Annotated in this window: 54 protein-coding genes, 2 tRNA genes and 1 pseudogene (2 of these 57 running past the window's edge); 27 read left to right on the top strand and 30 right to left on the bottom strand. The window is 69.0% G+C overall.

The features are described from left to right. The 5 genes from ACCO44_RS03470 to ACCO44_RS03490 all read right to left on the bottom strand — a co-directional run. Positions 1-1,503, bottom strand: the 5' portion of a protein-coding gene (locus tag ACCO44_RS03470) for a family 78 glycoside hydrolase catalytic domain (RefSeq protein WP_372468381.1). The gene continues 1,092 nt to the left of window position 1, outside the view; only the first 1,503 of its 2,595 coding nucleotides appear in the window; the start codon lies at positions 1,501-1,503; the stop codon falls past the left edge of the window. Between the two features lie 45 nt (positions 1,504-1,548). Then, positions 1,549-3,162, bottom strand: a complete 1,614-nt coding sequence (locus ACCO44_RS03475) for an MFS transporter (RefSeq protein WP_372468383.1) — start codon at positions 3,160-3,162, stop codon at positions 1,549-1,551. Further along, the gene (locus tag ACCO44_RS03480) at positions 3,159-3,884 is read right to left on the bottom strand and encodes an ion channel (protein WP_372468385.1); all 726 of its coding nucleotides are present in this window, start codon (positions 3,882-3,884) and stop codon (positions 3,159-3,161) included. The genes ACCO44_RS03475 and ACCO44_RS03480 overlap by 4 nt, the downstream gene beginning before the upstream one ends. Then, positions 3,881-5,350, bottom strand: a complete 1,470-nt coding sequence (locus ACCO44_RS03485) for a DUF2252 domain-containing protein (RefSeq protein WP_372468387.1) — start codon at positions 5,348-5,350, stop codon at positions 3,881-3,883. Before ACCO44_RS03485 ends, ACCO44_RS03480 begins: the two co-directional genes overlap by 4 nt. Positions 5,351-5,537: 187 nt before the next feature. After that, positions 5,538-6,248, bottom strand: a complete 711-nt coding sequence (locus ACCO44_RS03490) for a potassium channel family protein (RefSeq protein WP_105711064.1) — start codon at positions 6,246-6,248, stop codon at positions 5,538-5,540. Positions 6,249-6,434: 186 nt separating this feature from the next. On the opposite strand from ACCO44_RS03490, the gene ACCO44_RS03495 reads away from it, so the two are divergent. Further along, a tRNA-Ser gene (locus ACCO44_RS03495) sits at positions 6,435-6,523 on the top strand. Between the two features lie 58 nt (positions 6,524-6,581). Further along, positions 6,582-7,256 (top strand): haloacid dehalogenase type II, encoded by a 675-nt coding sequence (locus ACCO44_RS03500; RefSeq protein ID WP_372468389.1) that lies wholly within the window; start codon positions 6,582-6,584, stop codon positions 7,254-7,256. 47 nt (positions 7,257-7,303) lie between these two features. On the opposite strand, the gene ACCO44_RS03505 is transcribed toward ACCO44_RS03500, so the two are convergent. Continuing rightward, the gene (locus ACCO44_RS03505) at positions 7,304-7,819 is read right to left on the bottom strand and encodes a hypothetical protein (RefSeq protein WP_372468391.1); all 516 of its coding nucleotides are present in this window, start codon (positions 7,817-7,819) and stop codon (positions 7,304-7,306) included. 156 nt (positions 7,820-7,975) lie between these two features. Between ACCO44_RS03505 and ACCO44_RS03510 the strand changes: the two genes are divergently transcribed. The 3 genes from ACCO44_RS03510 to ACCO44_RS03520 all read left to right on the top strand — a co-directional run bounded on the left by ACCO44_RS03510 (position 7,976) and on the right by ACCO44_RS03520 (position 10,686). Then, on the top strand, positions 7,976-9,598 hold the full coding sequence (locus ACCO44_RS03510; protein ID WP_262002207.1) for a sodium-dependent transporter: 1,623 nt from the start codon (positions 7,976-7,978) through the stop codon (positions 9,596-9,598). Beyond that, a complete protein-coding gene (locus ACCO44_RS03515; RefSeq protein WP_081859865.1) occupies positions 9,595-9,729 on the top strand; it encodes a methionine/alanine import family NSS transporter small subunit in 135 nt (44 codons plus the stop codon). Before ACCO44_RS03510 ends, ACCO44_RS03515 begins: the two co-directional genes overlap by 4 nt. A 93-nt stretch (positions 9,730-9,822) precedes the next feature. Continuing rightward, positions 9,823-10,686, top strand: coding sequence for a GyrI-like domain-containing protein (locus tag ACCO44_RS03520; RefSeq protein WP_372468394.1), 864 nt, complete (start codon positions 9,823-9,825; stop codon positions 10,684-10,686). A gap of 27 nt (positions 10,687-10,713) precedes the next feature. On the opposite strand, the gene ACCO44_RS03525 is transcribed toward ACCO44_RS03520, so the two are convergent. The 5 genes from ACCO44_RS03525 to chvE all read right to left on the bottom strand — a co-directional run bounded on the left by ACCO44_RS03525 (position 10,714) and on the right by chvE (position 16,638). Further along, on the bottom strand, positions 10,714-11,493 hold the full coding sequence (locus ACCO44_RS03525) for an ATP-binding cassette domain-containing protein (protein WP_029263763.1): 780 nt from the start codon (positions 11,491-11,493) through the stop codon (positions 10,714-10,716). After that, positions 11,490-12,668 carry an ROK family transcriptional regulator gene (locus tag ACCO44_RS03530; RefSeq protein WP_372468396.1) on the bottom strand — a complete coding sequence of 393 codons (1,179 nt, stop codon included), beginning with the start codon at positions 12,666-12,668 and terminating at the stop codon, positions 11,490-11,492. Before ACCO44_RS03530 ends, ACCO44_RS03525 begins: the two co-directional genes overlap by 4 nt. Positions 12,669-12,705: 37 nt before the next feature. After that, on the bottom strand, positions 12,706-13,884 hold the full coding sequence (gene mmsB / locus ACCO44_RS03535) for a multiple monosaccharide ABC transporter permease (RefSeq protein WP_029263765.1): 1,179 nt from the start codon (positions 13,882-13,884) through the stop codon (positions 12,706-12,708). Then, the gene (gene mmsA, locus ACCO44_RS03540) at positions 13,881-15,422 is read right to left on the bottom strand and encodes a multiple monosaccharide ABC transporter ATP-binding protein (protein ID WP_105711069.1); all 1,542 of its coding nucleotides are present in this window, start codon (positions 15,420-15,422) and stop codon (positions 13,881-13,883) included. The genes mmsB and mmsA overlap by 4 nt, the downstream gene beginning before the upstream one ends. Before the next feature lie 64 nt (positions 15,423-15,486). After that, positions 15,487-16,638: a multiple monosaccharide ABC transporter substrate-binding protein gene (gene chvE, locus ACCO44_RS03545; RefSeq protein WP_372468398.1), complete on the bottom strand. Its 1,152-nt coding sequence runs from the start codon at positions 16,636-16,638 to the stop codon at positions 15,487-15,489. Between the two features lie 308 nt (positions 16,639-16,946). Between chvE and ACCO44_RS03550 the strand changes: the two genes are divergently transcribed. Together ACCO44_RS03550 and ACCO44_RS03555 are read left to right on the top strand one after the other, a co-directional pair. After that, positions 16,947-17,582 (top strand): GyrI-like domain-containing protein, encoded by a 636-nt coding sequence (locus ACCO44_RS03550; protein WP_372468400.1) that lies wholly within the window; start codon positions 16,947-16,949, stop codon positions 17,580-17,582. Positions 17,583-17,646: 64 nt separating this feature from the next. Then, a complete protein-coding gene (locus ACCO44_RS03555; protein ID WP_091035920.1) occupies positions 17,647-18,447 on the top strand; it encodes a DUF1206 domain-containing protein in 801 nt (266 codons plus the stop codon). Between the two features lie 19 nt (positions 18,448-18,466). Here the strand turns inward: ACCO44_RS03555 and ACCO44_RS03560 are convergent, their stop codons facing one another. Next, positions 18,467-19,114 carry a LysE family translocator gene (locus ACCO44_RS03560; RefSeq protein ID WP_372468401.1) on the bottom strand — a complete coding sequence of 216 codons (648 nt, stop codon included), beginning with the start codon at positions 19,112-19,114 and terminating at the stop codon, positions 18,467-18,469. Between the two features lie 62 nt (positions 19,115-19,176). Beyond that, on the bottom strand, positions 19,177-19,569 hold the full coding sequence (locus tag ACCO44_RS03565) for a nuclear transport factor 2 family protein (protein ID WP_029263771.1): 393 nt from the start codon (positions 19,567-19,569) through the stop codon (positions 19,177-19,179). A gap of 89 nt (positions 19,570-19,658) precedes the next feature. Here ACCO44_RS03565 and ACCO44_RS03570 point away from each other — a divergent pair, with 89 nt between their 5' ends. The 8 genes from ACCO44_RS03570 (at position 19,659) to ACCO44_RS03605 (ending at position 25,493) form a co-directional block, all read left to right on the top strand. Beyond that, positions 19,659-20,039 carry a winged helix-turn-helix transcriptional regulator gene (locus ACCO44_RS03570; RefSeq protein WP_372468402.1) on the top strand — a complete coding sequence of 127 codons (381 nt, stop codon included), beginning with the start codon at positions 19,659-19,661 and terminating at the stop codon, positions 20,037-20,039. Positions 20,040-20,081: 42 nt separating this feature from the next. Continuing rightward, the gene (locus ACCO44_RS03575) at positions 20,082-21,389 is read left to right on the top strand and encodes an aminotransferase class V-fold PLP-dependent enzyme (RefSeq protein ID WP_372468403.1); all 1,308 of its coding nucleotides are present in this window, start codon (positions 20,082-20,084) and stop codon (positions 21,387-21,389) included. Further along, positions 21,386-21,820: a Fe-S cluster assembly sulfur transfer protein SufU gene (sufU, locus tag ACCO44_RS03580; RefSeq protein WP_105711074.1), complete on the top strand. Its 435-nt coding sequence runs from the start codon at positions 21,386-21,388 to the stop codon at positions 21,818-21,820. Before ACCO44_RS03575 ends, sufU begins: the two co-directional genes overlap by 4 nt. Before the next feature lie 16 nt (positions 21,821-21,836). Next, entirely contained in the window at positions 21,837-22,778 is a 942-nt protein-coding gene (locus tag ACCO44_RS03585) for a GNAT family N-acetyltransferase (RefSeq protein WP_051662313.1), read from the top strand. Between the two features lie 68 nt (positions 22,779-22,846). Then, positions 22,847-23,488 (top strand): NADPH-dependent F420 reductase, encoded by a 642-nt coding sequence (locus ACCO44_RS03590; RefSeq protein WP_105711076.1) that lies wholly within the window; start codon positions 22,847-22,849, stop codon positions 23,486-23,488. A gap of 124 nt (positions 23,489-23,612) precedes the next feature. Continuing rightward, the gene (locus ACCO44_RS03595) at positions 23,613-24,278 is read left to right on the top strand and encodes a GntR family transcriptional regulator (protein ID WP_105711077.1); all 666 of its coding nucleotides are present in this window, start codon (positions 23,613-23,615) and stop codon (positions 24,276-24,278) included. Positions 24,279-24,387: 109 nt separating this feature from the next. Next, positions 24,388-24,633 (top strand): hypothetical protein, encoded by a 246-nt coding sequence (locus ACCO44_RS03600; protein ID WP_029263778.1) that lies wholly within the window; start codon positions 24,388-24,390, stop codon positions 24,631-24,633. Then, the gene (locus ACCO44_RS03605; protein WP_372468406.1) at positions 24,633-25,493 is read left to right on the top strand and encodes a hypothetical protein; all 861 of its coding nucleotides are present in this window, start codon (positions 24,633-24,635) and stop codon (positions 25,491-25,493) included. The genes ACCO44_RS03600 and ACCO44_RS03605 overlap by 1 nt, the downstream gene beginning before the upstream one ends. A gap of 15 nt (positions 25,494-25,508) precedes the next feature. Here ACCO44_RS03605 and ACCO44_RS03610 read toward each other — a convergent pair whose 3' ends face one another. Next, positions 25,509-26,348, bottom strand: a complete 840-nt coding sequence (locus ACCO44_RS03610) for an SDR family NAD(P)-dependent oxidoreductase (protein ID WP_372468407.1) — start codon at positions 26,346-26,348, stop codon at positions 25,509-25,511. 130 nt (positions 26,349-26,478) lie between these two features. Here ACCO44_RS03610 and ACCO44_RS03615 point away from each other — a divergent pair, with 130 nt between their 5' ends. Together ACCO44_RS03615 and ACCO44_RS03620 are read left to right on the top strand one after the other, a co-directional pair. Then, on the top strand, positions 26,479-27,063 hold the full coding sequence (locus ACCO44_RS03615) for a hypothetical protein (RefSeq protein ID WP_029263781.1): 585 nt from the start codon (positions 26,479-26,481) through the stop codon (positions 27,061-27,063). A 64-nt stretch (positions 27,064-27,127) separates the two neighbouring features. Continuing rightward, positions 27,128-27,200: transfer RNA gene (locus ACCO44_RS03620), tRNA-Arg, on the top strand. A gap of 114 nt (positions 27,201-27,314) precedes the next feature. Here ACCO44_RS03620 and ACCO44_RS03625 read toward each other — a convergent pair. Continuing rightward, positions 27,315-28,250 (bottom strand): LysR family transcriptional regulator, encoded by a 936-nt coding sequence (locus tag ACCO44_RS03625; RefSeq protein WP_105711079.1) that lies wholly within the window; start codon positions 28,248-28,250, stop codon positions 27,315-27,317. A 71-nt stretch (positions 28,251-28,321) separates the two neighbouring features. On the opposite strand from ACCO44_RS03625, the gene ACCO44_RS03630 reads away from it, so the two are divergent. Further along, a complete protein-coding gene (locus ACCO44_RS03630) occupies positions 28,322-30,052 on the top strand; it encodes an L-aspartate oxidase (RefSeq protein WP_372468408.1) in 1,731 nt (576 codons plus the stop codon). A 94-nt stretch (positions 30,053-30,146) separates the two neighbouring features. On the opposite strand, the gene ACCO44_RS03635 is transcribed toward ACCO44_RS03630, so the two are convergent. After that, on the bottom strand, positions 30,147-30,428 hold the full coding sequence (locus ACCO44_RS03635; RefSeq protein WP_372468410.1) for a hypothetical protein: 282 nt from the start codon (positions 30,426-30,428) through the stop codon (positions 30,147-30,149). A 125-nt stretch (positions 30,429-30,553) separates the two neighbouring features. Between ACCO44_RS03635 and ACCO44_RS03640 the strand changes: the two genes are divergently transcribed. The 4 genes from ACCO44_RS03640 to ACCO44_RS03655 all read left to right on the top strand — a co-directional run bounded on the left by ACCO44_RS03640 (position 30,554) and on the right by ACCO44_RS03655 (position 34,439). Then, a complete protein-coding gene (locus ACCO44_RS03640) occupies positions 30,554-32,050 on the top strand; it encodes an L-serine ammonia-lyase, iron-sulfur-dependent, subunit alpha (protein WP_372468411.1) in 1,497 nt (498 codons plus the stop codon). Between the two features lie 69 nt (positions 32,051-32,119). Continuing rightward, positions 32,120-32,875 carry an AAA family ATPase gene (locus ACCO44_RS03645; protein WP_372468412.1) on the top strand — a complete coding sequence of 252 codons (756 nt, stop codon included), beginning with the start codon at positions 32,120-32,122 and terminating at the stop codon, positions 32,873-32,875. Positions 32,876-32,925: 50 nt separating this feature from the next. Continuing rightward, positions 32,926-33,708, top strand: coding sequence for an ABC transporter ATP-binding protein (locus ACCO44_RS03650; protein ID WP_372468414.1), 783 nt, complete (start codon positions 32,926-32,928; stop codon positions 33,706-33,708). Continuing rightward, positions 33,705-34,439, top strand: coding sequence for an ABC transporter permease (locus tag ACCO44_RS03655; RefSeq protein WP_372468416.1), 735 nt, complete (start codon positions 33,705-33,707; stop codon positions 34,437-34,439). Before ACCO44_RS03650 ends, ACCO44_RS03655 begins: the two co-directional genes overlap by 4 nt. A gap of 19 nt (positions 34,440-34,458) precedes the next feature. Here the strand turns inward: ACCO44_RS03655 and hrpB are convergent, their stop codons facing one another. From hrpB to ACCO44_RS03670, 3 genes are all read right to left on the bottom strand, one after another. Further along, on the bottom strand, positions 34,459-37,014 hold the full coding sequence (gene hrpB / locus ACCO44_RS03660; protein WP_372468418.1) for an ATP-dependent helicase HrpB: 2,556 nt from the start codon (positions 37,012-37,014) through the stop codon (positions 34,459-34,461). Positions 37,015-37,098: 84 nt separating this feature from the next. Beyond that, positions 37,099-38,700: an SPFH domain-containing protein gene (locus tag ACCO44_RS03665; RefSeq protein ID WP_372468420.1), complete on the bottom strand. Its 1,602-nt coding sequence runs from the start codon at positions 38,698-38,700 to the stop codon at positions 37,099-37,101. 112 nt (positions 38,701-38,812) lie between these two features. After that, entirely contained in the window at positions 38,813-39,241 is a 429-nt protein-coding gene (locus ACCO44_RS03670; RefSeq protein ID WP_029263791.1) for a MarR family winged helix-turn-helix transcriptional regulator, read from the bottom strand. A 358-nt stretch (positions 39,242-39,599) separates the two neighbouring features. On the opposite strand from ACCO44_RS03670, the pseudogene ACCO44_RS03675 reads away from it, so the two are divergent. Beyond that, positions 39,600-40,070 (top strand): annotated as a pseudogene (locus tag ACCO44_RS03675) (VanZ family protein); the annotation flags it as partial. Between the two features lie 593 nt (positions 40,071-40,663). On the opposite strand, the gene ACCO44_RS03680 reads toward ACCO44_RS03675, so the two are convergent. Beyond that, positions 40,664-41,017: a nuclear transport factor 2 family protein gene (locus ACCO44_RS03680; RefSeq protein WP_029263793.1), complete on the bottom strand. Its 354-nt coding sequence runs from the start codon at positions 41,015-41,017 to the stop codon at positions 40,664-40,666. A 130-nt stretch (positions 41,018-41,147) separates the two neighbouring features. Here ACCO44_RS03680 and ACCO44_RS03685 point away from each other — a divergent pair, with 130 nt between their 5' ends. Then, positions 41,148-41,933 (top strand): helix-turn-helix domain-containing protein, encoded by a 786-nt coding sequence (locus ACCO44_RS03685; RefSeq protein ID WP_029263794.1) that lies wholly within the window; start codon positions 41,148-41,150, stop codon positions 41,931-41,933. A gap of 163 nt (positions 41,934-42,096) precedes the next feature. Here the strand turns inward: ACCO44_RS03685 and ACCO44_RS03690 are convergent, their stop codons facing one another. The 7 genes from ACCO44_RS03690 to ACCO44_RS03720 all read right to left on the bottom strand — a co-directional run bounded on the left by ACCO44_RS03690 (position 42,097) and on the right by ACCO44_RS03720 (position 49,330). Further along, a complete protein-coding gene (locus tag ACCO44_RS03690) occupies positions 42,097-42,693 on the bottom strand; it encodes a DUF1349 domain-containing protein (RefSeq protein WP_372468421.1) in 597 nt (198 codons plus the stop codon). Between the two features lie 55 nt (positions 42,694-42,748). Continuing rightward, on the bottom strand, positions 42,749-43,447 hold the full coding sequence (locus ACCO44_RS03695; protein ID WP_372468422.1) for an ABC transporter ATP-binding protein: 699 nt from the start codon (positions 43,445-43,447) through the stop codon (positions 42,749-42,751). 5 nt (positions 43,448-43,452) lie between these two features. Continuing rightward, positions 43,453-45,720 carry an FtsX-like permease family protein gene (locus ACCO44_RS03700; RefSeq protein WP_372468423.1) on the bottom strand — a complete coding sequence of 756 codons (2,268 nt, stop codon included), beginning with the start codon at positions 45,718-45,720 and terminating at the stop codon, positions 43,453-43,455. Between the two features lie 53 nt (positions 45,721-45,773). Further along, the gene (locus ACCO44_RS03705; protein ID WP_372468424.1) at positions 45,774-46,448 is read right to left on the bottom strand and encodes a TetR/AcrR family transcriptional regulator; all 675 of its coding nucleotides are present in this window, start codon (positions 46,446-46,448) and stop codon (positions 45,774-45,776) included. Then, positions 46,445-47,212 carry an ABC transporter permease gene (locus ACCO44_RS03710; protein WP_372468425.1) on the bottom strand — a complete coding sequence of 256 codons (768 nt, stop codon included), beginning with the start codon at positions 47,210-47,212 and terminating at the stop codon, positions 46,445-46,447. Before ACCO44_RS03710 ends, ACCO44_RS03705 begins: the two co-directional genes overlap by 4 nt. Beyond that, positions 47,199-48,146 (bottom strand): ABC transporter ATP-binding protein, encoded by a 948-nt coding sequence (locus tag ACCO44_RS03715; RefSeq protein ID WP_372468426.1) that lies wholly within the window; start codon positions 48,144-48,146, stop codon positions 47,199-47,201. Before ACCO44_RS03715 ends, ACCO44_RS03710 begins: the two co-directional genes overlap by 14 nt. A gap of 83 nt (positions 48,147-48,229) precedes the next feature. Further along, complete coding sequence (locus tag ACCO44_RS03720) at positions 48,230-49,330, bottom strand: fatty acid desaturase (RefSeq protein ID WP_372468427.1); 1,101 nt, start codon at positions 49,328-49,330, stop codon at positions 48,230-48,232. A 289-nt stretch (positions 49,331-49,619) separates the two neighbouring features. Here ACCO44_RS03720 and ACCO44_RS03725 point away from each other — a divergent pair, with 289 nt between their 5' ends. From ACCO44_RS03725 to ACCO44_RS03735, 3 genes are all read left to right on the top strand, one after another. Then, complete coding sequence (locus ACCO44_RS03725; protein ID WP_029273773.1) at positions 49,620-50,270, top strand: GntR family transcriptional regulator; 651 nt, start codon at positions 49,620-49,622, stop codon at positions 50,268-50,270. Positions 50,271-50,467: 197 nt separating this feature from the next. After that, a complete protein-coding gene (locus ACCO44_RS03730; RefSeq protein ID WP_372468428.1) occupies positions 50,468-51,490 on the top strand; it encodes a TerC family protein in 1,023 nt (340 codons plus the stop codon). A gap of 94 nt (positions 51,491-51,584) precedes the next feature. Then, the gene (locus ACCO44_RS03735; protein ID WP_262002276.1) at positions 51,585-52,865 is read left to right on the top strand and encodes a hemolysin family protein; all 1,281 of its coding nucleotides are present in this window, start codon (positions 51,585-51,587) and stop codon (positions 52,863-52,865) included. Positions 52,866-52,883: 18 nt separating this feature from the next. Here ACCO44_RS03735 and ACCO44_RS03740 read toward each other — a convergent pair whose 3' ends face one another. The 3 genes in view from ACCO44_RS03740 to ACCO44_RS03750 are tightly spaced (at most 40 nt apart) and all read right to left on the bottom strand, a layout consistent with a single transcriptional unit that may run on beyond the window. Beyond that, on the bottom strand, positions 52,884-53,789 hold the full coding sequence (locus ACCO44_RS03740; RefSeq protein ID WP_372468429.1) for an arginase family protein: 906 nt from the start codon (positions 53,787-53,789) through the stop codon (positions 52,884-52,886). A 40-nt stretch (positions 53,790-53,829) separates the two neighbouring features. Further along, the gene (locus tag ACCO44_RS03745) at positions 53,830-54,735 is read right to left on the bottom strand and encodes an SDR family NAD(P)-dependent oxidoreductase (protein ID WP_372468431.1); all 906 of its coding nucleotides are present in this window, start codon (positions 54,733-54,735) and stop codon (positions 53,830-53,832) included. Between the two features lie 34 nt (positions 54,736-54,769). Then, positions 54,770-55,269, bottom strand: the 3' portion of a protein-coding gene (locus ACCO44_RS03750) for a cation transporter (protein ID WP_372468432.1). Its footprint extends 169 nt past the window's final position; the window shows 500 of its 669 coding nt (coding positions 170-669); its start codon lies off the right edge, out of view — the gene reads right to left on this strand; the stop codon is at positions 54,770-54,772.

A 55,269-nucleotide genomic window follows, 5' to 3' on the forward strand; every position in this document is an offset into this window, starting at 1 on the left:
CGCCTCCACATCGCGGAGCCAGCCGGAGAGCATCCCCGAGACGTCGAACAGTGTCGACGCGGTCGGGCCGAACACCTGGATGTCGCCCGTCCACCCCACGCGCTCGTCGCGCTGCGGACAGTCGGTCGGGATGTCGAGGAAGTTGCCCCGCATGCCCCAGACGACGTTGCGGTGCAGCTGCTCGACCAGCGGGTCCGAGCAGGCGAACCAGCCGGTGCGCTCGAGGTCGGTGTGCAGCACGCGCGCGGTGAGCGCGCCGGCGGCGGCATCCGCATCGAGGTCGCCCGGCCAGCCGTCGATCTCGACGTAGCGGAAGCCGTGGAACGTGAAGCGCGGCTCCCACTCCTCACCGTCGGGGCGCCCGGCCAGCGTGTAGTGGTCGGTGGAGCGGGCGCTGCGCAGAGGACGCGTGTAGATCTCGCCCTCCTGCAGCACCTCGGATGTGCGGAGCGTGACGGTCGAACCCCGCGGCCCCGTGACGCGGATACGCACCCGTCCGACCAGGTTCTGACCGAAGTCGAGGATGCGTGCCCCGCTCGGTGAGGTGAGCACGGCGAGGGGCGCGACGTCTTCGGTCACTCGGACGGGTGGTCCGGTCGGCGCCACGAGCGTGCGCGGGTCGCGATCGCGCACGGTGACCGGCATCCAGCCACCGTCGTCGAAGGCGGCGGTCGACCAGGCCGGCACCTCCTGTCGCGCGTCGTGGTCCTCCCCGTCGTAGATGCCGGAACGGAGGATGGGGGAGGGCGCGCCCTTCCAGGCGTCGTCCGTCGAGAGGGTCTGACGTGTTCCGTCGGTGTAGGTGATCTCCAGCTGGCCGAGGAACGACAGGTCCCCGCCGAAGATGTTGCGGCGACCGCCCCGCCAACCGAGTCGACCTCGGTACCAGCCGTCGCCGAGCCAGGCTCCGAGCGCGTTCTCGCCGTTGCGCAGCAGGTCCGTCACGTCGTACGTGTAGTAGCGGAGTCGCTCGCGATAGACCGTCCAGCCCGGGGAGAGGGTGTCGGAGCCGACGCGGATGCCGTTGATCTCGGCGTCGTAGAGGCCGTGCGCGGTGGCGTACAGCCGCGCGCGGGCGATCTCGCCGTCGACACGGAATCCCCGCCGCACCAGCGTCGCCCGGCGGGCATCGCTCTCCGGGTTCTCGTCGAGCTCCAGCCCGACCGGCCGCGCGGACCAGTCCTCCGGGTGCAGCAGACCCGTCTCCAACGACGTCTCCGGGCTCGGATCGGACCAGCCGCCGTCATCGCCCTGCACCGAAACGCGTACGGCGACGCGTTCGCGGGACTCCAGCGCGCGGCCCGGCCAGGGGACCAGCACCTGCTCGGAGGAGGCGACCTCGACGGTCTCGTCGTCGTCGGCGTGGACAACGGTCACCGCATAGGACTGCTGTTTCCAGTCGGCGGGAGCGTCGCTGAGCGTCCAGCTCAGTCGCGGGCGCGATTCGCCGATGCCGAGTGGCTCCCGGTGGTGTTCGATGCGCGGCGCGGAGACGGTCGTCATGGTGTTCATCCTTGCGGATGGCCCCTCCTCGCGCCCGCTCTGGCCTCAGGCCGTCGTCTCCCGGCGGGGTCGATGCACGTCCTTCGCGCTCGGTATCCCCTTCGAGAAGAGGAGCGAGAGGAGGCTGATCAGGATCAGCCCGAAGAACGCGATGCGCAGCGACGACAGCTGCGAGTCGCGATAGACGGTCGCTAGGGTGTCGGCATCCGCGTCGCTCAGACCCGCGTCCTCGGCGATGGCGGTGACGTCCGCGGCGGGGACGATCGTGACGCCGTGCTCTGTCGCGGTCGCCACGGTCGTCTTCGTGGCGTCGGGCAGATCGCTCGCCGCCACCCCCGAGGCGAACGACGTCGACAGCGCGCCGATGAGGATCGAGCCGATGAGCGCCGTTCCCAGCGACGAGCCGAGGTTCTGGAACACTCCCTGCAGGCCGCCGACCTCGCTCGTCTCCTTCTCGGTCACACTCGACATGTTCACGTTGCCGAGCTGCGAGGCGAGCAGCCCGAGCGCGGCGCCGGCGAGGAACATCCCGGTGGCGAAGAATCCGCTGCGCAGATCGCTGGTGGCGGAGCCGAGCAGGATGAGCGCGCTGACGACGAGCACCAGTTGACCGATCCGCACGATCGTCCGCGGCGACAGCATGCGCGAGAGCCGGGTGCCGACGATGGAGAACAGCACGAGGGCGATCGACAGCGGGAAGATCCGGATGCCGGTCTCCAATGCGTCGAGACCGAGCGTCATCTGCAGGTACACCGGCACCATGAAGAACAGGCCGGCCGTCACGGTGTACTGCGCGCCGAGCACCGACAGTCCGCTGCGGAGGGCGGTGATCGAGAACATCCCCACGTGCACGAGGGGCGCCCGTCCCGCGCGCTCGAGGCTCCGCTGCCGGGAGAGGAACAGCGCGAGCAGCACGAGCCCGAGCACGATGAGCCAGGCGGCGGGGGAGATGCCGAGCGGAGCGACGGAGACTCCGCCGATCTCGGGAGGGTTGAGCGGCAGGACCCACCCCCAGGTCTTGCTCTGCAGCATCCCGAACACGACCGTGACGAGTCCGACGGACGACAGCGCGACGCTGAGGATGTCGATGCGCACACTCTGCCTCGGGGTCGGATCCGTGACGATCCGTGCGCACAGCACGACGCCGATCATGATGAAGACCTCAGCAACGAAGACATAGCGCCAGTCGAGGTACGTCGTCACGAATCCACCGATCAGGGGTCCGGCCGCGACGGCCGCGCCCGACACGGCGCCGATGATCGCGAACGCCGTGATCCGCTCGCGACCGCCGTAGTTGTCCGCGACGAGCGCCGCGATCGCCGGGATGACGAGCACGGCGCCGAGCCCCTCGACGATCGACCAGCCGAGGAACAGGAACTGCACGTTCGGACTCACTGCCGTGATCAGCGAGCCGGCGGCGTAGACGCACGACCCGATAACGAACGCTCTGCGGCGCCCCCACACATCGCCGAGCTTCGCCCCCAGCAGCATGAACGCGGCCATCGTGAGCGTGTAGAAGGTGATGGCCCCCTGCATCGCGGCGACGGTGGTGTCGAGGTCGGACACCACCGTCGAGATCGACACGTTCATCACGGTGCCGTCGAGCACCATCACGAACTGCGCGGACCCGAGGACGGCGATGACGCCCCACTTCTTCATGACGACTCCTTCGACGGTGCAGCAGGGGTGGCGGCGATCGCGCCGGCGCCGCGCATGATGCGCGCGACCGCCGTGATGAGGAACAACTGACCGGTGATCGCCTCCGCGACCGCGACCGCCTGCGACGTCGCATTCGCGGGGACGAGGTTGCCGTAGCCGGTGGTCGTGAGCGTCGTGAACGAGAAGAAGAGCTGGTTGGCGAGGGAGTCGTCGTCGGGGCCGCCGAACATCGGCTCGGGGGAGACGAGGGAGAGCAGGTTGAAGACGAAGGTGAAGAAGAGACCGACCAGCACATAGGCGGTGACGGCGGCCAGCAGTGCCTCGGCATTGAGCCCGCGGCGCTTCACCTGGTCCCCGATGATCGCGACGGGGGATGCGAGCAGCGCGATCATCGTCGCCGCGGAGAACGCGATGTCGAGGATGTGGCCGCTCGCGCCGAGGAGCGTCGCCACGATCGTGGCCACCCCGGCGGCCGACAGGATCACCCACGCCACGTGCTGCACCATGCGGGGCGCGGCGGTGACCCGGAAGACCACGGCGACCGTCATGAGGGTCACCAGAAAGGCCCACGGGTTCGGGTTCGGGCCACGCTGAGCGGCACACAGCGCATACGAGACGACGACCAGCGCGGCGACGACCGCATACCCGGATGCCCCGCTGAAGAGCAGATCGGGGCGCCGCTCCTCGATGCGGGACCTCGCTGTCCGTGCGGAGGCGCTCACCGTCCCGGCTCCCCGGAACCCATCGTCGGCAGTCGCCCGGAGGCGCGGGCGGCCAGGAACGCCGCGTAGTCCTCCTCGTTCTGATCGGCGTAGGCGTCGGCGAACGCGCAGATCGCCTCTTCGAACGCCCGGCCCCGACCGAGGTAACCGGCGATCTCGAGCCGGTCTCCGCTCCTCGCGTGCCCGCGTGCGAGGGTCTCGCCGCAGATGCGCGCGTAGAGCGCGGCCCCTCTCGGGGTCATCGTCTCCGGATCGATTCCGCCCTTCCAGTCGTGGAGCTGACGCACGTAGAAGTCGCGCGTGACGCCGTCGGTGCCGGTCACCCGCTGCCAGCCGAGGAAGAGGTCGCTGGCTGCCTGCATGAGCCGTTGCCCGCGCACGACCCGTTCTCCCTCGCTGTCGTGCGTGCCAGGGCCGAGGAACCGTTCGAGCACCGACGGCTGTGCGGTCTTGGCCTGTAGAAGCAGCGGGTCGCTGTCATCCCTCCCGCTGAGCAGGATCACCCATGCCCGCGTGCCGACGCTGCCGATCCCGCCGACCGTCCTGGCCATGTGTCGGTAGCGGTACTCGGAGATCGGATGCCGGTCGCCCGGCAGCGTGTCCTGATACGCCGCGAGGAGATCGCGCATGATGCCGACCTCGTCGAGATCCTGAACGGCTCCGGGAAGGAGATCTTCGACCGGCGTCACCAGTGGTGGGTTCGGGATGATCCGCAGCTGTCCGTCCTGCACGTGCACGAGTTGCGCGAACGATCTCATCCGGTCGCGCTTGCGCGCCTTCTTGATGGCGGCATCGAGCCGCGCGACGGTCTCGTCCTCGGCTCTTCCGCGGTCGCGCTCCGCCCGGATTCGACGGCGTGCGCCGTCGGCGTCGAACCGGTCGTACCAGGCGTCGAGGACGTGGGCATCGGCGGCCCGCCGCATCGCCTTCCGGTACCCGACGATCGACGCGCGGACGCAGGCGTCGATCTCCTCCGTCGAGAAGCCGCGCTGCCGCCCGGCCACCGCGAAGCTCGTCGCCAGCCGTTTGAGATCCCACTCGAACGGCCCCGGGAACGTCTCGTCGAAATCGTTCATGTCGAAGATCAGTCGACGCTCCGGGGTGCCGAACAGGCCGAAGTTCGACAGATGCGCGTCGCCGCACAGCTGCACGGTGATGCCGGTGTGCGCGGCGGTGGCGAGGTCCGACGCCATGAGCAACGCGGACCCCCGGAAGAAGGCGAAGGGCGACGCGGACATCCGCTCGTATCGCAGCGGCACGATGTCGAGATCCCGGGTCGTGGCCTGCCCCTCGAGCAGCGCGACCGGGTCGGGGCGGTCAGCAGACGGGTGCCAGGGGCCCTGCCGCGAGCGGGGCGCGCGGGTGCGCGCGTCGCGTCCCCGGTTGCGTCTGAGGACGAACTCCGGCGCCACCGCATCCGGCGCAGCGACGTCGTCGCGCCCGTCGGCGTTTCGGTCACCGGCCATGTCGCACCTCGCACCTGTGTGATGACGGCGCGGGATCCGGGTGACCGGGGCGGATCCCCGGGGTCGGGTGCGGGCGGCGTCGCATCGCTCATCGTGGCAGCGCATGACGGACTCGACGTGGTGCACGTCACCCTTTTCGGGCGAGGGCGTGGGCGAGGGCGAGGGCGTGGGGCGGACCGCCTCGCCTTCAGGCGTCGCTGGTCGTGGCGCGCTTCGCGCTCGCGCCCCGCATGATCCGCGCGACCGCCGTGATCAGGAACAGCTGACCGGTGATGCCCTCGGCGATGGCCACCGCCTGGCCGCCGGTACCGACCGGCACGAGATTTCCGTAACCGGTCGTCGTGAGCGCCGTGAAGGAGAAGAACAGCTGATTGCCGAGCGAGTCGAGGCTTGCCTCGCCGAACAGCGGATCCACCGAGATCTGCGACATCAGGTTGTACACGAAGGCGAAGAACATGCCGACGAGGATGTAGGCGGTGATCGCCGCCAGCAGCGCCTCCAGATTGAGGCCGCGCCGGGTCACCTGGTGGGCGATGACGACCCACGGGGCGACGAGCAGTGCGATCATCGACGCGGCCGAGAGTGGGATGGCGAGCAATGGTCCTTCGAGTCCGAACAGGTCGGCGATGACGGCGGTGACCCCGGCGACGGAGAGCACGACCCAGGAGACCCGCTGCACCATGCGTCGGGCCCGGGTCACATGAAAGACCATGGCGACCGTCGCAAGCATGGGGAGGAAGGCCCACGGGCTCGGGTCGGTGCTGGGCTGTATCGCGCACAGGCCGTACGACACGATGAGCAGGATGAGGACGATCCCGTACCCGAGAGCGCGGTCATCCCACCGGCGGCCGAGCCGACCTCTGACGTGCTGCTCGTCCACCGCTTCTGTCAGGGGCATGGCGACTCCACTTCGGTGCGATGGACGCCGTCGTCCATGATGTGCGGCCAGTATCCCAGCGCCGGGGCGCATCCCCTCTCAGGGCGAGTGCGCGTCGGCGGGAACGGGAGTCGCGGCCCCGGTTCGAGACTGTCCGCCGAACCCGTTATGATGGCTGAGTGCATCCGATCTTCGGGTCGGATCCACGGAGACGTCGCATAGTCCGGCCGAGTGCACCACCCTGCTAAGGTGGAGTCCCCTCACGGGGACCAGGGGTTCAAATCCCCTCGTCTCCGCACTTTCTTTCTTCGCTTGCGGGCCCGGTCGTCTGTCGTTCACGGCAGACTCGAGAGCATGTTCCGCGACATCACGACCGTCGTCTTCGACGTGCTCGGCACCCTCGTCGACGAACCCCGCGGCCTTCGCACCGCCATCGCCGAAGCGGTGGGCGCTGCCCGTGACCCTGACGAGCTGCTCGGTGTCTGGCAGGGTCACATCGAACGCGAACAGGCCCGCATCGGGCGAGGCGCACGCGACTACGCCGACACCGAGAGCCTCGATCGCGAGGCAGCGCTGCGGGTGGCTGAAGCGGCGGGGCTCGACGACCAGGCCCGCATCGATCGACTGGCATCCGCGGCTGAGCGGCTTCCGCCCTGGGACGACTCCGCCGACGGTGTCGCGCGACTCGCGCAGAGGTTCCGCGTGCTCGGGCTGTCGAATGCGACGACGAAGACGCTGCATCGGCTGGGAGCGCACGCCGGCCTGGAATGGGATCTGGCGCTCTCGGCGGACGCCGTCCGCGCCTACAAGCCTGCCCCCGAGGTCTACGCTCTGGCGGTGGAAGCTGCGGGCGGTGATCCTTCGCGCGTGCTGATGGTCGCGGCCCATGCCTGGGATCTGCGGGGCGCGCAGGCGGTGGGAATGCGGACTGTATACGTGCGACGCCCGGTGGGGGACCCGCCGACTCCGTCAGACACGTTCGACGGTCGATTCGACGGACTTCAGCAGCTCGCCGACGCGCTCATCTAGAGCGCGGCGGATCGATCCTCTTCTCTCAGCAGCAGCTGCCCTTTCTCTCAGCAGCAGCAGCCGCCCGCCGAGCGCGCGCTGCCGATGGGCTCGACCTCCGTCGACTCGTCCGCGATGCCGAAGCGGATCAGCGCGCGCGGGTCGAAATGGTCATCCGGTGGTGCGACATCGGGCGCCACTGCGTGGAGAAGGGTGAAGTCGGCCGCAGCGCCCACCACCAGCAGAGCTCCGACCGGGAAGCAGTCGATCACGAGGTGGAACTCGTCATCGCGCTGCTGCACGGTCATCCCGGTGATCGACCAGGCCGTGAACTCATCCGCCATCGGCGTGCAGCGCCAGCTCTGCTGCTCCACGCCGGTCACCCGCAACAGTGCAGTGGTGCCGCGCAGACGTGTCGACTGCCCCAGTTCCAGGAGCACGCCGACAGTCCCGCCGAGCACATCGACGAGGATCCGTGTGATCTGGGAGCCCACCAGCGCATCATCCGTCAGGAACGGATTCTCCCCGTCCGGGAGTGGCGGAAGCGCGCCGGGTACGCCGATGAGCAGGTCGTTCACGTTCATGGCTATTCGCTCTCCCCAGAGATCCCCCGACCGTTCGAGAGTATGTGATCGCGGTTCACAAATTCTGAACGCCGAATGTGAAGGGGCACCAGGGGTGCGGGGCGACGCCGACGAGGTGTGCTGCGTTCGTCGTGGCCCTCCGGTAGTCTCACCGGCATGGCCACCGCATCGACGCAGACCCATAAACGCGAGGCTTTCGGATCGCGGAACGTGTTCATCCTGTCGGCGATCGGATCTGCGGTCGGCCTCGGGAACATCTGGCGGTTCCCCTATGTCGCCTATGAGGGCGGCGGTGGGGCCTTCCTCATCCCGTATCTGTGCGCGCTGCTGACGGCGGGCATCCCGCTGCTGTTCTTCGACTACGCGATCGGGCACCGGTTCCGCGGTTCGGCGCCGCTGGCGTTCCGCCGCATGCACCGGGCGGCCGAGCCCCTCGGCTGGTGGCAGGTGCTGATCTGCGTCGTTATCGCGGTGTACTACGCGGTGATCATCGCGTGGGCGGCCATGTACACCTGGTTCTCGGCCCAGCTCACCTGGGGGCCGGGGAACGAGAACGACTTCTTCTTCATCGACTTCCTGCGGTCGGCGGACGTCGCGGAGGTCGGGGTCTCGACCGAGTTCGTGCCGCAGGTCGGCATCCCCCTGGTCGTGGTCTGGCTGATCGTGATCGTGATCATGGCGCTCGGCGTGAAGCGCGGCATCGGCCGCGCGAACATGATCCTGATGCCGTTGCTCACCGTGATGTTCGCGATCCTCGTGGTGCAGTCGCTCTTCCTCCCCGGTGCGATGGAAGGTCTGAACGCGTTCTTCACCCCGAACTGGGAGGCGCTCGCCGACCCGGGCGTCTGGGCCTCCGCCTATGGGCACATCTTCTTCTCGCTGTCGGTCGCCTTCGGCATCATGGTGACCTATTCCTCCTATCTGAAGCGCAAGACCGACCTCACCGGATCCGGGCTGGTCGTGGCTTTCGCCAACTCCGGCTTCGAGATCCTCGCCGGTATCGGCGTCTTCGCCGCACTCGGGTTCATGGCGCAGGCACAGGGGACCGAGGTCGCCGGCGTCGCGTCCTCGGGCATTGGGTTGGCGTTCATCGCCTTCCCGACGATCGTCTCGCAGGCCACCGGGGGCTCGATCATCGGCGTGCTGTTCTTCGGCGCGCTCGTGTTCGCGGGGGTCACCTCACTCATCTCGATCCTCGAAGTGATCGTCGCCGCGCTGCAGGACAAGCTGGGCTGGGCGCGCGTGCGCACGACGCTCACGGTGGCCATCCCGCTCGCGATCGTCTCGATGGCGCTCTTCTCGACGACCACGGCTTTGTCGGTGCTCGATACGGCGGATGCCTTCGTCAATGCGTTCGGCATCATGGCCGTCGCGCTGGTGGCGGTGATCATCGTCGCGTGGCTGCTGCACAAGCTCCCGGTGTTCGTCGAGCACCTCAACCGCCGTTCCAGCTTCCGGGTCGGACTGCTCTGGAAGCTGCTCGTCGGCGTGCTCGCGCCGCTGGTGCTCGGTTACCTGCTCGTCAGCGAGCTCATGACGAAGATCAACGAGCCGTACAGCGGGTATCCGGGGTGGTTCCTCGCGATCTTCGGCTGGGGCATGGTGATCGCCCTCGTCGTGCTGGCGCTGCTGCTGTCGGCGCTGCCGTGGAGCGGACGCTCGCACGCGAAGGACGACCCGGAGTACGACGAGTTCCTGGCCGAGGAGCAGTACGAGCCGGATGCGGAGACGTCGGCTGTTCCGATCGTCGCGACGCCGGAGAAGGGAGAACGCGCATGACCACGACAGCGATCGTCATGATGATCATCGCCATGGTCACGATCTGGGGCGGCCTCGTCGCCGCGATCGTGAATCTCGCCCGTCATCCCGAGGCCGCGGAGAACGAGCCGGCACCGCCCGTCGAGCTGTGACCGCGCGCTGACGGCGAGCCGATCGCATCCGACCTGAGAAGTCGGGTGCCGGCGGCCCGGGCGCGGCGACGATGGTGGGGAAAGGAGGACCTCATGATCGGAACGCTCAACGCCCTGGTCGATCTCGTCGAAGCCACTCGCTCCGACGAGCTCGACGTCGCCGGGTTCGCACGCGAGCACGGCACGACCGAATACCACCTGCGGCGGATGTTCTCGGCGCTGGCCGGCATGCCGCTGTCGGAGTACGTGCGGCGCCGTCGCATGACGCTCGCCGGCGCGGAACTCGCCGCCGGCGCCTCGAGCCTGCTCGATGTGGCCGTGCGCCACGGATACGGCTCGGTCGAGGCTTTCGGTCGCGCCTTCCGTGCGGTGCACGGCATCGGGCCGGCCGACGCGCGCCGAGACGGGGGTCCTCTCCGTACACAACCCACGCTCCGGTTCCGCCTGAGCGTCGAAGGGAGCACCCCGATGGACGTCACCATCACCCACCGTCCCGCGTTCGTCCTCGCCGGTCACGCCGCCGAGGTCCCGCTGATCCACGAGGGCGTCAACCCGCACATCCAGGCGCACATCGCCGCCATCCCGCCCGAGGAGCACGCGCGCCTCAAGGCGCTCGCCGACGCCGAACCGGCCGGGATCCTCGCGATCACCGCCGACATCGAGCCGGATGCTGCGGAGGGCACGCCGCTCACATACCTGCACGGCGTCGCGCTGCAGGACACCACCGCGGTGCCCGACGACCTCGATTCCCTGCGCCTCGACGAAGGGTCCTGGGCGGTCTTCGCCGCGCGGGGTCCGTTCCCGGCGACGCTGCAGAACCTGTGGGCGGCCACGGCGACCGAGTGGTTCCCGTCGAACCCGTGGCGGCTGCGGCCCGGCCCCTCGATCGTGCGCTACCTCGAGTTCACCGGCGACTTCGCGTCGTGCGAGCTCTGGCTGCCCGTCGAGCAGGACTGAACACCCGATGCCCCGCGTCGACGTCGATCAGCGCGGGGCATCGCCCTTCCTGGGCGGGCGATAGGTACCGATGATCGCGGCGATGAGATCGGAGTAGGCGGCGTCCTGGCTGGAGAAGCTGCCGTTGTTGCGGCCGTGCCGCAGCACCTCGACACGGTCGGACACCGCCTGCACGTCGGCGATGTTGTGACTGATGAACACGACGCCCAGCCCGAGCTCACGGAGCTGCTCGATGTGGGTGAGCACGTCGGCGGTCTGCGCGACGCTGAGCGAAGCGGTCGGCTCATCGAGCACGACCAGCCGGGGCTGGCTGATGAGGGTGCGTGCGATCGCCACGGCCTGTCGTTGGCCACCGGACAGGGAGTTGAGCGGCGTGCGGGTCGACGGGATGTTGGCGGCCAGATCGGTCAGCGCCTGCCGCGTCGCGTTCTCCATCTCGCCCTCGCGCAGCATGCCTTTGGAGGTGCGCAGCTCGCGTCCGAGGAAGACGTTGGCCGTCACGTCGAGGTTCTCGCAGACGGCGAGGTCCTGGAAGACCGTCGCGATGCCGAGTCGGTTCGCCTCGGCGGGGGAGGAGATGTCGACGCGCTCGCCGTTGATGCGGATCTCGCCGGAGGTCGGGGTGAGAGCACCCGCGATGACCTTCGCCAGCGTCGACTTGCCGGCGGCGTTGTCGCCGACGAGGCCGACCACCTCGCGCGCGTTCACCGTGAAATCGACGTCGGTGAGCGCCTCGACGGCACCGAAGCGCTTCGTGATGCCGCGCAGGGTGAGCAGCGGCTCCGCCTGCGACGCCGAGAGAGTCATGAGCGGCCCTCGAGAAGCTGGGACGGATCGGTCGACTGCAGGATGTGGATGGTCGCGCCGACGAGCACCGTGTCCTTGCCGAACGACGCGGGGATCGGTTCGCGGCGAGGAGCGCGGCGCTGCGGCGCGTGCTCGCGCAGGGCGGCGCCGAACGGCAGCAGGAAGACCGGGCCGGCGTCGGCGAGCTCGCCGCCGATCGTGATGATCTCGGGGTCGAGCGTCTGACAGACACCCGCGACCACACGGCCGAGCGTCGCGCCCGCATCGGAGACCACCCGCGCGCAGCCGGGGTCGCCGGCGGCGGCGCGGGCGATGACGTCCTTGAAGGTGACCTGGCCGTAGGCGGCCCGCAGCGGTGCCGTGACGGCCTCGGCTCCGACGACGGTCTCGAGGCAACCGCGCTGCCCGCAGGGGCAGATGGATCCGGCGGGGTCGACCTGCACGTGTCCGATCTCACCCGCCGTGCCCCCGCGTCCGCGGTAGAGCCGCGAATCGATGATCATGCCGGCACTCGTCGTGTACGAGGCGTTGATGAACAGGCTGTCCGCGACGTCCCGTGCCGTGCCGAGCGTCGCCTCGGCGAGCGCGGCGAGGTTGGCGTCCTTCTCGACCAGCACCGGGCATCCGAGGCGCTGTTCGACGACCGCGGCGATGGGCTGCGATTCCCACCGCCTCATGACGCCCGGATAGGCGACCAGACCGGTGTCGGGGTCGATCGGCGCCGGAATCGCGATGCAGAGGCCGATCAGCTCGTCGGCCTGCGCCGCGATCATGTCCAGCATCTCGATGATGAGGAGCGTGATGCGATCGAGCACCGTGTCCTCGGCGTGGTCGGCCGGCAGCGGCATCGACCGGTCGGCGAGCACGGACTGCCCGACGTCGTTGAGACGCACCCGCATGCTGCGGCTTCCGATGTGCACGGCGGCCACCAGCCCGGCACGCCGGGCGATGGTGACGAGCTGTGCGCGACGGCCACTCCGCGAGGTCGGGTGAGTCTCCACCAGACCCGAGAGCGAGAGCTCCTTCACGATCGCCGACACCGTCGCCGTCGACAGGGTGGTCGCTTCGGCGAGCTCGACCTGGGTGAGCCCGCCGAAGCGCTTGACCGCGTCGACGATCTTGGCCGTGTTGGCCTCGCGCAATCCCGACTGGGAACCGCTCGACCATCTGCTCATAGCGGGAGCATATCGCGTGGGATCGGCACCGCCGGGGTCAGCGGGCGGCACCCGCCCGACGCTTGTTCCAGACGTCGAAGGCCACGGCGATCAGGAGCACCAGGCCCTTCACGACCTGCTGTGTCGCCTGGTCGAGGCCCATGAGCTGCATGCCGTTGCTCATCACCGCCATGATCAGACCGCCGACGATCGCCCCGCCGACGCGCCCCACGCCACCGGTGACCGCAGCGCCGCCGATGAAGCAGGCGGCGATCGCGTCGAGCTCGAACATGTTCCCTGCTCCCGGCTGCGCGCCGTTCGTGCGCGAGGAGAAGACGACGCCGGCGACACCGGCGAGCAGTCCCATGTTCACGAAGATCCAGAAGTTGACGCGGCGCACGTTCACGCCGCTCAGCAGTGCGGCGTGCAGGTTGCCGCCGATCGCGTAGACGTGACGCCCGAATACGCTCTTCTGCGTGATGACCGAGTAGGCGATGATCAGCACGGCGAGGAGGATCAGCACGAACGGCAGACCGCGGCTGGTGGACAACTGGTAGCCGAACCACATCACGACGGCGGCGATCAGGGCGATCTTCAGGATGAACCAGCCCAGCGCCTCGACCGACTGCTGGTGCGCGACCTTCGAGCGTCGGCTGCGCACCTGCCACACCGCATAGCCGCCCACGCCGATGGCGAAGATCACGAGGGTGAACACATCGACCCCGTAGCCGCCGAAGAGTCCGTTGAAGAATCCGTTGGCTATCGAGTAGTAGGTGCCGCCGAAGGGCGAGAGTGAGACGTTGCCCAGCACGATGAAGGTCAGGCCGCGGAAGAGCAGCATGCCGGCGAGCGTCACGATGAACGCCGGGATGCCGACGAATGCCACCCAGAACCCCTGCCACGCGCCGACCAGGAGGCCGACCACCAGCGCGGCGATGACGCCGACCCACCAGGGCAGCTGCATCCGGATCACGAGGACCGCGGCGGTGGCACCGGTGAGGGCGACGACCGAGCCGACGGAGAGGTCGATGTGACCGGCGATGATGACGATCACCATGCCGATCGCGAGGATCAGGATGTAGGAGTATTGCAGCACGATGTTCGTGAGGTTCCCCGGGGAGAGGAACGTCGGGTTCAGGATGGCGAAGAAGGCCACGATCGCGATGAAGGCGACGAGGATGCCGCTCTGGCGCAGGTTGCGCGTGGCGAGGCTCAACAGGTTGGTGACGCCGGTCATCGTTCGGCCGTCCTTTCGACAGTCATGAGTTGCATGAGGTTCTCCTGGGTGGCCTCGGCGGCCGGCAGCTCGCCGGTGATCCTGCCGAAGGCCAGGGTGTAGATGCGGTCGCAGATGCCCAGCAGCTCGGGCAGCTCGGAGGAGATGACGAGCACGCCCTTCCCCGCCGCGACCAGGCGGTTGATGATCGTGTAGATCTCGTACTTGGCGCCGATGTCGATGCCGCGCGTGGGCTCATCGAGGATCAGCACGTCGGGCTCCGTCTGGATCCACTTGCTGAGCACGACCTTCTGCTGGTTGCCGCCGGAGAGGTTGCCCACGAGCTGGAGCACACTGGGCGTCTTGATGTTCATCTCGGCGCGGTACTGCTCTGCGATCCGGAGTTCCCGGTTCGCGTCGATCCAGCCGCCGGGGCTGATCATCCGCAGCGACGCGAGGGTGATGTTGTGGCGGATGTCGTCGATGAGGTTGAGCCCGAACTTCTTCCGGTCCTCGGTCGCGTACGCGATCCCGGCGCGGATGGCGGCGCTCGTGGTCGACGTGTCGACCTCTTTGCCGCGGACGAGGACTCGCCCCTTCGCGTTGCGCCCGTAGGTGCGGCCGAACACGCTCATGGCGAGTTCCGTGCGTCCGGCGCCCATCAGCCCGGCGATGCCCACGACCTCTCCTGCACGCACGGTGAGGGAGGCATCGTCGACCATGACCCGTCCGGGCTGGGTCGGGTGATGCACGGTCCAGTTCTCGATCCGCAGCACCTCCTCTCCGAGCTCCGGCACGCGCTCGGGGAAACGATGGGCGAGGTCGCGTCCGACCATGCCGCGGATGATCCGGTCCTGCGTCGAGGCCGGATCGCTCATGTCGAGCGTCTCGATGGACCGACCGTCGCGGAGGATCGTCGTGCGGTCGGCGATCGCGTCGATCTCGTTGAGCTTGTGCGAGATGATGATCGACGTCATCCCGCCGTCGCGCAGGCGCCGGAGCAGGTCGAGCAGGTGGGCCGAGTCGGTGTCGTTGAGCGCGGCGGTCGGCTCGTCGAGGATGAGCAGGCGCACGTTCTTCGACAGTGCCTTCGCGATCTCGACGAGCTGCTGCTTGCCCACGCCGAGCTGGCCGACCGGCGTGGCGGGGTTCTCGTCGAGACCGACCTGGGCGAGCAGTTGCGAGGCCTCGGAGTTCGCGCGGTCCCAGTCGATGAGTCCGCCCGCTCCCCGACGCTCGTTGCCGAGGAAGATGTTCTCCGCGACGCTGAGGTAGGGGATCAGCGCGAGCTCCTGATGGATGATCACGATGCCGACGTGCTCGGAGTCGCTGATGGATCCGAACTTCGCCTCTTCGCCCTCGTAGACGATCTCTCCCTCGTACGCCCCGTGCGGGTAGACACCCGACAGCACCTTCATGAGGGTGGACTTCCCCGCGCCGTTCTCGCCGCAGATCGCGTGGATCTCGCCGCGGCGGACATCGAGGTCGACGCCCTGGAGCGCCTTGACGCCGGGAAAGCTCTTCTCGATCTCCCGCATCTGCAGTACCGGTGTCGTCATGAACCGGCTCCTTTCCGTCGAGAGGGGCGTGACGCCGTGTCGACGTCACGCCCCGGAGCGATGACTACTCGGCGACGCCGGCGTCGACCTCGGCCTGGGTCCAGTAGCCCGAGTCGACCAGCAGCGAGGTGATGTTGTCCTTATAGACGATGTCCGACTGCAGGAGGTACGACGGCACGACCTTCACACCGTTGTCGTAGGTCTCCGTGTCGTTCGCCTCGGGCTCCTCGCCCTCGAGCATGTCCTCCGCCACCACGACCGACTGCTCGGCGAGCTTGCGCGTGTCCTTGAAGATGGACGAGAACTGCACGCCCTGGTCGATCAGACTGATGGAGCCGATCTCCGCATCCTGTCCGGTGACGATCGGGAGACCGTCGGCGATGGTGGCGCCGAGACCGCCGGTGCCCTGGAGTGCCGTGATGATGCCGCGGGAGATCCCGTCGTAGGGGGAGAGCACGCCGTCGAGCTTCGTGCCGCCGCCGTACGTCGAGGTGAGCAGATCCTCCATGCGCTTCTGCGCGGTCTCCTGCTGCCAGCGCAGGATCGCCGCCTGCTCGATGTCGGTCTGCCCCGACGGCACCGTGAGCACGCCCTCGTCGATGTAAGGCTGCAGCGTGTCCATCGCCCCCTGCCAGAAGAAGTGGGCGTTGTTGTCGTCGAGAGAGCCGGCGAAGAGCTCGATGTTGAACGGGCCCTTCTCTCCGGTGTCCTTGCCGTCCTGATCGAGCACGCCGAGGCCGACCAGCAGCGAGGTGGCCTGCTGCACGCCGACCTTGTAGTTGTCGAACGTCACGTAGAAGTCGACGTTCTCGCTGTCGCGGATGAGGCGGTCGTAGGAGATGACCGGGATCTTCGCTGCCGCAGCGGCGTCGAGCTGCGACGACAGGGCGGTGCCGTCGATCGCGGCGATGACCAGGAGATCCGCCCCCTTGGTGATCATCTGGTCGATCTGCTGGCCCTGCGTCGGGATGTCGTCGCCGGCGTACTGCAGCTCGACCTGATAGCCGGCCTTCTCCAGCCCCTCCTGCACGGCGGTGCCGTCGGCGATCCAGCGCTCGGAGGTCTGCGTCGGCATGGACACGCCGATCAGCAGGTCGCCCTTGTCGCCGGAAGCCTTCGTGTCGCCGCCCGCGGAGCCGGCTCCGCCGCCGCCGCAACCGGCGAGGGCGAGGACTCCCGCGAGGCCGAGGGCCGCGAGTGCATACTTCTTCTTCATTCCGAGCTCCTTTGCTGTGCAATGCGTCCTCCGGCCGAAGTCCGGAGGGTGGGCGTCCCGGCCATTCGGGATCCGCCTCGGATCACTTTCTTGAGTTCGAGACTCGAAGTCAAGCGAACGTGATCGTTTCGTGATGATTGAGACTAGGCCTCATCGAGTGGGGATTTCTTCCCCGATGGCCGGAGTTTGGTCGTCGCAAGGTGGGAAATCCGGGAGTTACCTTCGAGACTCGAAGCTAACTCGGGCGGGCGGTAGCCGGTGTCTGTGCCCCGTGTCACACTGGGCGCACGGAACCAGGGAGGCACGTCATGGCGGCGATCGACCCCAAGAAGACCCTCGACGCGTATCGGGCGAAGCGCGGTGAGTTCCGCATCGTCGAGGTGCCGCCGATGCAGTACCTGATGATCGACGGCGCCGGAGACCCGAACACCTCCCCGGCCTATGCGGAGGCCGTCTCGGCTCTGTTCCCCCTGGCCTACACGCTCAAGTTCGCGAGCCGCGACGAGCTCGGCATCGACACGGTCGTGATGCCCCTCGAAGGGCTCTGGCACGCATCGGACATGGAGTCGTTCACCACTCATCGCGACAAGTCCGCCTGGCAGTGGACGCTGATGATCATGGTCGGCGACCACATCACGTCTTCGATGTTCGCCGACGCGGTGGAGTCCGTGGCGCAGAGAGCGGCGAAGAAGAAGGAGCCGGTGCCCGCACTCGGCTCCGTGCGGCTGGAGACCCTCGACGAGGGGATGAGCGTGCAGACTCTGCACGTCGGTCCGTTCGACGATGAGGGGCCGGTCCTCGACGACCTGCATCACCGCTTCATCCCCGAGCAAGGCCTGACGATGACCGGGCTGCATCACGAGATCTACCTGAGCGACCTGCGTCGCACCGATCCGGCGAAGCTGCGCACCATCCTCCGGCAGCCCGTATCGTCGAGCGCCTGATGCCGAGAGGCGCCGGGAAAGCAAGCCCCTCCGCCGGGTGGGTCCTCGGCGATACCCTTCAATGATGAGCACGGTCAAGCACGCTGCGCGCGTCGCCAAGGGGTCCACCGCCTTCCGCCGCATCGCCCGTGTCGGGTTCGTCGTCCTCGGCCTGATCCACGTCATCATCGGCGCGATCGCCATCACCATCGCCGCGGGGGCCTCGGGCGACGCCGACCAGGACGGGGCGATGGAGCAGATCCGGAACAACCCGGTCGGCGGATTGCTGCTCGTGCTCGTCGCCACGGGGCTGATCGCTCTGGCCGTGTGGCAGATCGCGAGTGCGTTCCTCGCCGCCGACCCCGCCGAGACGAAGAAGTGGGGGCAGCGCGTCAAGCTCTTCGGCATCGCCCTCGCCTACCTCGTGGTCGCGGGCATGGCCCTCATCTACGCGCTGGGTGGCAACGCCGACTCGGAGACGGCGTCGAAGACCCTCAGCTCCGTGGTGCTTTCCGCTCCGGGCGGCGTCGCCCTGCTCGTCGTCATCGGACTGTCGGTGGTCGGCGTGGGGATCGGCTTCGTCGTGGGCGGGTTCACGCGCGGCTTCGAGAAGCTGCTCGATCTGCCGACGGGAGTCGCACGCGGTGGCATCGTGACGCTCGGGGTGATCGGCTACTTCGGCAAGGGCATCGCGGTGGGCGTGACCGGCGTGCTGTTCGTGGTCGCCGCGGTCACGCAGGATCCGGAGAAGGGCGCGGGGCTCGATGCCGCGCTCCACAGTCTGTTGGAGCTGCCTCTCGGCGGACTCGTCCTGGGAGCGGTCGGCGCGGGCTTCGCGATCTACGGAGTCTTCTGCATCGCCCGGGCGCGCTTCGCTCGCATGTGAGCAGGGTCGCGCCGGGCGCTCACGCGCTCGCGGGCTTCTCGCTCCAGACCAGCAGGAACGCCCCGAGCGCGATCATGAGTCCGCCGCCGGTGGCACCCATCGCCTCGATGCGGCGAGGTGAGCGGCCGAACCAGTCGCGGGCGGCGCTGGCGAGGAGCACCCAGACGGCATCGCACGTCACGCCGATGACGACGACGATCACTCCGAGCAGGAAGAGCTGCGCGGGGACGGAACCCGCGTGCAGATCGACGAACTGCGGCAGGATCGCGAGGAAGAACGCGATGGACTTCGGATTGGTGACTCCCACGACGAAGCCCTCGGTGAGCAGCCGCCATCCCGAGCGCCGCGCCGGAGCGGCGATCATCGCGCGCGCCGCATCCTTCCGGTGCCGGATGGCCTGGATGCCGAGGAAGATCAGGTAGCCGGCGCCGAGCACCTTGACGACGGTGAACAGCACGGCCGACTGGGCGATGATCGTGCCGACGCCGAGCGCGACCGCGACGACCAGCACGATCGAGCCGATCGCCGTGCCGAGGATGCTGAGGAACCCGCCCATCCGCCCGAGAGCCATGGCCCGGCCGATCGTGAATAGCACGGTCGGACCGGGGATCACGACCATGACGAACGCCGCGACGACGAAGGCGAGCAGCGTGTCCGGGGCGATCATGGGTCGAGCCTAGGGGCGCGGGCGTCGAGCGGTCGAGAGTGCGACCGCCCGACGCCGGTCGGTCAGCCCTGACCCCAGAAGCGGTCCTCCGCCTCCTGGTCCTCGCTGATGAGCCAGACTTCGGCGATGCGGTCGCCCGCGATGCGGAAGACGTCGACGCCGTGCTGGTCGAGGTCATCGTGTCCGGCGCGCTGCGCACGGAAGCGCACGGTGGCGGAGACGAGGTCGCCGGCCTCCGTCGCCGAGTCGGTCTCGAGCACGAACGTGCCGCCGCTGAGTTCCATGAAGCGGCCGAGGTGGGCGAGGATCGCGTCGGGGCCGACGTGGTCGCCGGATGCCTGGTTGGCGCCGGGCTGGTGCCACACGGCATCCGGATGGAAGGTGGCCGCCAGTGCCCCCATGTCTCCCGCGGCCAGGGCCGCACCGTACTGTCCTACAACGTCGATCGCCGACATGATGCTCCTTCTCGTGTGGTCGGTACTCTGGAGCATCCAGCGTCTCGCCGAGGGCGCGGTTACTTCAACGTCACCGGGAGGAGCAGCGCATGTCGCGCACGTGGACGGTGTTCTCCGCCAGCTGTCCGTCTCGGGCGTCGCTCGCCCGCATCGCGAACAAGTGGACCGCGATGATCGTCGTCCTCCTGCACGAGCAGCCGCTGCGCTTCGGCGAGCTGCACCACCGGGTGGACGGGATCACGAAGAAGGTGCTCGTCGACACGCTCCGTGCCCTCGAACGCGACGGCATGCTGGAGCGAGCGGTCGGCGACGACGGCCATTCGCGCTACCTGCTCACCCCGCTCGGCCGAAGCCTGCATGAACCGCTCCAGGCGCTGCAGGTCTGGGCGGAGTCCCACGTGGAGGACGTGCTCGACGCGCAGGACCGCTACGACGAGGTCGCCGACGCGAAGACGCTCGACGGGCGCTGACCCGCGGGCCCACCCCGGGCTCGCAGGTGGGAAACTGGAACGATGAGCGTTTCTTCCGGTGTCGACGTGATCGCCCCTCTGAGCGAGGCCGAGGTGCGGCGTATCCGCGAGGACTTCCCGATCCTGCACACGCAGGTGCAGGGGCATCCGCTCGTGTACCTCGACTCGGGCGCGACCTCGCAGCGTCCATCGGCCGTGCTGGATGCCGAGCGCGAGTTCTCGATCACCATGAACTCGGCAGTGCACCGCGGGGCGCACACGCTGGCCGCCGAGGCCACCGAGCTTTTCGAGGATGCTCGCGGCACTCTCGCGCGCTTCATCGGGGCCGACGACGACGAGGTCGTCTGGACCTCGAACGCGACCGAAGCGATCAACCTCGTCGCCTACTCGCTGTCGAACGCGTCGCTCGGGCGCGGGGGAGCGGCCGCCGAGCGGCTCCGCTTGCGTGAGGGTGACGAGATCGTCACGACCGAGATGGAGCACCACGCGAACCTCATCCCGTGGCAGGAGCTCGCGGCCCGCACCGGCGCGACGCTGAAGGTGATCCCTCTCGACGACGACGGTGCACTGCGGCTCGACGCCGCCGCCGAACTCATCACGGCCCGGACGAAGCTCGTGGCGTTCACGCACGTCTCCAACGTGCTCGGCGTGATCAACCCGGTCGAGCGCCTGGTCGCGCTCGCCCGCGAGGTCGGCGCCCTCACCCTGCTCGACGCCTGCCAGTCGGCACCGCACCTGCCCCTGGATGTGCGCGCGCTCGGCGTCGACTTCGCCGTGATGTCCGGCCACAAGATGCTCGGACCCACCGGAATCGGGGTGCTCTACGGCCGGCGCGAGGTCCTGGCCGCGATGCCCCCGTTCCTCACCGGCGGCTCGATGATCACCACCGTCACCACGACCGAAGCCGAGTACCTGCCGCCGCCGCAGCGGTTCGAGGCCGGCACGCAGCGGGTGTCGCAGGCCATCGCGCTCGCCGCGGCCGTGGACTACCTGACCGAGGTGGGGATGCCGCGCATCGCCGCGCATGAGGCCGCGTTCGGGCGTCGGCTCGTCGACGGGCTGAGCGCGATCGACGGGGTCCGCGTGCTCGGTGCCGGGATCGATCTGCCGCGCGTGGGGCTCGCGAGCTTCGATGTCGCCGGCATCCACTCGCACGACGTCGGGCAGTTCCTCGACGACCTCGGCATCGCCGTGCGCGTCGGACACCACTGCGCCCAGCCGTTGCACCGACGCCTCGGCGTCACCTCGTCCACCAGGGCGAGCACCTACCTGTACACGACAGAGGCCGAGGTGGACGCCGTGATCGAGGGTGTCGCCGGAGCGATCGACTTCTTCCGGAGGGGCGCATGAGCGACCTGCAGAACCTGTATCAGGAGCTGATCCTGGATCACTCGCGCACCCCGCACGGCTACGGGCTGCGTGACGAGATCCCGGCGCAGTCGCACCAGCTCAACCCGACCTGCGGCGACGAGATCACGCTGCAGGTGCACCGTGGTCCCGACGGGGGCGTCGAGGCGATCGCGTGGGAGGGCCATGGATGCGCGATCTCGCAGGCCTCCGCCTCGCTCCTCGCCGAGCTCGCCGAAGGACTCAGCGTCGAAGACCTCGAGGTGCGTATCGCGGCGTTCCGAGAGGCGATGCGCTCCCGCGGCAAGATCGAGCCCGACGAGGAGCTGCTCGGCGATGCCGCGGCCCTCGGCGGGGTGTCGAAGTACGTGGCGCGGGTCAAGTGCGCCATGCTGGCCTGGGTCGCCGCCGAGGACGCGCTCACCCGCAGCTGAGGTGCAGGATGGATGCATGCCCGTGCATCTGAAGCCCCTGCCCGCTGGACGCTTCGACGAGTGGCGAGGCGCGGCCAGACAGCGCCTCATCGACGGCAACCGCGCATCGGGGAGGCGTGTCGGGGATGATGCGGTCGCGTTCGCCGATGAGTACTTCGACGAGCTGCTGCCGCACGGGGCGGCGACGCCGACGGCACGGGTCATGCGGATCCTCGACGAGGGCCGGCGCGAGCTCGGCACCCTGTGGCTGGTGCTCGCCGGCACGAAGCTGTTCCTCCTCGACCTCGCCGTCGAGACCGAGCTGACCGGCACTCAGAACGACGAGCTGGTGGCGCGGATCCTCACCATCGCGCACGACATGGGCGCCACGCAGATCAGTGTGCCGCTGCTCCCGCAGGATGCGGCGGGTCACGCGCTGGTCGACGATCGCGGCTTCACGGTCGCGTCGATCCAGATGGTGCTCGAGCCGCTGCCCTCGCGTGATGTCGCCGCACACGTGGAGGTGCTGCCGATGACCGCGGAGAGGTTCCCCCGCTTCGTCACGGCATCGGAAGCGGGATTCGCCCAGGACCTCGTGGCATCCGGTCGGTTCTCCCCGGAGGACGCCGCGGCGGAGTCGCACCGTCAGCTGGTCGAGGAGTTGCCGGACGGGCTCGCCACCCCGGGGCAGGAGCTCTTCACGGCGACCGTCGACGGTGTCGAGGTCGGCATCCTCTGGCTCGGCATGCGCGAACGCGACGGACATGCGCATGCGTTCGTGCTCGACATCGAGGTCGCCGCGGATCAGCGCCGCAAGGGGTACGGGCGCGAGCTGATGCACGCTGCCGAACGCGAGGCCCGACGACTCGGCGCCGACTCGATCGGGCTGCACGTATTCGGCTTCAACGCCGCTGCCGTCGAGCTGTACGAGAGCCTCGGCTACCGGCGGACCGAAGAGACGCTGCTGCGCGAACTGTGACGCCGGTCACGGGACGACACAGCCCGACACGAAGGGAATAGTCCGCGGTGCTCGACGTTGCCCCCAGCATGACTACTCTCGGAATCATCGGTGCAGGACACATCGGCAGCCAGGTCGCGCGGGTCGCGGTGGCGAACGGCTACGACGTCGTGATCGCCAACTCCCGCGGTCCGGAGACGCTCGCGGACCTCGTGGAGGAGCTCGGGCCCCGCGCGAAGGCCGCCACGGCGGAAGACGCCGCGGCAGCCGCGGACGTCGCGGTCGTGACCGTCCCGCTTCGCGCGATCGACGCGCTCCCCGCCGCAGAGCTCGCCGGGAAGATCGTGCTCGACACGAACAACTACTACTTCGAGCGCGACGGCCACATCGAGGCTCTCGACAAGGGAGAGACGACGACGTCGGAGCTGGTGCAGCGCGCGCTGCCGGACTCGAAGATCGCCAAGGCGTTCAACCACATCTTCGCGGCCGAGATCACGACCGACGGCAAGCCGGCCGGAGCCCCGAACCGTCGTGCGCTGGCCACCGCCGGCGACGACGCCGAGGCCGTCGCGTTCGCGACGCGCTTCTACGACGAGGCCGGCTTCGACACGGTCAACGTCGGGCCGCTGAGCGAGTCGTGGCGGGTCGAGCGTGATCGCCCGGCGTACGTCGTGCGGCAGAACGCCGACGAGCTGACCGCGAACATCGCGATCGCCAACCGCCTCCCCTGAGGTCTCTGGGGCGAGCGCGACCGAGACCTTCCGCGTCTCGCGCGCTCGTCCCGGACCGAGGCATCCCGGGCGTGTTGGGATACCAAAAGTTGAGTAACCCGGCCCGTGATGCGAGAATGCCCAGATGGCGGGGGCTATGGGGACAAGCGGCGAACTCGAATCGGTCAGGGTCACGCGCATCTTGCGCGACGACATCGTGCTGGGCCGACGTGCGCCCGGGTCGCGTCTGGTCGAGCGCGACATCGCGGCCGAGCTGAGCGTCTCCCGCCTCCCGGTCCGCGAGGCCATCCGCACCCTCGTGGCCGAAGGGGTCGTCGTCGCACGCCCCCGCACCTGGGCGGTCGTGCGCGAGTTCACCCGCCGCGACATCCAGGATTTCGCCGAGGTCCGTGAGGCCATCGAGACGCTCATCTTCGTCTTCGCCGCCGAGCGTCACGATGAGGCGGGTATCGCCCGGATCAGAGCCGCCTACGAGCGCGAGTTCGCGGCGGCCACGGCCCAGGACTCGGAGGCTGCGCGGATCGCGGCGGCCGAATTCCACGAGGTTGCGGTCGAACTCGCGGGGAACGAGATGCTCGGGGAGCTCATCGCGGTGTTCCTCACCCGGCTGCGGTGGCTGTTCGGGCAGCACGACGATCTGCTCGCCATGGCCGAAGAACACCGCATCATCCTCGAGGCGATGGCCGCACGCGACACGGAAGCGCTCCGCCGTATCGTGCCCGCTCACCTCGCCAGCGGCCAGTCGGCAGCCGAGCGTCGTCTCGCCGACGGTAGCGACCTGTTGGTCTGAACCGCCGCCGTCCCGCTCGCGCACATTCGGGAACACCGACGACGGGTCCAGTTGTATATTGGTCCGATCGGAGTCGGTCCGGAAACGTTGCGCTGTTCTGGGGAGCGAGATGCGGAGTCTTGCTGTCGCGGTCGGGTGCCTGCTGCTTCTCGGAGGAGTCGCGCTGGTCGCGATCGCCGATCAGGAGCGGGTGGCAGCCCTCACCGCCGTCAAAGCGGAGATCGTCCGTGTCGAGCGCGCCCTGGAGGAATCCCACGGGGAGAACCTCGAGCTCGCGCAGAAGCTCACCGCACTGCGGTCGCAGATCGCTGAGCAGGATGCCGAGATCGGCGACACCACGGGGTTCCTGCAGTGATGCGCCGGGTGCTGGCGGTCACGCTCGCGGCGGCGGTCGTGCTGTCCGCCGGAGTGCTCGCGCGGGCGGATGCCCTCGATCGGGAGCGCGTCGCGGTCGTGGCGGAATTCGGCAGCCTGACGCAGGAATACCACGAGGCCAGGCAGCGCACCGAGTATCTCGAGGCGACGATCGCGCAGGCGGAGCAGGACACGGCCGACCGCGCGGCGGTGCTCGCGGTGCGGCCGGCGTTCGTCGCCGAGATCACGGCCCTGAGCCGCGTCTTCGACAATGCACAGGGGATGGTCGACACCGCCTCTCATCGGGCTGCCGCGCTGTCGGCCCAGCAGACCGTGCTGGCCGAGTCGAGGGACCCCGCCACGGTCACGGCGGCCACGGCCACGGTGCATGCGCTCGCCGAGAAGGTCGGCACTCAGGTCGCCTCGGTGCAGGCCGCGCAGAGCGCAGGACCGGGTGGCCCGGCCTGGACATCGAGCGGGCCGGACGGGTACGCGCGGGTGCGGGCGGCGCTCGACCTCGTCGGCGGAGGTGGTGTCGGGCTGTACGAGTCGTCGTCGTGCGCGGGCGGGAACGCGCCGGCCTGCGCCAACAGCAACGGCTACATCAAGTACCGCGGCGACATCGCGAACTGGAGTGCGGGCCGGTTGAACTGGGCCATGGCGCACGAGCTCGCGCACATCTACCAGTTCCGGGTCTGGGGTGCGCTCACGTCATCCGGCGCGTACGCCTCGATGTTCGGCAACGACCCGGAGTTCCTCGCCAACTGCATGGCCGTCGTCCGCGGCTACCCCGGCTCGGTGGGGTGCAACGGCGATCAGCAGGCGTGGGCGTCGGGGATCTGGGTGGGCGCGGTCCGCTGACCCGGCCCGGTGCGGTCAGGCGACCGGCGTCGTCGTGTCGATCGCCGCGCGCAGCGGCCGTCGCATCACGCGCCAGTACGACGACGGGGCGATGCGCGTGAGCACGTCGATCAGTCGTGCCTCCCGTCCGACCATCGTGCGGGCAGCCCTTCGCTCGGTCGCTCGGACGATGCGGGCCGCAGCGTCCGCCGGGTCGGTGTGGTACATCGCGGCCTGTGCGGCGGCGGCACGAGCGGCGACTTCCGGATCGATCGCGGCGGCGTAGCGCCCGTGCAGGATGATGCCGGTGCGGACCCCGGCCGGATAGACGGCGCCGACGCTGACCGTGGTGCCCTCCAGCTCGTGCCGCAGTGCCTCGGAGAAGCCCCGCACGGCGAACTTGCTCAGCGCGTACGGGATGCGCCCGGCCGGAGCGGCGAGCGCATACACGCTCGCGAAGTGGGTGATGTGCGCGGCGGGCGCAGCGCGGAGGGCGGGCAGCAGCGCCTTGGTGATCGACACCGTGCCCCAGAGATTCACGTCGGTGAGCCAGCGCATCTCCTCCATCGTGAGCTGGTCGAGGTTTCCGAGCATCGACGAGCCGGCGCAGGTGATGAGGGCGTTGACCCTCGGATGCGCTGCGGTGATCTCGGTGGCGGCGGCGAACACGGCGTCGTCGTCGCGGAGGTCGACCACGTGCCTGGTCACCCGGGCGTCTCCCAGTTCGGCGGCGAGGGTCGCGAGCGCGGCACTGTCGTGGTCGATCAGGGCGAGGTGCGCTCCTCGGGTGGCCAGCAGGCGGGCGATGTCGGCGCCCATGCCGTTCGCGGCGCCCGTGATCACGGTGGTGCTGCCGGCGAGATCGAGGTGTTTCATGAGTCTCCTGCGGTGCGCGATCCGGGGCCGTGGCTGCGGATGTCGGAGGGGTGGGGCATGCTGATCCGGAACCATTCTGGCCGACACCGGGCCCCAGTGATACCGGTACGCTCGTGGAGAGGAGGTACCGGTGGGACGGACAGCGGATGCCATCGCCGAAGGCGTCGCGATCGCGACGGCTGCCGCGCGCCTCGCCGTGAAGAATCACATCCTCATCGGCACCATCGCCGAAGACGGTGTCTTCGACATGGAGAAGTACATCGACGACGCGCGGGAGGCGCTGCGGGCGATGGCCGAGGAATCGGAAGAAGCGGCCGCCAACGTCACCGCGCTGCGTAAGCGGGCCAGGGGTCGGCACTCCGATCCGGTGGGCACGCACGACTACCGCGACCGCGATGTGCGAAACCTGCGCCGCCGGGCCAAGCAGTCCACCGGGGTCGGCCAGCGCCTGCGCGAGATGATGGAAGACCGGGAACGTCTGGCGCAGATCGTCGAAGAGGCGCGGGACGCCGCCTGGGCCGACGTGCGCCACAATCTCGACCGCCGATTGCGGGTCGAGGGCATGCGACCGGATCAAGATCCCGACTACGGGCGCATGCGCGAGGCACGCATGCAGGCGCTGCGTCTCGTCGACCTGCAGGCGCTCTCCTCCGAGCAGCGCGCGCGGGCCAAACGGCGCAAGAAGCAGCAGAAAGCCGAGGCGGCGAGCGACTGAGGCCTCGTTTCGCTTTCGCGTCAGGACTGTTGTAGGCTGTTCCACGGCCCGCTGAGCGGGCTGGGCGCCCGTAGCTCAATGGATAGAGCATCTGACTACGGATCAGAAGGTTAGGGGTTCGAGTCCCTTCGGGCGCACACTGTGTTGAGACAGTACAGAATCCCCGTCGCGAAAGCGGCGGGGATTCTGCTATATCCGGGCCGCTGCGTCGCGACGACTGATGGTGCGCTCTCGGTTGACCGCAGGCAGCGTCAGAGCAGGCTCGTGATCGCGGGGTCGCGGCGGGCGACCTCCGCGGCGGTGGCGACGATGACCTCGCGGATCGCCGCGACCGCGACCGCGGGGGTGACGTCGGCACGGTGGGCGAGGCTCACGGTGCGGGTCATCATCGGGTGCGTCAGTCGAACCGACCGCAGCGCGGGGCGATCGAGCAGCACCATCGCCGGGACCACCGCGACGCCGACACCGCGTTCGACGAAGCGCAGCACGGCATCCATCTCGGCTCCCTCGAGCACGTGAGTGGGCACCAGGCCCTCGGCGCGGAAGGCGGCGTCGGTGGTCGCTCGCAGCTCGTACGTCTCGTCGAGAGCGATCAGCGGGAGGGTGGCCAGGTGGGAGAGGCTCATCGCGGGCATGGTCGAGACCGGTGGCTCTGTCGCGGCGGAGATGACGACGAGCTCTTCGGCGAGCAGTGGCATGCGCGTGAGGCTGAAGCCCGACGGTGGTGGACCGTCGGATTCGGTGATGAGGGCGATGTCGACGGCGCCGACGGCCAACTGCTCGACGAGCCGTCGGGAGCCGCTCTCGGTCAGATGCAGATCGACGCCCGGATGGCTGGCGTGGAACACGCTGATCGCCTCGGCGACGAGGCTGATGCAGAGCGTGGGCGGCGCGCCCAGCCGTACGCGTCCACGGCGAAGACCGGCCAGCTCGCCCATCTCATCGCGGATGGCGTCGGCTTCGGCGAGCATGCGCTGTGCACGGGGGAGGAGCGTCTCTCCCGCGGCGGTGAGTGCGATGTGGCCGCGTGCGCGGTGGAACAGTTCGGCGCCGAGCTCGCGTTCGAGGGTGGAGATCTGTCGGCTCAGCGACGGCTGTGCCAGGTGTAGGTGCTCGGAGGCGCGGGTGAAATGTCCGAGGCGTGCGACCTCGACGAACCCGCGGAGCTGCTCGAGGTTCATGGTCATAGCCTACCCGCATGGTTTCCAGTCAAACTATGCATTGGAGTTATTAGGGTCTCCTAACTAGCGTGAAGCGTATGTCTACCCCCGAACGTCAGATATCCACCACTGTCCTCGTCATCGGCACCGGTGGCTCCGGTCTGCGCGCAGCGATCGAGATCGCTGAACACGGAGTCGATGTCCTCGCCGTCGGCAAGCGCCCGCGTCAGGATGCGCACACTTCCCTCGCGGCCGGCGGCATCAACGCGGCACTCGGCACCATGGACGCCGAGGACAGCTGGCAGCAGCACGCGGCCGACACCATCAAGGAGAGCTACCTGCTCGCCAACCCGCACACGGTCGAGATCGTCACCCAGGGCGCCGAGCGCGGCATCCGCGACCTCGAGCGGTGGGGCATGGACTTCGCCCGCGAAGACGACGGCCGCATCTCGCAGCGGTTCTTCGGCGCACACACCTTCCGCCGCACCGCCTTCGCCGGTGACTACACCGGCCTCGAGATCCAGCGCACGCTCGTGCGAAAGGCCGAGCAGCTCGAGGTCCCGATCCTCGACCACGTCTACATCACCCGTCTGCTCGTGCGCGACAACGTCGTGTTCGGCGCCTACGGCTTCGATCAGGCCGACGGCACCCGCTACCTGATCCACGCGGATGCCGTGATCCTCGCCGCCGGCGGCCACAACCGCATCTGGCGCCGCACCTCGTCGCGTCGCGACGAGAACACGGGCGACTCCTTCCGTCTCGCGGTCGACGCCGGAGCGCGCCTGCGCGACCCGGAGCTCGTGCAGTTCCACCCGTCGGGCATCATCGAACCGGAGAACGCCGCCGGCACCCTGATCTCCGAGGCCGCACGCGGGGAGGGGGGCATCCTCCGCAACGCCCTCGGTGAGCGGTTCATGGAGAAGTACGACCCGGAGCGCATGGAGCTATCGACCCGCGACCGTGTCGCGCTCGCCGCGTACACCGAGATCAAGGAAGGACGCGGCACCGAGAACGGCGGCGTCTGGCTCGACGTGTCGCACCTGCCGCGCGAGACGATCATGACCCGGCTGCCGCGCGTCTACCAGACGATGATGGAGCTGCAGATGCTCGACATCACGACCGACCCGATCGAGATCGCCCCCACCGCGCACTACTCGATGGGTGGGGTCTGGGTTCGTCCGGAGGACCACCAGACCGACGTCGAGGGGCTCTACGCGATCGGCGAGGCCTCCAGTGGACTGCACGGCGCGAACCGGCTCGGCGGCAACTCGCTCATCGAGCTGCTGGTCTACGGGCGCATCGTCGGGCAGGCCGCGATGGAGCACGCGGCCGGGCTCGACGCGCAGCGCCGGTCGGCGACGGCCGTCGCGGCAGCACGGGCCGAGATCGACGACCTGCTCGCCGCGGAGGGGCGCGAGAACGTGCGCGCCCTGCAGCGCGCCATCCGCAACCTCATGACCGAGTACGCAGGCGTCGTCCGTTCGGAAGACGGGCTGCGTGCCGGCCTCGCCGACCTCGACATGATCGAGGGGCGCATGGAGGACGTGGGAATCCACCCCGACATCGCCGGTTTCCAGGACCTCGCGCACGCGTTCGACCTCAAGGCCTCGGCGCTCGCCGCTCGTGCCACGCTCGCGGCCGCGCTGGAGCGCCGGGAGACGCGCGGATGCCACAACCGCAGCGACTTCCCCGACACCGACCCGACCCTGCACGTGAACCTGGTGTGGTCGCCGACCGCGGGCGTCACCCGCGAGGAGATCCCGGAGGTCTCGCCCGAGATCGCCGAACTCATGCGCGAGGTCGACACCGCGGGCAAGCTCGTCGAGTAGGTCGCCCGAGACCCCGCGTCCGCGCCGAGACCCCCGCCCTGCTGATGTCTGCAGGGCGGGGTCTCGGCGGTGATCCGGGGCTTCAGCGAGTTGCTCAGCCGGCCTGCGGCTCTTCCGTGTCGACGACCCCGATCCCCACGGCCTCGTGGTCGGGCTCGGGTTCTTCGCGCTTCGGAGCCTGGGGCTCCTCGCCCGGGTCCTTCTCGGTGCTCGGCTCTTCGAGGTCTTCGGTGCTCGGCACCTCGCTCGGGTCGGCGTCTTCGGGCGATTCGGCCTCGGCGGGTGTGGTCGCCTCGCCCGCGCTCGTGTCGGAGGCCGGGGTGGGCGTGGGCGTCTGCGCCTCGGCGGGATCCTGTCCGGGAGTGTTGTTCGTCATGATGGCCCCTTTCATGGTGTCGTCCGATCACGATGCCTCGGAAGCACGTGTTGCTGAAGGGGCTTGACGCGGCGCCGAGTTAACCGGGGTGAACCGAAGGCGCCGATGCGGCGTAGCCTGGAGGGGTGACTGCGTACGTCTCGGCCTTCGACCTCTTCTCCATCGGAGTGGGGCCTTCGAGCTCCCATACGGTCGGACCGATGCGGGCCGCCCTCGACTTCGCGCGACGGCTCACCGCGACGGGCGTCCTCCCGCGCGTGGCGCGCGTCGGCAGCACGCTGTACGGCTCGCTCGGTGCCACCGGGATCGGGCACGGGACTCCGGATGCCGTGGTCGCCGGTCTGCGCGGATTCGCGCCGGAGACGTGCGACCCCGCCGACGTGAGATCCGCCTGGACGGACTTCCCCGTGGGCGGCGCGCTGTCGATCGACGGCATCCATGACGTCCCGTTCGCGAAGGATGACATCGTCTTCGCGCCGCGCACCCGGCTGCCCGGTCATCCGAACGCCATGACGATCACCGCGTGGGATGCCGCGGAGCAGGTCGTCGCCGAGGAGACCTATTACTCGGTCGGCGGCGGTTTCATCCGCCGGGACGGAGAGGACGCGAAACTCACGACCGCGGGGTTCCCCTATTCGTATGCGGATGCCGCGTCGCTGCTCGCCCTGTGCGACGAGAACGAACTGTCGATCGCCGAGGTCGCGCGGCTCAACGAGACCTCGCTGCGCGGCGAGGAGGAGGTCGCGGCCGGGCTCGACGCGATCTGGGATGCGATGTCGGGGTGCGTCGATGCCGGCCTCCACGCCGACGGCACGCTGCCTGGCATCCTCAAGGTGAAGCGGCGGGCCGGGGTGATCCGCGGACAGCTCGAAGCGGTCGAGGCCGAGGGCCATAGGGAGCTTCCGGGCGAATGGCTCGGCGCCTTCGCCCTGGCCGTCAACGAAGAGAACGCGGCGGGCGGCCGGGTCGTGACCGCACCGACGAACGGTGCCGCAGGCATCCTCCCCGCCGTCGCCATGTACTGGTGGCGGTTCCTCGCCGATTCCGGCCTGGGCGCGGGCAACGCCGTGACTCCCTACGGTGAGCTGGTCGGCAGCGCGCTGCTGGGCTTCGAGCCGGACGTCCGGGCGCTGGAGAATGCCAGCGACCTCGACGAGGAGCAGACCGCGGAGGCGAACCGTCGCCGCGGCATCCGTCGTTTCCTGCTCACCGCAACGGCCCTCGGGTCGCTGTTCAAGGCGAACGCGTCGATCTCCGGAGCCGAGGGCGGATGCCAGGCCGAGGTCGGCTCCGCGTGCGCCATGGCGGCCGGCGGCCTCACCGCGGTGATGGGTGGCACGAACCGTCAGATCGAGAACGCCGCCGAGATCGCGATGGAGCACCACCTGGGGCTCACCTGCGACCCGATCGGCGGACTCGTGCAGATCCCGTGCATCGAGCGCAACGCGATCGCGGCGTCGACGGCGGTCACGGCGGCTCGTCTCGCACTGCGCGGCGACGGCAGCCACTATGTCTCACTGGATGCGGTCGTCGAGACGATGCGCCAGACGGGTGCCGACATGTCGACCAAGTACAAGGAGACCAGCGAGGGCGGCCTCGCGGTCAACGTCATCGAGTGCTGATCGCGCCCGCGCGACGCCGTGTCCGCGGATGCCGGTAGCCTCCACGAGACACCACGCGGAGGGAGCACGATGGAGGCGTTCTGGGAGCCGAGCTCTCGCCGACGGCGGCAGCAGCCGGTCGTCGCGGTGCGCCCGAACGACGACGCCCCGACGCCGGATGGGGAGTGGCCGACGAGCATTCCCGCGGTCGCCCAGGTGCTGCGGGAGGGGATCGATCTCGACCCCGGGGTGACGTTCCTCGTGGGCGAGAACGGCAGTGGCAAGTCGACCCTGGTCGAAGGCGTCGCACTCGCCTACGGCCTCTCGCCCGAGGGCGGTTCGCGTCAGGCGCGGCACAGCACCCGAGCGACCGAGTCCCCGTTGTCGGAGTGGATCCGGCTGCAGCGCGGCGTGGGAGCCAACCGCTGGGGCTTCTTCCTACGGGCCGAGACGATGCACTCGTTCTACACCTACCTCGAAGACAACCCGTCGACCGCCGGCGCCGATGTGCCGTTCCACGAGATGAGCCACGGCGAGTCGTTCCTCGCGCTGTTGGAGAGCCGCTTCGACGAGCCGGGCTTCTACTGCCTCGACGAGCCGGAGGCCGCCCTGTCGTTCAACTCGACTCTGGCGCTCATCGCGGTGCTGCGGCGCATCGCCGACGATGGTGGGCAGGTGCTGTGCGCGACACATTCCCCGGTGCTCGCGGCGCTGCCCGGTGCGAAGATCCTCGAAGTAGGGGAGTGGGGAATCCGTCCCGCCGAGTGGGGCGACCTCGAGATCGTGAACCACTGGCGCTCGTTCCTCGAGCATCCGACACGCTACCTCCGCCACCTGCTCGACTGAGGAAGGCCGCCCCTTCTGCGTGCTCGAGGCGCAGGCGCATAATTCATCACATGATGAATGACTCGGCCGTCGAGATCGCGCACCTGCGCGTGCATCGCGGGGCAGTGCAGGTCTTCGACGGGATCGACTTCACGATCCCGCGTGGACAGATCACGGGACTGCTCGGGCCGTCGGGATGCGGAAAGACCACCCTGATGCGCTCGATCGTCGGTGTGCAGCGGATCGCCGGGGGTGATGTCACCGTCCTCGGCGAGCCGGGCGGATCCCGGCAGCTCCGCCACCGCGTGGCCTACGGCACACAGGGCGCTGCGGTCTATGGCGACCTCAGCGTGCGCCAGAACCTCTCGTACTTCGCCTCGCTGCTCAATGCGCCGAAGGGCGATGTGGACAGGGTGATCGACGAAGTCGGGCTGCGGGCCCAGGCGGGGCAGCGCGTCGACGCGCTCAGCGGCGGCCAGGCGACGCGGGTGTCGCTCGCGGTCGCGCTCATCGGCTCCCCCGAGCTGGTCGTGCTCGACGAGCCGACGGTCGGACTCGACCCCGTGCTGCGCGCCGAGCTGTGGGCATTGTTCCGAGGCCTGGCGGACCGCGGCGTGACCCTCATCGTGTCGAGCCACGTGATGGACGAGGCGGTGCGCTGCGACCGGCTGCTGCTGATGCGGGAGGGGCGGATCATCGCCGACACCACCCCGTCGTCGCTCCTGGCCGACACCGGCGCGACCGATGCCGAGTCCGCGTTCCTGACACTGATCGAGCGGGACCGCAACGGCGATACCGACGTCCCTCGTTCGCGGCGAGAAGCCAGCGAGCACCGAGAGGGGGCCGGAGGATGAACGGCCGCCGGATGCTCGCCACCGCCGGGCGCGTGCTCGCCCAGCTGCGGCACGATCCGCGGTCGATCGCCCTGATGCTCGTCGCGCCGAGCCTGCTGGTCGGTCTCTTCGCCTGGCTGTTCAGCGACCAGGAGGGCGTCTTCGACCAGTTCGGCGGGGCGATCCTGGCGCTGTTCCCGTTCATCGTGATGTTCCTCATCACGTCGATCACCACCCTGCGCGAGCGCCGTTCGGGAACCCTCGAGCGTCTGATGACCACACCCCTCGAGAAGGCCGACTTCATCCTCGGCTATGCGCTCGCGTTCGGGCTGATGGCCCTGCTGCAGGCGGTGATCACGGTGTCGTTCGCGGTCGGGGTGTGCGGCCTCGATGTCGACGGGCCGCTGTGGCAGCTCGGCCTGGTCGCGGTCGTCGATGCGCTGCTCGGCACGGCACTCGGGCTCCTCGCCAGCGCGTTCGCCCAGACCGAGTTCCAGGCGGTGCAGTTCATGCCGCTGCTGGTGTTCCCGCAGATCATCCTCGGCGGCCTGTTCATGCCCCGCGACCAGATGCCGGATGTCCTCTACGCCATCTCGGACTGGCTCCCGCTCAGCTACGCGATCGACACGATCAACGCGGTGGCCGCGGGGGACGAGGGCTGGGAAGTGTTCGGTCCGCTGCTGATCGTGGTGGCCTTCGCCGCGGGTGCCCTCGTGCTCGCGTCGCTGACGCTGCGGCGGCGCACGCGCTGAGTTCGGCTCCGGTCGCAGCTCAGCGCGCCGCGCGGTTCTTCGTGTGCTTGGTCGGCACGGCGGCCCACGGGTCTTCGGGCCACGGATGCCGGGGGTAGCGGCCGCGCATCTCGGCGCGCACCTGGCTGTAGGGACCGGACCAGAACGAGGCGAGGTCGTCGGTGACCGCGAGCGGACGCCCCGCGGGGGACAGCAGGTGGAACAGCACCGGCACCCGCCCATCGACGAGGCGCGGAGTCTCGGCCCACCCGAAGCACTCCTGCAGCTTCACGGCGACGACCGGCCGTGCGTGCGGGTCACCGTCCGGTTCCGGGTAGGTGATCCGGACGCGGGATCCGCTGGGCACCTCGAGGCGCTCCGGCGCGAGCTCATCGAGGCGCACGGCATCGGGCCACGGCAGTAGGCGCCGAAGCGGTGACGAGAGATCCAGCCGTGCTGCGGGGGTGCCGGACGCGAGGCGATCGAGCTCGGGCGCGAGCCACACGTCGAGGGAGTCGACCAGCCCGGCATCCGAGACATCGGGCCACGGATCGCCGAGCTCTCGTCGCAACAGTGCGAGTCGCCGGCGCAGCGCGTCTGCGGTGTCGGACCAGGTGAACATACCGAGCCCGTCGCGGCGGAGCGCCCGGCGCACGGCGTCGCGGCCCTCCTGTGCCGACGCCTTCACGGGCGCCGAGGACCGCAGGATGGCGCCGATGCGCCGCTCGCGTCGGGCCTGGACGCGGCCTCCGACGAATTCCGCCTCGACGCGGTCGGTCATCAGGTGGCTCGCCGCCTGCTCCATCTGCGCTTCGGTGAGCACAGCGGCCGACCGGATGATCGCGCCGGACCCGGCCGCGGCGCGCGCGGTGGCGCGCGCGACGTCGGCGACGGCGATCCACTCCACCGCTGCGAGCGGACCCCGCACCCCGGCCCGGGTTCCGGAGGCCAGCAGGAATGTCGCTCCTTCGGCAGTGCGCTCGACGCGATGCGCGATGCGCTCGGGGAACGCCAGCGCGATCACGAGGCCCACTCCGTCGAGGTCCGAGCGGATGCCCGGCGTCTCCCGGACCATGCGTTCGAGGCGGTTCGCATCGTCGCGCCATCGGCGGGCGTCCGGGTTCCGACCGCCTCGCAGCGCGATGAGCGCCTGCGCGATGTCGGCATCCGAGATGCGCAGCTCGCCGCCCACCAGCGCGACGACCTCGGCCGCGAGTCGGCTTCCGACGACCGGGCTGCCGTCGCGAAGTGCGCGGGCGAGTCGAGGATCGGTCGGAATCCGTGCGAGGACGCGGCCCTCCGCGGTGGCGCGACCGTCGTCATCGATCGCGCCGAGAGCCCGAAGCACCGTGATCGCATCGGCCAGGTTCTCGGCGGGCAGCGGGTCGATCATCCGCAGTCCGATGCCGCCCGGGGCACCCCAGCAGGCGAGAAGCAGCGCGGCATCCGCGAGGTCGATCACCGCGATCTCGGGCACGGGACGAGCGGGGGCCGCCGCGTAGGTGCGCTCGTCGACGCAGCGGATGACCATGCCGGGGCCCTGACGGGTGCCGCGCCCCGCACGCTGCACGCACGACGAGCGCGATGCGGCGGTGGTGACGAGGCCCGTCATACCGCGGCCGGCGTCGCGCTGCGGATGCCGCGACAGGCAGCTGTCCACGACGAGGCGCACCCCCGGCACGGTGAGCGACGACTCGGCGAGAGAAGTCGTGACGATGATGCGCGGAAGGTCCGTCGGCGTGCGGCCACGGATCACGGCATCCTGCTCGGCCGGCGGGATCTGGCCGTGCAGTTCCCGCACGTCGAAGGCATCGCTCGCAGCGCGGACGCGGCGGGCGATCTCCGACACCTCACGAGCCCCTGGCGCGAAGACCAGCACGTCGGCTTTCGGGTCTTCGCGCACCAGGTCCACGGCCGCGGATGCTGTGACGGCCGCGACGTGATCGAGGAAGCCCCAGGTGACGCCGCGCTCGTCGAGGCGGGGGACGGGGCTCGGAGCCCACTGCACGGTGAGGGGGAAGGCGGGGACATCGTGGTCGACGATCGGCGCGGGGGAGTCGTCCGTGCCGATGACGGCGGCGATCCGCGCCGCGTCGAGGGTCGCGGACATGGCGATCACCACCAGGTCATCCCGAAGCTCGCGCACCTCCGAGAGCAGCCCGATCAGGAGGTCGGTCTCGAGCGCGCGTTCGTGCACCTCGTCGAGGATCACGGCATCCACACCGTCGAGTCCCGGGTCGTCGAGCATCCGTCGAAGCAGGACTCCGGCCGTGACGAACTCGACCTGCGTCTCGGGTCCTGCCGAGCGCTCGCCGCGGACGGTGAATCCCACGCGTGAACCGAGGGGGGACCCGTCGAGGTGGGCGAGGCGTCGGGCGGCCGCGCGGGCGGCGACGCGGCGGGGCTGGGTGATGATCACGCGACCGGTGCTCCGCGAAGCGAGGAGCGGGGGCACGAGGGTGGTCTTGCCCGTGCCGGGTGGGGCGGTGACGACCACCGATCCGCTCGCATCGAGCGCCGCTGACAGCTCGTCGAGCGCGGCCGCGAACGAGAGCCCCGCGCCGATGGCGGCGAGGTCGAAGGCGGCGGACGTCATCCGTCCAGTCTGCCCGGTCGGGGAGTCGAAACAGCGGATGCCGCGACCGGAGAGGTCGCGGCATCCGCTGTCGTGAAGGTGTGTTTACTCCGCTGCCGGAGCCGGCGGTGCGGGCGGCGGCGGGGTGTTCGGCGTCGAGACGCGCGGTGCGGGCGCGGCAGGCGTAGCTTCCGCGACACCGGCTCCGAAGCCGCGGCCGACGGCCTGCCCCTGGATGATGCCGGCGAGGTCGAGTCCGGTGGCCGAGTGGACGCTCTCGAACACCGAGGCCAGGGCCTTGGCGTTGTCGGCACCGACGACGTCGGATGCGCCGTCCTGGCCCGAGCCGCCGATGATCGACACGTTGCCGATCGCCGCGTACCCCTTCGAGAACTCGGCCATGATCGACGGCAGCACCTCGAGCACGCGCTGCGAGAGGAAGGCGTCCTGGTTCGAGGCGATGGCCTTGGCCTCGGCCTCGAGAGCTGCGGCGCGCGCGTCACCCTCGGCGCGGATCGCCTCGGCTTCGGCAGCAGCCTGCAGGCGTCGGGCGTGAGCCTCGGCCTCGGCCTTCGAGCGCAGCGCGTCGGCCTCACCGGTGGCGCTCGCGACGGCAGCCGCGGCCTCACCGGCGGCGCGGGCCTTGTCGGCCTCTGCCTGCTGCTCGGCGATGCGGGTGCGAGCCTCGGCCTGCTTGACCTGCTCGATCGCGGCGGCCTCGGCCGCCCGCTCGCGCGTGTAGAGCTCGGCCTGGGCGCGGGTCTCGGCCTCGTACCGCTGCGCGTCGGCGACGCGCTTGACGTCGGCGTCGAGCTGGGCCTGCTTGTTCTCGGCCTGCTGCTGCAGCACGGCCTGCTGCGCCTGCTCGCGGGCGAGGTTCTCGGCCTGCTCCGCCTCGGCGCGCGCGCGACCGATGCCGGCGTTCGAGTTGGCGGTGTTCGTGTCGAGCGCGGTCTGCTCGATCAGGTTGGCTTCCTGGTTCGCGATGTTCTTCTGGTTGATCGCGCGGTCGGCGTTGGTCTGCGAGATCTCGGCGGACTGACGCTTCGCCTGGATCTCGGGAGCGCCGAGCGACTGGATGTAGCCGACCTTGTCGGTGATGCCCTTGATCTGGAACGAGTCCAGGATGAGGCCCTGCTCGGCGAGCTCCTGCGAGACGTCGGCGGCGATCTGGTCGGAGAACTTCTTCCGCTCGCGCATCAGCTCGACGACCGACAGGGTCGCGACGATTCCACGGAGGGCACCTTCGAGCTGTTCGGTGGTGAACTGCTCGATGGCCTTGTCCTGCGAGGCGAAGCGCTCGGCGGCACGGCGCACCAGGATGGGGTCGGAGCCGATCTTCACGATCGCGACACCGTCGACGTTCAGGGTCACGCTGTCGAGCGACTGCGCCTCGGCGTTGAGCGAGACCTGGCGCGAGCGCAGCGAGATGATCTCATGGCGCTGCGTGATCGGGTTGACGAGCGACTTGCCGTTGACGATGACGGTGACGGGCGACTCCGACATCTCGGAGCGGCTCGACCCGTCGGTCGCGATGACCGCGGTCTGCACCTTCTGCTTGCGGCCCGAGATGACGAGGGCCTCGTCGGCTCGGGCGACCTTGATCCAGCTGCGTGCGAACAGCAGCAGGATGAGCAGCAGGACGACGGCGACGACGACTGCGATACCGACGATGACGAGGATGCCGACGATTCCGGCGAACTCCATGGATGACCTCCCTGGTTCCCCCCGAGGGGGCGGTCTGACGTGCCCGCGACACAGCGGGCGTACGCACCCCACCCTGCCAGAAACGGAAGCGGGCCGTTCTCGCGGCAGCGGGTCAGCGGGTGCGGAGCTTCTCCGCGAGGTCGCGCAGCGTGCGCAGCTCGTCATCGCCGAGGCGCGACATGCGGTCGGCGATCGAGCGCCCGTGCACGGTGGCGAGGGAGCGGAACGCCCGGGCCCCTTCATCCGTCGCGCGGATCAGCGCACCGCGTCCGTCGTCGGGGTCGGCGCACTTGGCCACGAGCCCGCGCGTGACCATGCGGTCGACCAGGCGCGAGACGCTCGGCTGGCTGATCAGCATGTTCGCGGTGATGTCGCGCAGCCGCGCGGTCATGCCGGGGGAGCGGGTGACGGTGAGCAGCACGTCGTACTCGGCCTGACCCAGGTCGCTGTGCTCGAAGTCCGACATCATCTCGGTGAACAACTCGTGCTGCGCGCGGAACAGGCTCTCCCAGGCCTCCAGGGCGAGCTTGCGATCGGTCATGTTCACAGAATAGTGGGAACAGTAAAGGGCCGGTCGGAGAGGCTCCCGACCGGCCCTTGTCCCTTGCACCAAGAGTGTCCTGCAATCACATGCGGTGTATGCCACAGCAAACATTCACCGTGTGATCACTGTATAACGGCGAGATAACGAATGCAACGGTTTGGTCACGGAAAAGTTTCGTGGCGGAGCAGGCGTCCCAGCTCATGTCCGAGGTGTTGCCCACGACCGAACTCCGCGTTGGTCATAGTTCCGTGGAAGCCGACGTCGGTACGAGATTCTTCGCTGGGCGGCCGCGTATCTGTCGCAGGCGTCACCACTCCCCAAATGATGTTCCCGCTGGTCCACGAACCGGCCGCTGAACCAACTGTGGCTCGCCGACATCACCGAGCACTGGACCGATGATGGCAAGCTGTATCTCTGCGCGATCAAAGACGTCCACTCGAACCGGATCGTCGGCTACTCCCAGAGCGGGATCACGGGATCGATGGGCCGCGTCGGAGCCTGCGCGGACAACGCCGCGATGGAGTCGTTCTTCGCGCTCCTGCAGAAGAACGTGCTCAACAAGAAGCGGTGGCACTCAAGGCAGGAACTCCGCCTCGAGATCGTCGTCGCCGGTGCGAGCCTCGCCATCGAGCTGACGCAGATGGCCGCCTCGCGGCTCGCCCTCAGCGGACACCTCGCGGACATCAATGACTGGCTGACGAACATCCTGGGCGGGATCATCGGGTACGGACTGTTCGTCCTCGCGACGCGCTCGAAGACGATCGCCGGATTCGTCCAACGGTTTCGGTGGCCGACGCGTGCGCGCGTGAGTAGCCAGCCGGTCTGATCCTCGAAGTGCCGGAAAGCCCAGCCAGACCGTCGGCACCGAGATGGTCCGCCTCGCGTTTCCGACCGGGTGGTGTGGACGTCAGGCGCTCATGGGTGCACGGCTGCTCGGATCTCTGCGGCGATCGATTCTGCATCGTCGGTACTCAGAAGGATCTCGTCGAACCCGATCGTGGCTCGGTCGACGGCGATCCGCAGCAAGCGGTGCCCGCGCTTCATCGAGACCAGTCGCCGCACCCCTGAAGGGTGCCTGAAAGTCCCCAGCTTGCGGTAACCGGAGACGACGAGGCCGGATCTCACCCCGAGTATCTCTGAGGTCCACCCCTGTTCGGTGGACACATCGCGGATCGCCGACCTCGGTATCAGTAGCTGAGGCAAGCCCGTCATCGTGGCCTCCCAACCGGGGAACTGCACGTGCACTCCCGCTCGGTCGCATGTGATGTCGGTCATCGTGTGCTCCTTGCTACTGCGAATGGGGTCATCTTGAGAACATTATCAACCTGATAACAGTGACGAGTCAAAGTGCAGGACAGGCTTTCCCGAGCTGGCCGCGCACGCGGAGCCCTCTCCCGCTCCGCGTGCGCGGTGATGAGGTTAGGCGGGTACCTTGTCGAGGAATCCGAGGACCTGGTGGATACGGCCCTGGCCGTCGCCGACGACGACGTCGAAGCCGACTACGAGCGGTTCGGCTCCTGCGGGGCCAAGCCCCCACTGAAAGCGGGTGAGGCCGTGATGTGCGTCAGGTTCGCCGACGAGCGTGAACACGAACCCCGGGAACTGTTCCCGCACGGCGCCGATCGTGGCCGAGATCTGGTCTCGTCCACCGACATCGACCAGAGGGTCCGTGTATGTGGCGCCTTCCGTCCAATGCTCGGCGAGGAGGCGGTCACGAGCGTTCGCGTCCGAGGCGTTCCAGGTCTGCAGATACAAGTCGGTGATGGGGGTCATATCGGGGCCTTTCGGTATCGGCCGCAGCGGAGCCGCCGCGGTGAAGCCATGTTGGGCGCGGAGGGGTAGTCGCGTCGATTACCTCGGAGGTCATGGGTCGAACCACGACTGTTGGCTAGGGTCGAGAGTCATGACCGTGATCCATGCCGGCGACGTCGGGGTGCTCTTGCGCGGCTGGCGCGAGCGGAGACGGCTCAGCCAGCTGGAGCTCTCAGCCCGTGCACACGTCTCGACCCGACACCTCAGCTTCGTCGAGACCGGGAGGTCCAAGCCCACGCGAGAAATGCTCGATCGACTCTCTGCACACCTCGACATACCGCTGCGCGAGCGCAACCAGCTGCTCCTCAGTGCCGGGTTTGCGCCCGCACATCCCGAGCGGGCGATGAACGCCCCGGAACTCCGTTCTGTCAGCTCGGCGTTGCGACAACTCCTCGACGCCCATGCGCAGTACCCAGCGCTGGTGCTTGACCGCTGGTGGGACGTTATGGACCGCAACGCCGCGACGGACGTGCTGCTCGAGGGATGCGCACTGCACCTCCTCGAGCCTCCCGTCAACGCCGTACGGTTGTCGCTGCACCCGGAGGGTCTCGCGCCCCGGATCCGCAACCTCGGTCAATGGCGAACCCACCTCATCGGTCAGGTCTGCGCTCGCGCCGACCGCACCGGCGACTCCCGCCTCCGTCGCCTGGCGGAGGAGGTCGCGGCCTACCCCGGCGACGACGTAGGGCGGCCGGCGGTCACGGATGTCGTCATCCCGCTCGAGCTCGAGGTCGCGGGCGAGGACCTGCGCTTTTTCAGCATGTCCGCGGCCGTGGAGTCTGCGCTCGACATCACCATCGACGAACTGCGTATCGAGTCGTTCTATCCCGCCGACGATGCCACAGCACGCTGCTTGCGCCACCGACAGCCATCGTGAGATCGGACGAACGACTGCCGAGGGGGCCTGCTCAAGGACGCCGGAGCAGAGATGCTCGGTCAGACGATCTGTGCGGAATCGCGCTGACGCCACAGTGCGTTCGTCGATGAGGAGGTCGTGGTGCCGAACAAGTCGCCGTGCTGGCCGTACATCGCGCCCGGCCTCAGGAGCCGTCGCGCAGGTCGGCCGGAGCTCCCGCCGAGAACCGGATCCGGTCGAAGCGCGAGTCACAGTCCTCTCCCATCGGCGCCTGCGACATGAAGCCCACCGTCACGGGGAGGTCGGTCTTCAGGCGGAACACTCTGACGAACTCCCACCGGTCGCCGTCGTCGGAGGCGTGGAAGGCGAACGCGTCTCCGACGCGGGAGACGCGGAGATACACGAAGTCGCTCTCGACGACCGTGGAGTTGCAGTCGTCGGAGAACTCGTTGGTCACGACGCTGACGACCATCGCCCGCCCGTCGGGCGAATACTCGAAGCAGAGCTTGGCCCAGTACTGCTCATCGCACCACAGCCCCAGCACGGCGGCGTCGAACGTCGTCCGCTCCCCGACGACGCGAACCCTGGCACTCAGCGTGAAGTCGCCATCGGTCCGAAAGCCCAGCAAGCTCGCGCGGTGCTGAGCGGGGCCGCCGAGCGAGGCGTTGGTCCAATCTCCTCCCGGTGCCGCATGGAGGGTGAGCTCGCCGGTGTCGCCGTCGTAGCTCGCATCCAGTTCGCCGTTGGTCCATTCGAGCGTCGGCAGGGCAGGTATCCGCATGGTCGTTCTCCTCCGTGTCATTCCGGTGTGGGTGTGGGTGTGGGTGTGGGGTCGTCTAGACGGGAACGGCGTCGAGCATCCGGCCGTCGACGAGATGACGGCGGGACCGCGCCCGCTGAGCGACCACATCGTCGTGCGTGACGACGATGATGGTCATGCCTGACGCGTTCAGCTCATCGATCACGTCGAGCACGTCGTCCGTGGCCTCCCGGTGCAGGGCACCGGTCGGCTCGTCCGCGATGAGGATCGGCGGACGATTCACGAGTGCGCGGCAGATGCCGACCCGCTGCCGCTGGCCGCCGGAGAGTTCGTGCGGTGCGCGGGCGCCGAGGTGTCCGATCCCGAGCCGATCCATGAGCTGTGCGGTATTCGCCAGGGTGTCTGCGGAGACCCGGCCGCGTCGTCGCACCGCCGGGAGCAGGATGTTGTCGATCACCGCCAGCTCGTCGAGGAGGTCGGTGCGCTGGAATACGAACCCGAGCGTGGTGCGACGGATGTGTGCGAGGGCCTTGTCGTCGAGCGCGGAGAGATCGTCGTCGCCGATGCATACCGACCCCGACGACGGCTGGTCCAGGCCGCTCAGGCACGAGAGCAGAGTCGTCTTGCCGGAGCCGCTGGGGCCGGTGAGAGCCAGGTAGTCGCCTTCGGCGACGTCGAGGTCGATCCCCTCGAGCACGGTCGTGAAGTCGCCGGCGGCCGATTCGAAGCGTCGGGTGACTGCGCGCGCCGTGATGAGTGCGGGCGATGGGGGCATGTCGGTCAGCTTTCGTTGAGGAGTGCGGGGCTGTGGGCTGAGGCGATGAGGCCGCCGACCACGGCGGCAGCCGCCACCACGGGGCCGGTGATCAGGCTCCAGCCGTTGGCTGCGACGAGGTCGGTGGCGCCTCCGCCGAACGAGGAGAGTGTGGCACCGAGAACCCCCGGCCCGAGCGACTCCGTCGCGATCCACCCGAGGAGAAGACCCGCCCCGGCGACGCCCGTCGCCCGGAACAGGGCGATCGTGCGCAGTTCGCCGCGAGACCATCCGAGGAGCCGCAGCAGACGCAGATCGGACTCGTCGCGCGTCGCCTCGAGTCGCCCGCGGAGAGCGAACACCAAGAGCATCACCACGGCAGCGGCTGCCCAGGCGATCATCGACGCCGTCTTCAGACGCTCGACCGTGTCGCCCAGCGTGTAGTGGACGAACCGGTCCAGCTCGGTGAACGACGCCGACGGGTGGTCGAGCGCGAGCGCCGAGGCTTTCCCGCCCTGGTCGACGCCGTCTCGGAGGTCGACCATGAACGTCTGCCACAGGGGGATGCCGTCACCACCGGGCAGCTCGACGGCTTTCCCCGATCGGCCACCGTTGGTGATGTCGTGATACAGGCCCGTGATGCGGTATCGATGGGTCGAATCGGCCGAGTCCACCTGGACGGACTGGCCGACATCCACTCCGGCCGTCTGCGCAGCGAGGGTCGACAGCGCCAGCTCCCCGGGCCCTGCGGGCGCTTCGCCACGGGCATAGGCGAGGGGGAAGGCCGAGGTGTCGCCCACTTCCAGGGCGACGTCATCGGTGTGGTCAGCGCCGATGAGCGCGACCCGGAAACTGGTCACCTTCGCGAACCGCGCGATGTCGGGGTCATCGCGCAGAGAGCGCTCGAGCGCGTCGCCCGCGCCGGCTTCCGCACCCTCGCGGACGAAGGCACGGAGGTCGCTCTGGCCGACGCCCATGGTGGTGATGAAGTCGGGCGCCGCGATCGTCTGGGTCACGCGCTGGGGCAGGGCCGCCAGCGCGACCGCGAAGCCGACCATGACGATCAGCAGCACGGCGGTGGTGCCCCGCGTGGTGAGGCCGCGTGCGGCGAGGCGGATGCTGATAGGAATCGGAAGATCCCATCGCAGCGCACGCGGACGACGTCGGGTCTGCGCCGACACCCCGGGCCTGGTCAGAGCGAGCAGCGGGCTGATGCGCCGCACCCGGCGCAGCAGCTGCGCCGCGAGCGCGGTCGGGATCGCGGATGCGAGCACGACGGCCAGCAGCATCACGATCGTCCCGGTGCTGCCGTGCCCGCTCGAAAGGACGACGTCGCCGCCCCGCAGAAGCGCGGATGCAGGGAAGACCAGGAGCAGGGCGACCAGCACCGCGACACCCGACTGCACGGCGTATCCGAGAAGCAGGGTCGAGGAGACCTCGCGGTGCGAGAAGCCGATCGCCCGCATCACACCGATCCGACGGGCGTCCTGTTCGAGGGCGGTGAGGACCATGATCCGCAGGCACAGCAGCGTGATGGCGAGCAGGACGATGCTCACCAGGATGGTGAGGATGGCGACCAGACCGTCGGTCAGCGCGGCGATCAGACGCAGCAGGCTCCCGTCGACGGCCGCACCGTTGGCCGGGAGTCCGGCCAGACGGTAGGCCTCCGCGAATCGATCTCCTGCGTCGTCGACCAGGCGGAAGGTGAGGATGTGCTCCACGGGGAGCCGTTCGGCAAGGTCGTTCCAATCCCTTTCGGACACCACGAACCGCTTCGAGTTGACCAGACTCGGCCCCATCTGGGCGTCGCTGACGGTGTCGGCGACCGTGAACGTCTGCACGTCACCCTGCACGGCGATCTCGACCGTGTCACCGCGCGCGAGGTCGTAGGCGTCGGCGTAGTAGCCGGGCACGGCGATCTCGCCGTCGCGGACGTTCGTCGGCGTGCCGTCGGGTCCGAGCAGGAAGTCGAATCGAGGGCTCTGGGTGACCAGCAGGAGGTCCATCACACCGTCGCGCGCGGCATCCGTCATCCCGTGCATCCGAAGGTCCTGGTTGTCGAGCTGGAGCGCATCCTGCACCTGGTGGTCGTCGACGATGTCCTGGTGCGTCGCGGCGAAGGAATCCAGCGATGAGGTCTCCAGCGGACCGACCTGCATCTGCACGGCGTCCGGCGCTTCCGCGAGCGCGAAGAGCCGCTCCGTCGCCCCGATCGTCGAGACGAGGGTGGCGACACCCGCGCCGGCGGTGGCGGAGCTGATCGCCATCAGCAGGATCAGCGAGACGCTGCTCACGGGATTCCCACGGATGCGTGCGAATGCCATCCGCCACGCGGTCGAGGCCGTCGTCACGATGTCGGGGGGAGGGCGAACGGCCAGCCGTGCAGGATGGCGCCGATGCCCGCCTCGAACTGCCGTTCGGCCGACGGGGCCCACCCCGCGGCGATGATCCGGCCGAGGTGGGGCAGCTGCGACAGCAGTGCTGCCTCGGTGTCGTCGTGCTCGTCCTCGGTCTCGGTCGTCTCCGCAGCGGTGGACTCCGACCCCGCGGGAGCGCTGAACTCTCCCATCGCCGAGGCGACGGTGATCATCACGAGCACGTTGACGAGGTCGCCGAGGGCCGGATCGACCGGAGCCCCGAGGTCGAGCAGGATGCCGATGGCCTCGTCGGCCACGGCGAGCGCCGCGGGGGAGGTGATCGGGTGCGTCGCGACGATCGGGATGAGTCCGGAATGCGCGGCGAGCTCGGTGCGGATGGCCCGCATCAGTTCGTGCGCGTAGGCGCGCCAATCGGGCACCCCGGAGGTGGAGGGAAGCGAGAGTCCTGTCCAGAACTCGTCGGCGAGCGCGGCGGCGAGGTCCGACTTCCCGGCGAAGTGCCGATAGGCGGTCATCGGGTCCGCCCCGAGCGCGGTGCCCAGGCGGCGCATGGTGAGCTGATCCAGACCGTCGGCGTCGATCAACTCGAGCGCTGCCGACAGTACGTCGGCGCGGGAGATCCGCTCCGGTCGAGGTGTCATCATGAGATTCCTTTCCGCCTGCGCAGGGCGAGCAGTGCGACGGCGAGCAGGACGAAGCCCGCAGCGAAGCCGAAGAGTGCCATCGACGGGCCGAGCGTGTCGAGCGCTCCAGCATGATCCAGGGTGAGCGACCGCATGGCCTGCAGTGCCCAGTATGCGGGCGACGCCGGAGCGATGGTCTGCATCCAGGTCGGCAGCGACTCGACCGGCCCGAACGCGCCGCCGATCCCCGCCATGAGCATGGCGAGCACGTTGCCGATGACCAGTGCGAGCTCGAGGGATCGGGATGCCGACACCAGGAGCAGTCCGAAGCCGATCATCGCCGCCGAGAACGCCACGAGCACCAGGACCAGTCCGAGTACGGAGCCGTTGGGGCGGTATCCGAAGAGGAGCGCGCCGCCGAGGAGCACCGCGACGAACTGCAGCAACTGCGCGGCGAATGCCGTCAATGACTTGCCGAGGAGGAGGTCGACGCTGCGGGCCGGTGATGTCCGCAGCCGGTCCCACGTGCCCCACTGATGATCACGGAAGAACGCCGTGACGACCTGCTGGACGCACAGGAGGGCGAACAGCACGGCCAGGCCGGGGACGGCGTACTCGACACCGGACGCGGAGGCGTAACCGGCGGCGGCGAGCTGCCCCCGCGCACCGGGAACGAAGAACGGGACGAACACGAGCGGGATCACCGTCATGACGACGACCGGAGACGGGTCGCGCCACAGGATCCGTGCGTCGATCGCTGCGACCGCGAGACTATGCCGCAACACCGTGCACCTCCGCGTCGTCGAGTGTCGGCGTCTCCTGCTCGTGGAGCAGGCGCACGTACGCGCTTTCGAGGGTCGGGCCAGGGAACCGCACATCGATGATCGCGCTCGCGCTCACGCCGAGACGCGCGATCAGCTCGGCGAGCAGCTCACCCGCGCTGGTGCCCGTCGATCCGCTCACGAGCCAGTCGCCCTCGCGCACCCAACCGGCCGGCGGCTGAGTATTCGGCTGCAGGCGCACGCGCACGCCGTCGCCCTGCGACCTCACCACCTCGCTGACGTCTCCGAGATCTCGCAGCACACCGTCGTGCAGGAGAGTGAGCCGTGACGGGAGCTGCTCGAGCTCGGTGAGGTAGTGGGTGGTGTAGAGCACGGATGCTCCGTCGTCGGCGATGCGGCGCACCAGGTCGAGGATCTGCTGGCGCGACTCCACGTCGGCACCGACGGTCGGCTCGTCGAGGAACAACAGGCGCGGGCTGTGGGTGAGCGCCATCGCGAGGTGCAGTCGGCGCTGTTGGCCGCCGCTGAGCTGATCGGCGCGGATGCCGGTGCTCTTCGTCAGCCCCAGCCCCTCGATCACCTCCGCGCATCGTGCGCGCAGCTCACGCCCGCGCACGCCGTGAAGGCGAGCGAACCCCGCGACGTTCTCGCGCACGGTGAGGGAGGGGTAGATACCGAGACGTTGCGGCGCGCTGCCGATCACGGCGGCGGCGGCATCCCGGCGGGAGGCGAGGTCGATGCCGCCGACGGTGACCGACCCGGAATCGGGTGCCAGCGACCCGTTGGCGATGGCGATCAGGGTCGACTTGCCCGCGCCGTTGGGTCCGAGGAGGCCCAGGATCTGACCCGCCGGCAGAGCGAGATCGACGCCGGAGAGCACCGCGCGCTCGCCGAAGGATCGCCGGATGCCGCTCAACCGCAATCGTGTGTCGCTCATGATTCCCCTTCGTAGATCTACATCGTAGACTAACTGACGAAGGGGTGGGAGCGGACGCGTCGAACGCGCGCAGGGTCAGCGAATCACCCGACCGCCGCCCCGAGACTGCGCTGCTCCACGAGCGGGCAGGCGAACACGTCGCGCTCGCCGAGTCCGACGCGGTTGATGTAGCGCACCACGATCGCGTACGAGGCGAAGAGGCCCACCTGGGTGTAGGGCACTCCGTGGGCCCGGCAGTACTCGGCGATGAGGGGTGCGGCGCGCCGAAGGTGTGGGCGCGGCATCGACGGGAACAGGTGGTGCTCGACCTGATAGTTCAGGCCGCCCATCGCGATGTCGAGGAAGCGGCTGCCGCGGACGTTGCGACTCATCAGCACCTGCCGGCGGAGGAAGTCGAGGGTCAACTCCCTCGGCACGACCGGCATCCCCTTGTGATTGGGCGCGAAGGCGATGCCCATGTAGAAGCCGAACAGCCCCAGCTGCACCGCCAGGAAGACGAACGCGATGCCGGGGGAGAGCACGAGGAACACCAGCACCAGGTAGCCGATCATGCGGATGCTCAGGAAGGCGATCTCCGCCCACCGCCGCTCCAGTCGCCCGCGCGCGAACATGCGCCGCACGCTCGAGGCGTGCAGCGACAGACCCTCCAGTAGCAGGATCGGGAAGAACAGCACCCCCTGGTGTCCGCGCAGCCAGGTGATGACCGGTCCGTTGTGCCGGGCTGCGGCCTCGGGGGAGACGGCGATGACCGGGAGCTCGATGTCGGGGTCGGACCCCAGCTTGTTCGGGTTCGCGTGATGGCGGGTGTGCTTGTGCTGCCACCACCCGTAACTCATGCCGACGAGGAGGTCGCCGAGGATCAGGCTGATCCAGTCGTTCCAGCGCCCGGACACGAAGATCTGCCGATGTGCCGCGTCGTGCCCGAGGAAGGCGATCTGCGTGAACACGATCGCCAGAACGGCGGCTGTGAACAGCTGCCACCAGGTGTCGCCGATCCAGACGAAGGCGAGGAGGCAGACGCCCAGGACGAGCGGCGCGGCGATGAGCTTGGTCCAGTAGTAGCCGTACCGACGGTGGAGCAGTCCGCGTCCGCGGACCTGCTGCGCGAGTTCGGTGAACGCGCTCGATGTGCGTGGAGCGCCGTCGGGCGGGCGAGTGCGGATGGTCGGACGGATGCCGTCCATGATGACCTCTTCTCCACGCCGACCTCTGCGGCGGCGCGTTCTGCGACCCGTGCCTCAGCGATTCCCGGTCGTCGTCGGAAGCGGCCTTCGCTGGTGGGTTCGACGCCAGGCTACGCCGCGAACCTGCGTGCGTTCTCAGACGGCGGACGCCCCTCACGGCGGTTTCCACGGTCGTCGGCCTCTGGGATGCGATACATTGCATGGTAGGTAGAACTTCAGGCTCTACGTCGCTTTCCGTTCGAGTGGAGGAAAATTGGCACTCTCAGGTGGACCCCTCGAGCGCAGATCCATGAGTGACGAGGCATACGCCCGGTTGCAGGAAGCGATCATCAGCGGCGAGCTGCGCCCCGGTGAGCGTCTGCGGGACTACGAGCTCGCCGAGCGGCTCGGCACCTCGAAGACGCCGATCCGCCACGCGCTGGACCGCTTGGCCGATCACGGCCTGGTCGAGATGCAGCGCAACCGCTACACGCGAGTCGCGCCGATCGACCTCGATCGGGTCCGCAACGCCGTCGACCTCTTCGGCGACATCTGGATCGGCTCCGTACGCCACGTCATGCCGGTGATCCAGGATGACGACGTCGCGTACCTCACGGATCTCGCCGACGACATGTCGCGGTCGGTGAAGTCACGTGACGTGACGGGCTTCGGGACTGCGCTGCGCGCCATCGCCACCGGCTTCGCCCGCATCGAGGGCAACGCTGCGCGAGCGGTCATCATCGAACGTCTCGGACCGCAGATCCGGCGCTTCGGCGAGCACTCGCGGGACGCTTTCGAGTGGGACAAGATCGAGGCCTTCACCGTCGCCATGCGCGAAGCGATCAACGCGCGCGATGCGGTCCAGACCCGAGCAGTGCTCGTCACGCTCTTCGACGACGTGCTCCCCGCGACGATCGACCGTGCCGAAGTCGCGGGTGTGGACATCATCGACGAGGACTGAGTCAACCGGTGCCGGCATTCCAGGCGAACCCACAGGAATCGCAAAGGGTCGTCTTCTAGCCTGGAGATCCCAAGGGGAGTACTCCGATACGGTCGGGTCGTCATTACGGATGCACGTCGCATCCCGGGCCACCGGTTCCTGTTCAGGAATGGAGAAGACTTTGGCGGTGCAGTCGCACCCCGAAGTCTGGAGCCCGTTTGGACATCACCCCCCTGATCTGGATCATCACGATCGCGGTCACGATCGCGTTCTTCGTCTATGAGTTCTTCGCGCACGTGCGCACACCTCACGAGCCGACGATCGCGGAGTCGGCGCGCTGGTCGATCTTCTACATCAGTCTCGCGCTGCTGTTCGGCGTCGGCATCGGCGTCTTCTCCGGCTGGACGTTCGGCGGTGAGTACTTCGCCGGTTATCTGACCGAGAAGGCGCTGTCGATCGACAACCTGTTCGTCTTCCTCATCGTGATGACCGGCTTCGCCGTGCCGAAGATCTATCAGCAGAAGGTGCTGATGATCGGCATCGTGATCGCGCTGATCCTGCGCGGCATCTTCATCGCCGTCGGCGCGACGCTCATCGAGAACTTCTCGTGGATCTTCTACCTGTTCGGCGCACTGCTCCTCGTGCTCGCCTACCGTCAGGCGTTCAGCAACCACGAGAGCAACCCCGCGAACGGGCGCTTCATGACGTTCGTCCGTCGACACCTGCCCGTCAGCGACGAGTACAACGGCGACAAGCTGACCGTCGTCAAGAACGGCAAGCGCTTCGTCACGCCGATGCTGCTCACGATCATCGCGATCGGGTTCATCGACCTGGTGTTCGCCGTCGACTCGATCCCCGCGATCTACGGTCTCACCGACCAGGCGTACATCGTCTTCACCGCCAACGCCTTCGCGCTCATGGGCCTCCGACAGCTCTACTTCCTCATCGGCGGACTGCTCGAGCGGCTCGTCTACCTGGCCCAGGGGCTCGCGGTCATCCTCGGGTTCATCGGCGTCAAGCTCGTCCTGCACGCGCTGCACGTCAACGAGCTGCCGTTCATCAACGGCGGTCAGGGCGTCGAGTGGGCACCCGAGATCCCGATCTGGTTCTCGCTGCTGTTCATCGGCCTGACCATCGCGGTGGCCACGGCGGCGAGTCTCATCAAGACCCGTCGCGCCCCGGATGCCGTCACCACGCCCACCGACACCACCCCCACCATCACCCAGAAGGAGCACTCTTGAGCGCGCAGCGCTGTTCTGACTCTTCGGACTCCGACAGTACGAGCGCCCGGTTCATCCCGGGCGCTCACCCCACCACAGAGGAGGCGGCCCGCTGATGGGCGACCTCCTCTGGAACATCGCCCTCGTCTTCGCGTTCGTGCTGATCGGCGGTGTCTTCGCCGCCACGGAGATGGCGCTGGTCACGCTGCGCGAGAGCCAGATCAACGCGATCGGCCAGCGCGGGCGCCGCGGGGCGAAGGTCGCGGCCCTCGCCCGCAACCCCAACACCTTCCTCTCGGCGGTGCAGATCGGTGTGACCGTCGCCGGGTTCGCCTCGGCGGCGTACGGTGCGACATCGATCGCCCCGTCCCTGGCGCCCGTGCTCGAGTCGTGGGGGCTGGCGCCGGCTCTCGCCCTCACGGTCGCGACACTCGTGCTCACGCTCGTGATCGCCTACCTGTCGCTCGTGCTCGGAGAGCTCGTGCCCAAGCGCCTCGCGATCCAGCGCAACGCGCAGTTCGCCTACGCGGTCGCGCCCGCACTCAACGGGTTCGCGACGGTCATGCGCCCGGTGATCTGGCTGCTCTCGGTGTCGACGAACGCCCTCGTCCGGCTGCTCGGCGGCGACCCGCACAAGACGAGCGACGAGATGACCGATGAGGAGGTGCGCGACATCGTGGCCAGCCATCAGGGGCTGCCGGATGACGAGCGACGCATCCTCGACGACGTGCTCTCCCTGCGGGGGCGGCAGGTCAGCGAGGTCATGCGCCCGCGCCCGGAGGTCGTCGCCCTCGACGAGGCCGCGAGCGTCGGCGAGGTGATGGCGCAGGTGCGTGATCTTCCGTTCTCGCGCTACCCCGTCTCCGAGACCTCGATCGACGACATCACCGGGTTCGTGCACGTCCGTGATCTGTTCGAGGCCGCGTCCGACGATCCGACGCGGCCGCTGCGCGCGCTCATGCGCGAGATCCCGTACATCCCCTCGTCCGCGCGTGTGCTGCCGACCCTGACCCGGATGCGTGCGGAAGGGCACCACATCGCCGTCGTCGTCGACGAGTACGGCGGCACCGATGGCCTCGTCACTCTGGAAGACCTCGTGGAAGAGGTGGTCGGCGAGATCTTCGACGAGTACGACGCCGAGGTGTTCATCTCCGCAGACGACGGACTCGACGGGCGGCTCAACCTGCAGGACTTCGAGGAGGCGACGGGGCTCGCGATGCCGCGCGGCTCGTCCGACACCATCGCCGGATTCGTGACGGAGCAGCTGGGGCGACTCGCCGTCGTCGGCGACACGGTCGAGGTTCCGGGCGCGACGATCCAGGTGGCGGAGCTCGATCGACGTCGGATTTCGCGTGTGCGGGTCACGCTCGAGCAGGTCGGGGAGCCGCAGGTCTGACCGCGCGATCGTCCGGGCTCAGGGCTGCTGCACGCGCGTGCCGAGGTCGCTGAGGCCTTCGGTGAGGATCTCGACCAGCAGGCGGGCATAGCGTCCGTCGGGATCGAGGTCGGGGTCGAACACCGTGATCGACGCGCCGACCGCGTGCGGTGCCAGTTCGCGCAGCAGAGCCGTGAGCTCTGCCGCCCCGATCCCTCCGGGGTCGGGGCTGTCGACGGCGGGCATGATCGCGGCATCGAGCACGTCGACGTCGACCTGGAGCCAGTAGGCGGAACCCGCGACGGCGGCGGCCTCCGCGCCGACGTGGGCGGCGCCGAGGGAGAGGACGTCGGCGGAGGAGAAGACACCGCCCAGGATGCCGCGTACCTCCGGCAGATCTTCGTCATCGTCGCGGTGGCCGATGTGCGCGGTGTGCTCGGCCGCGAAGGACGGACCGAGCCCGTCGATGTCGGCGACGGCGGGCCAGTGCCTGCCGATCGCCGCGGCGAGAGCCTCTCCGGCCACGCTCGCGCACTCGTCGCTGTTGCCCGGATGCCGGAAGTCGGTGTGACCGTCGACATGCACCAGTCCGATGCCGCCACGGCGCACGGTCGCGAGACCTGCGCCGAGCAGGATCGCGCAGTCGCCGCCGATCACGAGCGGAGCCTCGCCCCTGTCGAGCGCTGCGCCGATGCGTGCCGCCAGACGCCGCGAATGGTCGATCGTGGCGCCCTCGTTGCGCACGTGTCCCGGCGGTCTCGTGGCATCGTCGTCGACGTAGCGGCCGGCCAGGACGACGCCGGAGTCGGTCGCCCCGAGCTCGGCGAACCGGGCGAACAGGCCAGCCTCGCGCAGAGCCTCCGGTGCCTTCGCTGCGCCGGGGACGCTGCCCGGCTCGGGCGGACGCAGGCCGAGATTGGACGGAGCCGACAGCATCGTGATCATGCCTGCATCCTGAACCGGGGGTCGGACATTCGCGCGGGGATCAGGCAGGGAAGCGCACCCCGGTGATGCGCTCCGCAGCCGCCCAGACTGCGGACCCGATCGCCGCGGAGCGCACCTCGTCCGATGCGGCAACCCGCGCCGGCGCCCCACGGAACTCGAGCAGACCGCCGGGGCCCCAGTAGTCGCCGTTCCTCACGTCTGCGGCCGTGGCCGCGTGGACGACGGGCAGCGCGCCGCCGTCCTTGCCCTGCACGAGCAGGCGGGTCGGCGCGGACAGGGCGCGGACGACGCCGGACACCTCGGCGAGACCGGGACGCGCAGGCGTGAGCGGGTCGACCGCATAGCCCGGGTGTGCACAGACAGCCGAGCGGGAGGAGTCCGACCACCGTCGGGACAGTTCGAACGCGAAGGCCATCAGCGCCGCCTTCGACCGCCCGTACTGCCGGAGCGAAGCGCCGGTCCACGGGGCGTCGAGCGTCGCCGCGTCGAGGGTCGCGAAGCGGTGGGCGATCGAGCCCACCGCGACGACACGGGCGTCCGGCCCGAGGCTCGACTCGAGCTGCGCCACGAGGGCGAAGTGGCCGAGGAAGTTCGTGCCGACCATGAGGTCGAAGCCGTCACTCGTGCGCGCCGAGCGGTCGGCCGCCTTGACCCCGGCATTGCAGATCACCGCGTCGAGCCGTTCCCCGATCCCGGTGGCGGCGCCGCGCACGCTGTCGAGGGAGCCGAGGTCGAGCGCCAGTACGCGCAGGTCGGCGTCGGGCACCTGTGCGCGGATCGCCGTGACCGCTGTCGTCGCGCGCTCGGGCGAACGGCATCCGAGCACAACCCGCGCACCCCTCGCGGCGAGCTGCTCCACGCACCAGTACCCGATTCCCGCGTTCGCGCCGGTGACGAGCATGGTGCGCCCGAAGAGGTCGCGGGGGAGAGGAGGGGCGGCATCCATTCCCCCAACCTAGGCCGCGCGGATGTCTCGCGCCTCAGTGATCGTGGTCGTGGTGCTCGTCGTCTTCGTCTTCGAGAAGCATGCCGACCGACGTCGCGCAGGCGTCGCCCTTCCACGCCTCGATGCCCTCGCGCACGGCGAAGGCCGCGATGACCAGCCCGGCGACGGCATCCGCCCACCACCACCCGAACAGGGAGTTCGCGACCAGTCCGATCAGGACTGCGGCCGAGAGGTACGTGCAGATGAGTGTCTGCTTCGAGTCGGCGACGGCGGTGGCGGAGCCGAGCTCGCGACCCGCACGGCGCTCCGCCAACGACAGGAAGGGCATGACGGCGACGCTGACGGCGGTCAGGACGATGCCGACGGTGCTGTGCTCCGGACGTTCGACCATGACCAGCGCTGCCACCGAGGTCGCGGTGACGTAGGCGGCGAGGGCGAAGAAGGCGACCCCGATGACGCGCAGGGTCGGCTTCTCCCAGCGCTCCGGATCACGGCGCGTGAACTGCCAGGCGACCGCGCCCGCAGACAGGACCT

The sequence above is a fragment of the Microbacterium maritypicum genome (genome assembly GCF_041529975.1).
Classification (GTDB): Bacteria; Actinomycetota; Actinomycetes; order Actinomycetales; family Microbacteriaceae; genus Microbacterium.

Coding starts and splice junctions, on each gene's coding strand:
- ACCO44_RS03475 (WP_372468383.1), bottom strand. CDS start 3,162: ATGAAGAAGTGGGGCGTCATCGCCGTCCTCGGGTCCGCGCAGTTCGTG.
- ACCO44_RS03485 (WP_372468387.1), bottom strand. CDS start 5,350: ATGGCCGGTGACCGAAACGCCGACGGGCGCGACGACGTCGCTGCGCCG.
- ACCO44_RS03490 (WP_105711064.1), bottom strand. CDS start 6,248: ATGCCCCTGACAGAAGCGGTGGACGAGCAGCACGTCAGAGGTCGGCTC.
- ACCO44_RS03500 (WP_372468389.1), top strand. CDS start 6,582: ATGTTCCGCGACATCACGACCGTCGTCTTCGACGTGCTCGGCACCCTC.
- ACCO44_RS03505 (WP_372468391.1), bottom strand. CDS start 7,819: ATGAACGTGAACGACCTGCTCATCGGCGTACCCGGCGCGCTTCCGCCA.
- ACCO44_RS03510 (WP_262002207.1), top strand. CDS start 7,976: ATGGCCACCGCATCGACGCAGACCCATAAACGCGAGGCTTTCGGATCG.
- ACCO44_RS03515 (WP_081859865.1), top strand. CDS start 9,595: ATGACCACGACAGCGATCGTCATGATGATCATCGCCATGGTCACGATC.
- ACCO44_RS03520 (WP_372468394.1), top strand. CDS start 9,823: ATGATCGGAACGCTCAACGCCCTGGTCGATCTCGTCGAAGCCACTCGC.
- ACCO44_RS03525 (WP_029263763.1), bottom strand. CDS start 11,493: ATGACTCTCTCGGCGTCGCAGGCGGAGCCGCTGCTCACCCTGCGCGGC.
- ACCO44_RS03530 (WP_372468396.1), bottom strand. CDS start 12,668: ATGAGCAGATGGTCGAGCGGTTCCCAGTCGGGATTGCGCGAGGCCAAC.
- mmsB (WP_029263765.1), bottom strand. CDS start 13,884: ATGACCGGCGTCACCAACCTGTTGAGCCTCGCCACGCGCAACCTGCGC.
- mmsA (WP_105711069.1), bottom strand. CDS start 15,422: ATGACGACACCGGTACTGCAGATGCGGGAGATCGAGAAGAGCTTTCCC.
- chvE (WP_372468398.1), bottom strand. CDS start 16,638: ATGAAGAAGAAGTATGCACTCGCGGCCCTCGGCCTCGCGGGAGTCCTC.
- ACCO44_RS03550 (WP_372468400.1), top strand. CDS start 16,947: ATGGCGGCGATCGACCCCAAGAAGACCCTCGACGCGTATCGGGCGAAG.
- ACCO44_RS03555 (WP_091035920.1), top strand. CDS start 17,647: ATGAGCACGGTCAAGCACGCTGCGCGCGTCGCCAAGGGGTCCACCGCC.
- ACCO44_RS03560 (WP_372468401.1), bottom strand. CDS start 19,114: ATGATCGCCCCGGACACGCTGCTCGCCTTCGTCGTCGCGGCGTTCGTC.
- ACCO44_RS03565 (WP_029263771.1), bottom strand. CDS start 19,569: ATGTCGGCGATCGACGTTGTAGGACAGTACGGTGCGGCCCTGGCCGCG.
- ACCO44_RS03570 (WP_372468402.1), top strand. CDS start 19,659: ATGTCGCGCACGTGGACGGTGTTCTCCGCCAGCTGTCCGTCTCGGGCG.
- ACCO44_RS03575 (WP_372468403.1), top strand. CDS start 20,082: ATGAGCGTTTCTTCCGGTGTCGACGTGATCGCCCCTCTGAGCGAGGCC.
- sufU (WP_105711074.1), top strand. CDS start 21,386: ATGAGCGACCTGCAGAACCTGTATCAGGAGCTGATCCTGGATCACTCG.
- ACCO44_RS03585 (WP_051662313.1), top strand. CDS start 21,837: ATGCCCGTGCATCTGAAGCCCCTGCCCGCTGGACGCTTCGACGAGTGG.
- ACCO44_RS03590 (WP_105711076.1), top strand. CDS start 22,847: ATGACTACTCTCGGAATCATCGGTGCAGGACACATCGGCAGCCAGGTC.
- ACCO44_RS03595 (WP_105711077.1), top strand. CDS start 23,613: ATGGCGGGGGCTATGGGGACAAGCGGCGAACTCGAATCGGTCAGGGTC.
- ACCO44_RS03600 (WP_029263778.1), top strand. CDS start 24,388: ATGCGGAGTCTTGCTGTCGCGGTCGGGTGCCTGCTGCTTCTCGGAGGA.
- ACCO44_RS03605 (WP_372468406.1), top strand. CDS start 24,633: ATGCGCCGGGTGCTGGCGGTCACGCTCGCGGCGGCGGTCGTGCTGTCC.
- ACCO44_RS03610 (WP_372468407.1), bottom strand. CDS start 26,348: ATGAAACACCTCGATCTCGCCGGCAGCACCACCGTGATCACGGGCGCC.
- ACCO44_RS03625 (WP_105711079.1), bottom strand. CDS start 28,250: ATGACCATGAACCTCGAGCAGCTCCGCGGGTTCGTCGAGGTCGCACGC.
- ACCO44_RS03630 (WP_372468408.1), top strand. CDS start 28,322: ATGTCTACCCCCGAACGTCAGATATCCACCACTGTCCTCGTCATCGGC.
- ACCO44_RS03635 (WP_372468410.1), bottom strand. CDS start 30,428: ATGACGAACAACACTCCCGGACAGGATCCCGCCGAGGCGCAGACGCCC.
- ACCO44_RS03645 (WP_372468412.1), top strand. CDS start 32,120: ATGGAGGCGTTCTGGGAGCCGAGCTCTCGCCGACGGCGGCAGCAGCCG.
- ACCO44_RS03650 (WP_372468414.1), top strand. CDS start 32,926: ATGATGAATGACTCGGCCGTCGAGATCGCGCACCTGCGCGTGCATCGC.
- ACCO44_RS03655 (WP_372468416.1), top strand. CDS start 33,705: ATGAACGGCCGCCGGATGCTCGCCACCGCCGGGCGCGTGCTCGCCCAG.
- hrpB (WP_372468418.1), bottom strand. CDS start 37,014: ATGACGTCCGCCGCCTTCGACCTCGCCGCCATCGGCGCGGGGCTCTCG.
- ACCO44_RS03665 (WP_372468420.1), bottom strand. CDS start 38,700: ATGGAGTTCGCCGGAATCGTCGGCATCCTCGTCATCGTCGGTATCGCA.
- ACCO44_RS03670 (WP_029263791.1), bottom strand. CDS start 39,241: ATGACCGATCGCAAGCTCGCCCTGGAGGCCTGGGAGAGCCTGTTCCGC.
- ACCO44_RS03680 (WP_029263793.1), bottom strand. CDS start 41,017: ATGACCCCCATCACCGACTTGTATCTGCAGACCTGGAACGCCTCGGAC.
- ACCO44_RS03685 (WP_029263794.1), top strand. CDS start 41,148: ATGACCGTGATCCATGCCGGCGACGTCGGGGTGCTCTTGCGCGGCTGG.
- ACCO44_RS03690 (WP_372468421.1), bottom strand. CDS start 42,693: ATGCGGATACCTGCCCTGCCGACGCTCGAATGGACCAACGGCGAACTG.
- ACCO44_RS03695 (WP_372468422.1), bottom strand. CDS start 43,447: ATGCCCCCATCGCCCGCACTCATCACGGCGCGCGCAGTCACCCGACGC.
- ACCO44_RS03705 (WP_372468424.1), bottom strand. CDS start 46,448: ATGATGACACCTCGACCGGAGCGGATCTCCCGCGCCGACGTACTGTCG.
- ACCO44_RS03715 (WP_372468426.1), bottom strand. CDS start 48,146: ATGAGCGACACACGATTGCGGTTGAGCGGCATCCGGCGATCCTTCGGC.
- ACCO44_RS03720 (WP_372468427.1), bottom strand. CDS start 49,330: ATGGACGGCATCCGTCCGACCATCCGCACTCGCCCGCCCGACGGCGCT.
- ACCO44_RS03725 (WP_029273773.1), top strand. CDS start 49,620: ATGAGTGACGAGGCATACGCCCGGTTGCAGGAAGCGATCATCAGCGGC.
- ACCO44_RS03735 (WP_262002276.1), top strand. CDS start 51,585: ATGGGCGACCTCCTCTGGAACATCGCCCTCGTCTTCGCGTTCGTGCTG.
- ACCO44_RS03740 (WP_372468429.1), bottom strand. CDS start 53,789: ATGATCACGATGCTGTCGGCTCCGTCCAATCTCGGCCTGCGTCCGCCC.
- ACCO44_RS03745 (WP_372468431.1), bottom strand. CDS start 54,735: ATGGATGCCGCCCCTCCTCTCCCCCGCGACCTCTTCGGGCGCACCATG.